Raw genomic sequence first — 56,284 nt, 5'->3', positions numbered from 1 at the left:
GGCGCGTCACGTCATGGTTGGACAACACCCAGGTGGCCGGGGCCCCGACCTCGGCCAGCGAGCTGACGCTGCGGTCGATGACCTCGCGGATCGACTTGAACTCCCACGGCGACTTCAGGAACGCGAAGTTGAAGGCCGTGTGCAGCTCGTCGGAGCCCAGGTAGCGGGCCGCCTGGTCGTCCCGCGAGTTGGCCTCGGCGCAGAACACCCGGTCACCGGCGTAGGACTCGGCGATCTTCCGCCAGGACTGGTAGATCTCGTGCAGCCCCTCCTGGTTCCAGTGCGGGTGTCCGTCCTTCCAGGGACCCTCCTCGAAGACGGCGTCCTCGGGGATGCCGATGTCGGGCAGCGCCGGATCCTTGACGAGGCCGGAGGCGACGTCGATCCGGAAGCCGTCCACGCCCCGGTCGAACCAGAAGCGCAGGATCGACTCGAACTCGGAACGGACGTCCCGGTGGGCCCAGTTGAGATCGGGCTGCTCCGGCGAGAACAGGTGCAGGTACCACTGTCCCGGCGTGCCGTCCGGCTCGGTGACCCTGGTCCAGGCCGAACCGCCGAACCGGCTGCGCCAGTCGTTGGGCGGCTGCGCGCCGTCCGGGCCCCGGCCGTCGCGGAAGTGGTAGCGCTCGCGCTCGGGCGAACCCGGTGCGGCGCCTAACGCCTCGACGAACCAGGGGTGTTGGTCGGAGGTGTGATTGGGCACGAGGTCGAGGACGACGCGGACGCCGAGCGCATGGGCCTCGGCGATCATCTCCTCACCCTCGGCGAGGGTGCCGAACACCGGATCGATCGCCCGGAAGTCGGTCACGTCATAGCCGCCGTCGGCCATCGGTGACGGATACCAGGGAGTGATCCACACGGCGTCGACGCCCAACTCCTTGAGGTACGGCAGACGGGCGCGCAGACCGGCGATGTCGCCGACGCCGTCCCCGTTGCCGTCCGCGAAGCTGCGGATGTAGACCTGATAGATCACGGCGGTGCGCCACCAGGGCACGGCCGAGTTCTCATGAATGCGGGTGCGGGGCACGAATCTTCCATTCCTCTTGCGAGTTGACCCTGGAAAATGCGCGGTTGGAGCGGCTCACCGCGCACTGGTGCGGCTGTGCTGGTCCGGTTCGGGTCCCGGCCGGGGTGAGAGGGGATTTCGAGGACGCGCGACACGAGCCGCGCCGGTGGTGCCCCGGACGACGAGCCGGGTCGGCACCACGACCTGAGTCGGTTCCTCGCTCTCCCCCGACAACGCGTCGAGGATCTGCTGAGCGAGCAACTCGCCCTGGTGGGCAACGGGTTGAGCAATGGTGGTGAGGTTGAGCAGCTCGGCCGTCTCATGGTTGTCGAACCCGATGACCGAGACGTCTTCCGGGGCGCGCAGCCCCATCCGGCCCAGCGTGCGCAGCGCGCCGAACGCCATCTGGTCCGACTCCGCGAAGACGGCGGTGGGCGGATCAGGCAGGCTCAGCAACTGCGCCATGGCCGAGGCGCCTTCGTCGATCGTGAGGTTGCCCGGCGCCTCGAGCTCCGGGTCGTAGGGGATGCCCGCCTGCGCCAGCACCGTGCGGTAGGCGTGCTGGCGCACGATCGGGGTGGTGAACCCCCGCGAGTCGCCGAGGGCACCGGAGATCATGCCGATCCGCCGGTGGCCCAGGTTGATCAGATGCCTGACCGCCGTGCTCGCGCCCTCGGCGTTGTCGATGGAGACGTGCCAACAGCCGGGGATGCGGGTGCCGAGCACGGCTATGGGCACTTCCATCGAGACCAGCGACTCGCGCTCGGCCGCCGACAGCGGCAGGTTGAGCACGATCACCGCGTCGACGCGGCGGCGCAGCGGCATGTGGGCGAAGAACCGTTCATGCACGCGCTCGTCACCGAGGTTGTACAGCAGGATGTCCAGGTCGTTGGCCCGCAGCACCGAGTCGATGCCGGCCACCACCTGACCGTAGAACCAGCGGTTGACGAACGGCAGGATCACGCCCACCGTGCCGGTCCGCCCGGAGGCGAGGGAGGAGGCGTGGGGGGAGACCGCGTAGGACAACTCCTCCGCGGCGCGCAGCACTCGCTCACGGGTCGCCTCCGAGACGTTCGGCAACCCACGCAGGGCACGGGACACGGTGGCGGTGGACACCTCCGCGCGCCGCGCGACGTCGATGATGCTGGCGGCCATAACCCTCCGATCACGGCAGTGAGCCGAACGTACTGCCGATGGAAGGGGTAGTGCAATCGTTTACATGAAAGGATCTTGGGTTTTCGCCGAATTGGGGCCGCTGGCAGTCAAGTTGACAGAAGAGTCGCAGGTGAAAGCCATGAAGGGGCTGATGTAAACGTGTGCATGCAACAAGACAACGGCCTCCCGTTTGGCGCCTTCGGCAAGGCGCCGACCACCAGCTTGGCAAGTCGGGCGCCGACAGTCGCCCGGAACGCCGAAACCCGCGCGTAACACGGCGCCGGCCACACCTATCCTGACGGGGCACGACGGGGAGAGTCTTCCGAGGCCGGGGGGGATACGGGGCATGGGGCGGACACCGGGGGAGAACCCGGCCGCGGCGCGGTTCGCGGAGCGGCTGAGCGAGTTGAAGGAGCGCTCGGGACACAGCTTCGCGGTCCTGGCCAAACGGCTCCACACCAGCACCTCCACGCTGCACCGCTACTGCGCGGGCACCGTGGTGCCGACCGAGTACGCCCCGGTGGAACGCCTCGCGCGCGCCTGCGGGGCGACGAAGGACGAACTGCTGGAACTGCACCGCCTGTGGCTGCGCGCCGACGCGATGCGCCTGCCGGCGCGGCCGGCCACGCCCCGCCTGCCGGGGCCGCCTCGGCAGGCGGGCGCCGGCCGGGTCGACCGAGCCGGAGGCTCGGGGCGAGTCGGCCCCGGCGGGCCTGGGCCCTCGCCGGCCGAGTCAGACGGTTCCTCGACGGCCGCTCGTGGCCGGACCACGCCCCCGCGGCCGGCCGGCCGGTCGACGGAAGTGGGGCGGTCCGGCCCGGGCGGCCCCGGAGCGACCGATCGTTCCGGTGGGCCCGAGGCGGTCGGTTTTCGTCGGGCCGGGAGCCCGCGGGGAGTTGGCCCTGGCGGGTCAGCCGGTGCGCCAGCTGCCGGCGACGACGGTTCGGCCGGAGGCCCGGGGCCGGCCGGCTCTGACGGGCCGTCCGGTCGAGGGGCGGACGCGAGGGGCCTCGGCCCCGGTCAACCCGAACCAGCCGGTTCTCGTCGGGCCGCCGGTGCCGGGGGAGTCGGCCCAGCCGGTTCGCCGGCCGCCGGCGGCGGCGGTGCGGCCGGGGGCCGGCGGCGGGTCAGTTCCCGTGGGCCGTCTGGCCTCGGTCGTCCCGAGACGGCCGGGGCCGGGGAGGGAGTTGGCCCTGGCCGGGCAGCCGGTGCGGCAGCCGCCGGAGGCGACGGCGTGGCCACGGGCCCGTGGCCCGCCGGCCGGCGTGGCCCGCGCCGGCCAGGCGTGCGTGGCGCCGCGCTGGCGCTCGGTGCGGTCGCCGCTCTCGCGGCGCTCGCGCTCGCCGCGCTCACGCTCAGCGCGCTGCGCGACGGCGGCGAGCCGCCCGCGGCGGACGACGCGCCGCCGGAGGTCGTCGCCGAACTCGCGCCGTTGACGTGGGCTACCCGCTCCCACGTGTGGGCCGGCGGCTGCGGGCACCGCTACCTGGTCGACCGTGACCCGGCCGAGGTACCGGCCCCGCCGGTCGCGCAGGACGCGGACCGGTGGGCCGGCGAACTCGACGCCGTGCACGGCGGATCCACCATCGTGGAGACCACCCTTCGAACCGGCGGCCGGGAGGCCGTCGTCGTCGAGGCCGTGCACATCCGCGTCGTCGAGCGGCGCGCGCCGCTCGCGTGGCCGGCGTTCGACATGTCGCTCGGCTGCGGCGGCGCCCTCACCCCGGCCGCGTTCACCGTCGACCTGGACGCCGACCGCCCTGTGGTCCGGCCGCGGGACGGCTACGACGGCGAGGCGGAGGCCGAACTGCCGGCCCCGGAGCCGCCGTTCCTGGTCACCGAGGACGAGCCGCTGGTGCTGCGGGTGGAGGCGACCGCCGTCGACTGCGACTGCGACTGGTATGTCGAGGTGGACTGGGCCAGTGGCGCCGACAGCGGCATGGCGCGGATCGACGACGCCGGTCGCCCGTTCCGCACCAGCGGGGTGACCGGCGCCCCCGGGGACGTCTACGGCTACGAGTACACCGCGAGCCGCTGGGAGCGCGGCTACGGCGGGTGACCTCAGGCCGTGGCGCGGTGCCGGACGCCGTGCACGGCGGCGATGACCGCGGTCGTCGCCGCCGCTATGGAGGCGATCACGAAGCAGGTCACGTAGGCGTCGACGCTCGGCACCTCGGTGCCCGGGATCACGTCGCCGACCAGGATGGCCGCGGTCGCCGCGCTGGCCAGGCTGCCGCCGGCGGTCCGCACCAGCGAGTTGACGCCGCTGGCGATGCCGCTCGACTCCATCGGCACGTGCTGCACGGCGAGGGTGCCGAGCGCCGCGTAGGCGATGCCGAAGCCGACGCCCTGGATCCCGCTGAAGACGAGGAAGTCGCCGACCGAGCCGTGCCGGAGCGCGAGCCACAGGTAGGCGAGGGCGGCGAAGGCCGAGCCGATCGCCAGCGTCCTGGCGGCGCCGAGCTTGGCCTCGAAGCGGCCGGCGAGGGCGGAGAAGAACAGCATGGTGAAGGTGGACGGCAGCATGTAGAGGCCGACGTCGAGCACCGATCCTGACAGGCCGTAGCCGACGGCCTCCTCGGGCGTCTGGATGAAGTTGGACACCAGCTGGAAGGCCGCGAACATCGCGAAGCCGAGCAGCAGCGAGGCCAGGTTGGCCGACAGCGACTTCGGGCCGACCAGCAACCGCAGCCGCACCAGCGGTTCGGCGACCCGTAGCTGCGTCAGGACCCAGACCACGCACAGCACGACCGCCGCCGCGAACAGGCCGAGGATGCGGCCGTCGGTCCAACCCCAGGCGTTGCCCTGGCTGATGCCCAGCAGCAGGCTCACCAGGAAGCCGGCGAGCAGCAGCGCGCCGGGGAGGTCGGGGCGGCCGCCGGTGCGCGAGGCGGACTCGGCGGTGCAGACCACAACGAAGCCGAGGCCGACGGCGCCCATCGCGGCCGAGATCCAGAACACCGGGTGGTGGGTGTCGGTGTTGTCGGCGATCACGCCGGTGACCAGCATGCCGGCGGCGCCGCCCACGCCCATCGTGGCGCTGACCACGCCGATGGCGGTGGTGACCCGCTCGCGCGGGAAGGTGTCCCTGATCATGCCGATGGCCAGCGGGATCACGGCGGCGGCCGCGCCCTGGAGCGCGCGTCCCGCGATCATCACGGCGAGCGAGTCGGAGAGCGCGCAGACCACCGAGCCGGCCACCAGCAGCGCCATGGTCAGCGTGATCATCCGCTTCTTGCCGTACATGTCGCCGAAGCGGGAGAGGAGCGGGGTGGCGACCGCGCCCGCCAGCAGCGTGGCGGTGAAGACCCAGGCCACCGACGTCACGGTGGCGTCGAAGGTCTGCGCCAGCCGGGGCAGCAGCGGCAGCACCAGGGTCTGCTGCAGTGAGACGACGAGGCCGCAGACGGCGAGCGCCAGCATCGTCAGGCCGGGTCGGGTCGTCGTCGCGCGGTCGACGCGATCCGGCGAGGCCGCCGTGATGGTGGTGTCTGTCACAGGGGAGCTCCTGTTTCCTGTTCTTCCACGCTTTACTTAACTCAGGAAAATAGTAGCTTACTTGACTTAGGCAATGAGCTGGTAAAATGAGCCCATGGCCACACCGCAGCAGCCGGACGCCCCCGTCCCGGCCGAAGTGATCGAGATCGAGCGCGAGTTGCATCGCATCGCCTATCTGAGCAGCCGAGCCAGACAGCACGATCGGATGATGGCCCTGGCCGGCGTGCCGCTCGACCGGGCCGCCGTGTCGCTGCTGCGCGCCCTCGCCGACGTCGAGCAGCTGCGGGTGGGGGAGTTGGCCTCCCGGCTCAACGTGGAGGCGCCGCACGTGACCCGTCAGGCCCAGCGCCTGGAGCGGGCCGGCCACGTGGAGCGGGTACCCGATCCGGACGACGGCCGCGCCCAGTTGATCCGCCTCACCCCCGCCGGCCGGGACGCCGTCGACCGGATCCGCGAGACCTCCCGGCGTGGCATGTGGGCCGCCCTGTCCCACTGGGACACGGAGGACCTGCGACGGCTCGCCGACCTCTTCCAGCGCATGGTCGACGACTTTCTCGACTACGCCGCCGCCAACGAGCCCCAGGAGCCCTCACGAGCCGCTGCCGGACATGACGCATGAGCAACGCCGGACGGGCGCCCTCACGCGGGTCGGCGGCACGCCGCCGCCGACCCGCGGAGCCGGCCAGCACGTGCTGGTCGTCGCCCCCGACCCCGGCACCCACGACCTCCTCGCGACCACCATGGAACTCGCCGGCTACCGCGTCGGAACCGCCGGCACCCGCGCCGAGGCCCTGGCCCGGGTCGCCGAGCACCGCTTCGACCTGGTGGTCGTCGACGTCGTCCTGCCGGACGGCACGGACTTCGCCGCCTTCCGCCACCGCGCCCAGGGCCGTCCCCGGGTGCTGCTGCTGACCGCCCACGAGTCGCTCTCCAGCGTCGTCCCCCGGCTCGGCGACGGCGTGGACGACTACGTCACCAAGCCGTTCCGGGTGGCCGAAGTGCTGGCCAGGGCCCACGTGTTACTGCGGCGGGGCGGCCCGACGCGGGCCGAACCGCCACCCGGCTACGCCGACCTGACGCTCGACGACGTCACCTGCCGGGCCCGCCGCGGCGGCCGGGCCCTCGACCTCACCCCCGCCGAGTACCGGTTGCTGCGCTACCTGTTGGCCAACGCCGAACAGGTGATCACCAAGGAACAGATCCGCTACCACGTCTGGGGCGAGTTCCGCGGCGACAACGCCATCGAGAAGCTGGTCTCCCGCCTCCGCCGCAAGGTCAACCAGCACGAACCCGCCCTCATCCACACCCGTCGCGGCTTCGGCTACTGGCTCGGCAGGGCGTGATCCCCGTCACGTCAGCTCGCCGTCAGGCAGTCGGCCGGAAGCCGTCAGCACCGACCGCTTACCTGGGCACCCGGACCACAGGACGAGGCGCCACCAGCCGGCCGGCGCCGACGACGAGCGGGAGGCACCACCGTGAGCGAGTACCCGGGACTGAGGAACGCCGCCGCCGTCGTCACCGGCGGCGGCTCCGGCATCGGCCGGGCCACCGCCCTGCTGCTGGCCGCGTCCGGCGCCCACGTCGTCGTCGCCGACCTCGAAGGACCGGCGGCCGAGCGGGTCCGCGCGGCGATCGAGTCCGCCGGCGGCACCGCCGTCACGGTCGTCGGCGACCTCGGCGACCAGGCCGTCGTCGACGCGGTGATCGCCACCGCCGTCGCGGAGTTCGGCACGCTGGACGTGCTGGTCAACAACGCCGGCGTGATGGACGACCTCGCCGCGACCGCCGACGTCACCGACGAGGCATGGGAGCGGCTGCTCGCCGTCAACCTCACCGCGCCGTTCCGCCTCACCCGCGCCGCCCTGCCCGTCATGCTCGCCCAGGGGCGCGGCGCGATCGTGAACACCGCCTCCGAGGCCGCGCTGCGCGGCAGCGCGGCCGGCACCGCCTACACCGTCTCCAAGTGGGGCATCGCCGGGCTGACCCTGTCCACGGCCGTCATGTACCGCGGCACCGGGATCCGGGTCAACGGCGTGGCCCCCGGCGGCACCCGCACCAACATCAGCGTGACCCCGGGCCCCGGACGCGGCCCCGAGGTGTTCGCCGCGCACGCCGCCGCCGTCGGCCGGGTCGCCGAGCCCGAGGAGGTGGCCGCCGCCATCGTCTTCCTCGCCTCCGACGCGGCCAGCAACGTCAACGGCGTCGTGCTGCCGGTCGACAACGGCTGGTCCGCGGTCTGACCCGCGCCCCCGCACCACACTCACCGACCCCCACGGAGAGGACCGGAATGCCGGTATCCGACACCCGCCTTCCCGACCCCGACGCGCTCGGCTTCGACCCCGAGGCCCTGCGCGCCCGCTACCGCGCCGAGCGCGAGCGCCGCACGGGACCCGACAGCGGCCGCCGGTACCGGCCCGCCGCCGGCGACTTCGGCTACTACGTCGACGACCCCTACACCGCCCCCGCCGCCCCCAGGGAGCCGCTGCTCGACCGGGTGGACGCCGTGGTCGTCGGCGGCGGCTTCGGCGGGCTGCTCGCCGCCGCCCGACTGCGCGAGGCCGGACTCGTCCGCGTCCGGGTGGTCGAGAGGGGCGGCGACTTCGGCGGCACCTGGTACTGGAACCGCTACCCGGGCGTCCACTGCGACATCGAGTCCTATGTGTACATGCCGCTCCTGGAGGAGGTCGGCCACATCCCGAAGTGGCGGTACGCGCCGGGGGAGGAGATCAGGCAGCACGCGCGCGCCATCGGCCGCCACTACGACCTCTACGCGGAAGCCTGCTTCCAGACCGAGGTCACCGGCCTCCGCTGGGACGACACGGAGCGCGAGTGGACCGTGGAGACCGACCGCGGCGACCGGGTCAGGGCCCGCCACGTGGTGCTCTCCGGCGGCCCGTTCGGTCGCCCCAAGCTCCCCGGCATCCCCGGCATCGAGACGTTCACCGGCCACACCTTCCACACCAGTCGCTGGGACTACGCCTACACCGGGGGCGGCCCGGACGGCGGCCTGCACCGGCTGGCCGACAAGCGGGTCGGCGTCATCGGCACCGGCGCCACCGCCGTCCAGTGCGTGCCGCACCTGGCCGAGGCCGCCCACCGGCTCTACGTCTTCCAGCGCACCCCGTCCTCCGTCGACGTCCGCGACAACCGCCCCACCGACCCCGACTGGGCGGCCGCCCTCACCCCGGGCTGGCACCACCGCCGCCGCGAGAACTTCCTCGCCGTGCTCGGCGGCGCCGCCGAGGAGGACCTCGTCGGCGACGGCTGGACCGCGAGCGCCCGGCTGCTCGGCACCCTGATGGGCGGCGTCGACCCCGTGCCCGAACAGGGGCAACTGTCCGCGGAGGAACGCGAACTCGCCGCCGAACTCGCCGACTTCCGCAAGATGAACGAGATCCGCGCCCGGGTCGACCGGCTCGTGCGCGACCCGGCGACGGCCGAGGCGCTCAAGCCCTGGTACCGGTACGCCTGCAAGCGCCCGACCTTCAGCGACAGCTACCTGGAGGCCTTCAACCGGCCGGGCACCACGCTCGTCGACGCCGGGAACCACGGCGTCGAGCGCCTCACCGAGACCGCCGCGGTCGTCGACGGCGTCCCCTACGAGGTCGACTGCGTGATCTTCGCCACCGGCTTCGACCTCACGCTGCCCACCGGCGCCCGCACCGGCTTCCCCGTGCGGGGACGGGACGGCCGCACCCTCGCCGAGCACTGGGGCCGAGGGCCGCGCACCCTGCACGGCTTCTACAGCCACGGCTTCCCCAACCTGTTCCACCTCGGCGCGCTGCAGAACGCCACCTCGGTGAACTTCACCCACCTCCTCGACGAACAGGCCGTCCACATCGCCGAGGTCGTCGCCGCGGCCGCCAAGCGCCCGGGCGCCGTCGTGGAGCCCACCGCCGAGGCGGAGGAGGAATGGGCCGCCACGCTCCGCCAACACGCCCGCGACAACTCGGCGTTCCACGAGCAGTGCACCCCCGGCTACTACAACAACGAGGGCCGGGTCAGGCGCGGCCCGAGCGTGCACGGCTACGGCGCGGGACCCGCCGCCTTCCACCGGTTGATCAGGCGCTGGCGCGCGGAGGGAGGCATCGACGGTGTCCTCGTCGACTGACACCAGGAGCAGCCGCTTCGACCCCACCGGCGCCTGGCGCCCGCGCACCGGCGGGGGTTGGCAGGCCGCGCGCCTCAACCACCCCAACCCGCTGTGGGGTTCCAACGGCGTCGCGTTCGGCCCCGACGGCCGCCTGTACGTCGCCCAGTTCCTCGCGGGCCGGATCAGCGCCCTCGACCCCGCCACCGGCGACGTGGAGAGCGTCGTCGGCCCGGGCAGCCCCGTCCAGGCCCCCGACGACCTGGCGTTCGGCGCGGACGGCGCCATGTACATCGCCGACCTCACCCCGGGCCGCGTCTGGCGGCGCGACCCGGCCGGCACCTACACGCTGGTCACCGACACCGTCGCCCAGCCCAACGGCATCACCTGCGTCGGCGACCGGCTCTTCGTCAACGAGATGCGCGTCCAGGGCCGTCTGGTCGAACTCCTCCCCGACGGCCGCGACCCGGTGGTGCTCGCCGACGACCTCGCCTTCGGCAACGCCATGCAGCGCGGCCCCGACGGCCGGCTCTACTACCCGCACATGCTCACCGGCCAGGTGTGGCGGGTGCATCCCGACGGCGGCCCGCCCGAACTGTTCGCCGACCGGGTGGACGAACCGGTCGCGGTCCGGTTCGACCGGGGAGGCACGCTGGTGGTCCTCTCGCGCGGTCCGGCCGGCGTGCTCACCAGGATCGACCCCGACGGCGGGCGGCGCACCACGCTGGCCACCGGCGTCACCGGGCTCGACAACGCCGCCTTCGACGCCGAGAACCGGATGTTCGTCTCCAGCTACGCCAGCGGCGGCCTCACCGAGGTGCGCCCCGACGGCCGCATCAGGGAGGTCGTGCCACGCGGCCTCAACGGCCCGTTCGGGATCACCGTGGACCTCGGCGGCCGGGTGCACGCCGCCGACCACTTCAGCCTCACCAGCGCTCCGCTGCCCGACCCGGGAGCGCCGGCCGAACCCCAACCCGTCTGGTCGGACGAGGCGTTGACCCGTCGCCTGATCATCTTCGCACACGGCGTGACCGCCGAAGGCGGCCTGCTGCACGTCACCACCAGGCTCGGCGAGGTGCACACCCACGACCCGGCCGCCGACACCACCCGGGTGCGGGCCACCGGACTGCGGGAGCCGGTCGGCATCGTCGCCGCGCCCGACGGCACGCTGCTGGTCGCCGAGGCGGGCGCCGGCCGGGTGGTCAGGATCCACGAGGGCGGCGGGGTCACCGTGCTCGCCGAAGGGCTCGAACACCCCGTGGACGTGGCCCTGGACGCGGCCGGGCGCTGCCTGGTCAGCGACGACAGGACCGGCGCCGTGCTGCGGCTCGACGGGGACGGCGCGGCCACCACCGTGGCGGACGGCCTCGGCGCCCCGCAGGGCCTGGTCGTCGACGGCGACGCGCTGTACACCGTGGAGACCGCGCACCGCAGGCTGACGGCGATCTCGCTGACCACGGGGGAGCGGCGGGTCGTCGCCGAGCGGCTGCCGGTCGGCGAGCCGCCCGGCGCCCGCCGCGCCGAGCCGGCGGGCCCGCCGGGCGTGGTGGCGCCGCCGCCCCTCTTCGCCGGGCTCGCGCTCGCGCCCGACGGCTCGCTGCTGCTGTCGGCCAACGGCGAGGGCACCGTGCTCCGGCTCCACCGGTCGGATGACTGCGCCGACTGAGTGACTGCGCCGATCGGGTTAGCTGCGCCGATCGGGTTAGCTGCGTCGATCGGGTTAAAAGTGGTGGCGTGCCCGCCGTTCGCTCACCAGTCTTGACCGGTGACCAACGACTCGCACGCCCCGTTCGCCGACCCGCACTACGCCGCCTGCTACGACGCCTTCTTCCCCTGGAAGGAGCGGGAGGACTTCCACTTCTACCTGCCGCGCGTCATGGCGGCCGGCTCCGTGCTCGACCTCGGCTGCGGCACCGGGATGCTGCTGCACCACGCCCGCGAGGCCGGCCACACCGGCCGACTGGTGGGCCTCGACCCGGCCGAGGGCATGTTGGCGCGCGCCAGGCGGCGCGCCGACGTGGAGTGGATCAGGGGCGACCTGCGCTCCGTCTCCCTCGACGGCCGCTTCGACCTCGTGGTGATGGCCGGCCACGCCTTCCAGGAGCTGGTGACCGACGAGGAGCTGCGGGACACCCTGGCCGCGGTGCGCGCCGTCCTCGCCGAGGACGGCGCGTTCGGTTTCGAGACCCGCAACCCGGCGGTGCGCGGCTGGGAGAACTGGGGCCTGGAGTACGGCCTGGCGATCCAGGACCCGGCCGGCTCGGGCGGCGTGGTGCGGATGACCATCGAGGGCCGCCCCGAGGCCCGCGGGGACGTCGTCCACACCACCACCCGCATGACCGGCCCCGCCTGGCCCGACGGCCTGGTCACCCGGGGCACGCTGCGCTTCCTGGACGCCGACGGGCTCGACGCCGCGCTGGCCGAGGCGGGCCTGGAAGTGGCCGAGCGGTACGGCGACTTCGACGGTTCGCCGCTCACCCCGGCGAGCCACGAGATCGTCACGATCGCGCGGCCGGCGTGACGCGCACGGGTTTCCGAGGGAACGGATGTCTTGTCGTGTTCGTCAACCCCGTTGCGGGGAAAGGTGAAACGAGGGACCGGGATACCCATGCGCACTTGTGGGGCGTTAGGGTTACCCTGCCCGGACCGGGTGCCGTTGTACGGGTGGGAGAGTCATGGAGCGGATAACAGTGCGGAGCAGGCCGCCTCGAGTGCCTGCCATCAACTGCGGGAGCGGCGCCAGCAGCGCCCGCCTCGATCGCCACTTGAGCGTGCTCTCCGGCCCTGCCGTGTCCTCGCGGGAGGCCGAGGAAGCCACCACGCTGATGCGGGAGTTGACCAAGCGCGACGAGCGCGCCGCGCACACCAGCAAGGGGGCGCGCGTCTCGCTGTTCGCCCCACTGCGGCGGCTGCGGCGCACGCTCTTCGGCGGCCGCGGCTGATCCCCTGAAGCCCCCGACCACCCGGCCGGGGGCCTTCAGCCGTCGGCCGGGGGGAGTTCGGGGGGCGCGTCGCCCGGTACCGCGTCCAACGTCCCGGAGTCCAGCGTCCCGGAGTCCACGGTCACGGCGTCCTTCGGCACGGCGTCCACCGTCACGGCGAACGAGAACCGGTCCCCCCGGTAGTGGATCCGCGCCACGTCGACGACGCGCCCGCACTCGTCGAACACCACCCCCGTGATGTGCAGGATCGGGCTCAGCAGCGGCACCGCGAGCAGTCGGGCGGTCTCCGGATCGGCGAGCCTCGCCTGCACGGTGTTGGTGATCCGGCCGACCGCCACCCCGGCCACGTCCCGCAGCACCCGCGTCATCGGCCACCGCGCCAGCGCGGCCGGGGCGACGCGGGCCGCCACCTCGGGCCGCAGCAGGTTCTCCACCCAGTTCACCGGCTCGCCGCTCGCCCGCTCCCGGCGCAGCCGGCGGAACCGCACCACCTCGGCGAGGTCGGGGAAGTGCCCGACCAGCTCCGCGGGCACCGGCACCGGGCCGTGGTCGAGCAGCGTCGTCGTCTCGCCCGACTGCTGCGCCACGATCGCGTCGAGCGTGCCCAGCAGCCGCACCGGCGCGGCAGGCCCGGCCGCCGGCTCGATGAAGGTGCCGCGCCGCCGGTGCCGGCTGATCAGCCCCTCCCGCTCCAGCTCCTTGAGCGCCTGGCGCATCGTCAGCACGCTCACCCCGTAGTGCCCGGCCAGCTGCTCCTCGGTGGGCAGCCGCAGCGGTGCCTCCGGGGCCCGGCCGAGTATCGAGGCGCGGAGCGACTGCGTCACCTGGTACCACAGCGGGAGCTTGCGGTTGAGCTCGAGCGGGTCGGGGGCGAAGACGGTCACGGCGGTCGCTCCGGGCATCCGGTCCACGGGAAGGGCTTGACGGCGGCTAGGTCCTGTCCTGTCGATCTTGTCGGATCAGCCCGCGGCGTCAGATGCGGTGCATCGCAAGGCGCCGGATCGCAGCTCATACTTGGCCGTATTCGCGCGATTCGGTAACGCAGCGAGGTGCCGTAGCTGGCGTCGCGGGCCCGGCAAGATCGGCAGGACAGGGCCTAGTGGGGGAAGTGCCGTTCAAGACCCTGCCACACGTCGTCGTAGTCGCGCTGGAGATGCTCACAGTCGGCCGCCTGGCCGGTGAGGGTCACCGGCCAGCGGGTCTCGAACATGAAGGCAAGACCGTCGTCGACCTTCTGCGGCACCAACTCGGCTCCGCTGGCCCGCTCGAAGGTCTCCCGGTCGGGTCCGTGGGCGGAGAGCATGTTGTGCAGCGAGCCGCCGCCGGGCACGAAGCCGCGCGCCTTGGCGTCGTAGGCGCCCTCGATCAGGCCCATGTACTCGCTCATCACGTTGCGGTGGAAGTACGGCGGCCTGAAGGTGTCCTCGCCGACCAGCCAGCGCGGCGCGAAGACCACGAAGTCAACGTTGGCCAGGCCCGGTTGGGTCGAGGGCGAGGTCAGCACGGTGAAGATCGACGGGTCCGGGTGGTCGTAGCTGATGGAGCCCAGCACGTTGAACCGCCGCAGGTCGTAGCGGTAGGGCAGGTGGTTGCCGTGCCAGGCCACCACGTCGAGCGGTGAGTGGTCATAGCGGGCCGCCCACAGGTTGCCGCAGAACTTGACGACCACCTCGACCGGCCGGTCGCCGTCGTCGAAGGCGGCGGTGGGGGCCTCGAAGTCCCGTGCCGCCGCAAGGCCGTTGGCGCCGATCGGGCCCAACTCGGGCAGCACGAACGGCCGGCCGTAGTTCTCGCACACGTAGCCGGCCGCCGAGCCGTCCGGCAGCTCGACCCGGAACCGCACCCCGCGCGGGATCAGCGCCACCTGCCCGGGGCCGACCCGCAGCGGACCGAACTCGGTGACCAGCAGCAGGGCCCCGCGCTGCGGCACGATCAGCAGCTCGCCGTCCGCGTTCCCGAACACCCGGTCGACCATGGGGGTGTCGGCGGCGTAGAGGTGGATCGCCATGCCCTCGCGGCGGCGCGCGTCGCCGTTGCCGCCGAGCGTCCACAGGCCGGCGACGAAGTCGGTGCCGGCCGGCGGGCCCGGCAGCGGGTCCCAGCGCAGCCGGTTGGGGTCGGGCGCGGTCTCCTCGAACGGCGCCGCGCGCAGCCCGCCGTTCGCCGTCCTGCGGAACGGCGGGTGGGCCGCCGAGGGCCGGATCCGGTAGAGCCAGGAGCGCCGGTTGTCGGCGCGCGGCTCGGTGAACGCGCTGCCGCTCAGCTGCTCGGCATAGAGCCCGAGCGGCGCGCGCTGCGGCGAGTTGCGCCCCTCGGGGAGCGCGCCGGGCACGGCCTCGCTCCGATGCTGGTTGCCGAAGCCCGTGAGATACCGCTCTCCGCTGCCGCCTGCCACGTTGCCGACCGTGCTCATCCCGCACTCCCGCCGCCGAGCGAACCCACCATTCCTGTGTCCGACCGTAGGAATGGGGGCGCCGCGAAGTCAACGGGCCTGCACGGTCCTGGCCAGCAGTTCCGCCGCTCGGCCGCGGTTACGGTACGGGCGCAGGGCCTGCCGCATCTGCCGCAGGGCGCGCTCCGCGTCCGCCGAGCGCAATCGTTCCTGTGCGTGGACGAAGGACTCCCAGGCCGCGCACGCCTCGTCCAGGTGGCCGGTGCGCAGCAGCAGTTGGCCGAACCTGGCCTGGGTGAGCGCCCGGCCCCTGACGTCGCTCGCCGACCGCTCGCCCGCCGCCCGGCGCAGCGCGGCCAGCGCGCCCGGCAGGTCGCCGAGGGCCTCGAGCACCGCCGAGGTCTGGAAGTGCAGCGCGGCCACCGGATAGGCGTCGAACGGCGCCGCCGCGGCGGTGGCCCGGTCGGCGGCCCGCTCGGCCAGGCGCAGCGCGGCGAGCGCGCCCCTGCGGTCCCCGCCGAGCCCCAGCACCACAGCCAACTGTGCCTGCACGTACGCCTGCTGGGCGGGCGGCGCGTCCCTGACCCCCTCCCTGGCGGCCTCCGCGAGCTGGATCGCGGGCGCCAGGTGGCCGAGCCGCTGGGCCTGCCCGCTCATCGCCCTGAGCACCACGCTCCACGCGGTGCGGTCACCCACCTCGCCGGCCAACTGGTGGGCGAAGGCGTAGTACCGCTGCGCCGCGCCGTGCAGCAGCCCGTCCTCGTACATCCGGGCCATCAGGAAAGCCAGCCGGGAGGCCAGCACGAACAGCTCGCGGCGGGCCCGGCCCGAGCGTCGCTCGGCCAGCAGCGGCGTCACGTCGTCGGCGAGGTAGGCGGCGAGTGCGCTGCGGGCGTGCCGGCCGCCGTGGGTGTCGATGGAGGCGGCGAAGAAGCTCACCGCGTCGTGCAGCGCGGCGGTGCCCTCGCCGCGGGGCGCGGGCGCCGCCGGCCGCTCGGCCGGCGGCGGCCCCGGCACCACCGCCTCGGCCACCCGGTAGGGCCGCTGGTGCAGCGGCCGGCGCCGGCCCGCGTCGCTGTCCGCGCGGCACAGGGTGGTGAAGCCGGTGACCGGGTCGAGGGACGGCGCCTCGCGGACGCCGGCCGAGAACCCGGCGGCCTCGGGGGTGACCGCCCGGCCAAGACGGCGGGACAGCGCCTCGGCGGCCAGGTGCGGGGCGGGATGCCGGGGCTGGGTGCCGGCGAGCCAGTGCGCGACGGAGGTGCGGTCGTAGCGGAGCACGGTGCCGATCTCGCCGCCCAGCGTGTTCACGGCCCTGGCCAGGGCCTCCTGGGTCCAGCCGGCCTCGGTGAGCATGGCCCGCAGCCGGTGGTTGGGGCCGCGCCGGTTCGTCATGGTCCTGTGGTCTCACGTCGCGCGGCGGCCCGACAGGGCGCACGGGGGCATCCGCGTCGACCGAACTGACCCACGATCGCCCGATCGGGTTGCTTTGGGGGGCGTTTGGTCGGCCGTGCGCGAAAGCCGTGTGGCGCGCGTTGACGTTGGTGTCATGAACGACCCCAGCCTGTACGCCGCCGTCCTCGCCCCGGGCGCCTCGGCGCACTCCCGCCCGCCCCAACGGCCACCCCGCACGCCCCCCGCCGCGCCGCCGCCGGCCGGCGGCGGCGCTCAGCCGAGATAGCGGGTCACGGTCTCCGCGACGCAGACCGGCTTCTCGCCGCCCTCCCGCCTGATCGTGGCGGCCAGCGTCGACTGCACGCCGCCCGGCACCCGCTCGACCGCGGCGATCCTGGCGGTGGCCCGCACCCGGGAGCCGGCGGGCAGCGGCGCCGGGAAACGCACCCGGTTCACGCCGTAGTTGAGGGCCAACCGCACCCCCTCGACCCGCAACAGGCCAGGCACCAGCACCGGCAGCAGGGCCAGAGTCAGATAGCCGTGCGCGATGGTCGACCCGAAGGGCCCGGCGGCCGCCCGCTCCCGGTCGGTGTGGATCCACTGGTGGTCGCCGGTCGCCTCGGCGAACAGGTCGATCGCCCGCTGCTCGACGGCCAACCAGCGGCCAGGCCCCAACTCCTCGCCGACGGCGGCCAGTAGGGCATCGGGCGAGGCAAAGATCCGCGGCTCCTCCACCATGCCGGCAGGATACCGAGCCGCCCCGCCGCCTTGTTGACGGTCCATCGTCAAAATGGTGGGATCGGTGGCGCGTCACTCGACGACGCGTGGGGGCTGGCACCGCACCACCGTCCCTCGAACCCGGGAGGTACCATGCACGCCCGCACCCTCCGCCGCGCCGTCCGGGCCCTGGCCTCGGCCGGCCTGGTCACCGCGTTACTCGGCGCCGCCCCCGGCGGACCCGCGCCGCTGTCGGCGCCGGCCGGCATCAGCCAGCTCTCCGCCGGCTGGTCCGTGCCCTGGGGCATGGACTGGCTGCCCGACGGCTCCGCGCTCTACGCCGAGCGTGACACCCACCGCGTAGTCCGCCTCGCTCCGAACGGCACCCGCACCGTGGTCGGCACCGTCCCCAACGTGGTCAGCGGCGGCGAGGGCGGCCTGCTCGGCCTCGCCGTCTCGCCGAACTTCGCCACCGACCGGACCTTCTACGTCTTCCACACCGCCGCGAACGACAACCGCGTCGCCCGCCTCACCTTCGACGGCACCGCGATCGGCGGCTACCAGCCGATCCTCACCGGCATCGCCAGGGCCACCTACCACAACGGCGGCCGCCTCGCCTTCGGCCCCGACGGCTACCTCTACGCCACCACAGGCGACGCCCAGCAGACCGCCCTCGCGCAGAACACCCAGTCGCTCAACGGCAAGATCCTCAGGATCACCACCACCGGCGCCCCGGCCCCCGGCAACCCGTTCGGCAACCACGTCTACTCCCTGGGCCACCGCAACCCCCAGGGCCTCGCCTGGGACGCCGCGGGCCGGCTCTGGGCCGCCGAACTCGGCCAGAACACCTGGGACGAGCTCAACCTCATCCAGCAGGGCGCCAACTACGGCTGGCCCACCTGCGAGGGCACCTGCGGCCGCCCCGGCATGACCGACCCCAGGCGCACCTGGAGCACCGCCGAGGCGTCACCCAGCGGCCTCACCTACGCGGACGGCGCCCTCTACCTGGCCGCCCTGCGCGGCCAACGTCTGTGGCGCATCCCGCTGAACGGCACCGAGGCCGGCACCCCGCAGGCGTACTACCAGAACCAGCTCGGCCGCCTCCGCACCGTCGCCACCGAACCGGGCGGCACCGCGCTGTGGCTGTCCACCAGCAACTCCGACAGCCCGGGCGCCCCCGCCGGGCGGGACGCCGTCCACCGCGTCACCCTCCGCTGAGCGTCAGCGCCACCGCCGCCGCCGTGGCCAGCACGGCCCCGGCGGCGGCCAGCACCGTCCCGCCACCCGCCGCGCCGGGCCGCCGGTCGGTCAGCTCCCCGAGCCGCCGGTGCGCCAGCACCAGGAACCCCACCCACAGCAGCGCGGCCACCGCCACCGCCACCACCGCGACCGGGCGGCCGTCCTCCGCGACCACGAGCGACCGGCCGGCGAGCGCCACCACCAGCGCGAAAGCCAAGGTGGTCCGCCGCCACGCGAGTCGGGTGCGCTCCGGCTGCGCGCCCGGATCCCGCTCCCCGGCCATCAACCGACCGCCACGGCCACGATCACCACCACCGCCGTGACCACGGTCCCCACCGCCAGCAGCGCCGGGAACCGACTCATCGGCAGGTCCTCACCACGCCGCATCGCCCGCTCGGAACGCACCCAGTGGTTCACCGCCCGCACCGCGCACGTCGCCCCGCCGGCCAGCAACAGCACGGCCACCGCCACCCGCGGCCCCCAACCGATGTCCGTCAGGAACTGATCGACGGCGATGCCGCCCGCGAGCAGCGCGAGCGCGGTCCGCAGCCAGGCCAGGAACGTGCGCTCGTTGGCAAGTGAGAACCGGTAGTCCGGCGTCGTCCCCTCCTCCCTGACCCGCCACGGCGCGAACCACAACCGCACCGCCCGCACCATTCGCCCGATCATGCGAAAAGTCTGCCGCATGGTCGTGGCCCCGGGCCGTCCGAGCCCGCCGTGCCTACCGTGGCCACATGGACGTCCGACACCGCCACGCGATCGTCACCGGCGGGTCGAGCGGCATCGGACTCGCCACCGCCGAACTGCTCGCCGCCCACGGCGCCCGCGTCTCCCTGCTCGCCAGGGACCCCGACCGGCTGGCCCGCGCCACCGCCCGGCTGCGCGCCGCCGGCGCGACCGTGGCCGCCCGGCCGGCCGACGTGACCGACGCCCACGGCCTGGCGGCCGCCCTCGACGACCTGGAGTCCGCCCAGGGCCCCTGCGACATCCTGCTGCACTCCGCCGGTGCCGTCGTCCCCGGTCACTTCCTGGACCTGGACGACGCGACCTTCCGGACGATGATGGAGGTCAACTACTTCGGCACCCTCAACGCGATGCGGCGGCTGGTCCCCGGCATGGTGAAACGCGGCCACGGCAGCGTCGTCGCCGTCTCCTCGGCCGCCGCGCTGGTGGGCGTCTTCGGCTACACCGCCTACGGCCCCGCCAAGTGCGCGGTGCGCGGCCTCATGGAGGCGGCCAGGGCCGAACTGGCCCGGCACGGCGTCCACACCGGGCTCGTCCTCCCCCCGGACGTCGACACCCCCCAACTGGCCGAGGAGAACCGCCACAAACCGGCTGAGACCCGAGCCATCGCCGGCACGGTCAAACCCCTCCCACCGGCCCGGGTCGCCCGCGCCATCCTCACCGGCATCCACCGCCGCCGCTTCCTCATCTGCCCCGACCCCACGACCTGGACCCTGGCCCACCTCGGCGGCGCCGTCACCCCGGTCCTGAACCGGCTCTTCGACCACCGAACGGGATCCGCCTGGCGGCGGCAGCGCCCCGAAGGGGAGGCCCGAGGGCTGGCGGGCCCCGCGCCGTAGCCGCGGCTCCGGCGGGCCGGGGGCCGGCACCGGACACCCGTGGCGCCCCCGGCCGGTACCGGTGGTGCCGGCGGGTTCCGCCGGCCCTCCGGCGATGCGACTGCCGGCACGGACGGGTCCGCCCGGCCCTCGCCCCGGGCTCCGTGGGCGGGACCCGAAGGGCGCGTGCCGGTACGCCCCGGCGCCGGGGTCCGGGGCAGAGCCCCGGGAGGTGTGGCGGCCGGCATGGCCGGTGGGCGGCACGGGGCCGCCAGGCCCCGGTGCCCCTTCGGGGCGCTCCCGCCGCCAGGCGGCTTCGCCGCCAGGCTCACCCCGTAGATTGAGCCGCATGGGTTATGACGCGGATGTCATCGTGATCGGGGCCGGTCTCGCCGGGCTTGTGGCCGTGGCCGAGTTGGTGGAGGCGGGGCGGCGGGTCGTCCTGGTCGACCAGGAGCCCGAGGCGTCCCTCGGGGGGCAGGCGCACTGGTCGTTCGGTGGGCTCTTCCTCGTCGACAGCCCGGAGCAGCGTCGGCTGGGCGTCCGCGACAGTCATGAGCTCGCGTGGGCGGACTGGCTCGCCACCGCCGGGTTCGACCGGGACGAGGACCGCTGGCCGCGCCGCTGGGCCGAGGCCTACGTGGACTTCGCCGCCGGCGAGAAGCGGTCCTGGCTGCGGGCGCACGGCATCAGGATCTTCCCCGTCGTCGGCTGGGCCGAGCGCGGCGCCGCCGACGGGGCCGGGCCCGGCAACTCGGTGCCCCGCTTCCACATCACCTGGGGCACGGGACCCGGCGTCCTCGCGCCCTTCGTCCGCCGCCTGCGGGAAGGCGTCGCGCGCGGCCTGGTCGAGACCCGGTTCCGGCACCGCGTCACCGGGCTCGGGAGGACCGCCGGCGTCGTGGACACCGTCACCGGTGAGGTGCTGGTGCCGAGTTCGGCGCCGCGCGGCACCGCCAGTTCGCGGGAGGCCGCCGGCACCTTCGAGCTGCGCGCCCAGGCCGTGATCATCACCTCGGGCGGCATCGGCGGCAACGCCGAACTCGTCCGTGCCAACTGGCCGGAACGGCTCGGCGCCCCGCCCGAGCGGCTGCTCACCGGCGTGCCCGCGCACGTCGACGGCCTGATGCTGGGCGTCGCCGAGCGCGCCGGTGCCCGGCTGATCAACCGGGACCGGATGTGGCACTACACCGAGGGCATCACCAACTGGGACCCGGTCTGGCCCGGGCACGGCATCCGCGTCCTGCCGGGGCCCTCCTCGCTCTGGCTCGACCCCACGGGACGCCGGCTGCCGGCCGGCCACGTGCCGGGCGCCGACACGCTCGGCGCCCTGAAGCACATCACCCGCGCCGGCCACGCCCACACCTGGTTCGTGTTGAACCGCCGGGTGATCGAGAAGGAGTTCGCGCTGTCGGGCTCCGAGCAGAACCCCGACCTCACCGGCAAGCACGTGCTGGAGGTGCTGGGCCGGATACGCGCCGGCGTGCCGGGCCCGGTGCGGGCGTTCCTCGACCGGGGCGCCGACTTCGTCGTCGCGCGGGACGTCGAGGAACTGGCCGCCGGCATGAACCGGGTGGCGGGCGACGAGGCGATCGACGCGGCCGAGCTGCGCCGGACCATCGAGGCGAGGGACCGCGAGATCACCGACCCGGCGGGGGGCGACCCGCAGGCGCTCACCATCCGCCACGCGCGCGGCTTCCGCGGTGAGCGCCTGGCCCGGGTGGTGCCGCCGCACGCGCTGCTCGACCCGAAGGCGGGGCCGCTGATCGCCGCCCGGCTCTCCGTCCTCACCCGCAAGACCCTGGGCGGTCTGGAGACCGACCTGTCGTCCCGGGTGCTGACGGCCGGCGGCGAGCCGCTGCCCGGCGTCTACGCGGCCGGCGAGGCGGCCGGCTTCGGCGGCGGCGGGGTGCACGGCTACCGGTCGCTGGAGGGCACCTTCCTCGGCGGCTGTCTCTTCTCCGGGCGCTCGGCCGGCCGGGCCGCGGCCGGGGCCGTGTAGCCTCGGACCGACATCCGGCTCGACGGCATCCGGACGGCAACAGGACGCATCCAGGGGGAGAGATTGGGCGGCGCCTCGGACCCCGGTGACTCCCTGGACGAGGTGGTCACCGGCATCGGCGAGCGGGTCCGTTCGCTGCGCATCAAGAAGGGCATGACCCTCCTGGAGCTGGCCACCGAGACCGGCCTGAGCGCCTCCATGCTGAGCACCGTGGAGCGCGGCAGGACCAGCCCTTCGCTCGGCACCCTGCACCGGATCGCGGAGGCCCTCGGGGTGCGGATGGCCTCGCTGTTCGTGCGGGACGGCTCGGGCGACTCGCCCGTCTCCCGCCGCGCCGACCAGGTGACCGACCGGACCGCGGGCGGGGCCGTCCGCCGGCTCGCGCTGTTCCGCCGCGACCAGGACGTCGAGGTCTACGTCGACGAGTACCCGGCGGGCGCCAGCCACGCGGTGCGGCCCTCGCACCACCCGGGGCACGAGTTCGGCGTGGTCGTGGCGGGCAGCCTGGAGGTCGAGGTCAACGGCGGCGTCTACGACCTCGCCGAAGGGGACGCCATCCAGTACGCGGCCCAGCAGCCGCACCTCATCCGGAATCCCTCCGACGCGCCCGCGCACGCCGTCTGGGTCAATCTCCGCCGCCTGTAAGGGCGTTGCCCGCCACCCCGGCTTCCACCCAGAACCGGCGGTTCTCCGATGACGCCCGCGCAACCTCCGCGCAACATCGGAGCAACAACCCCATCGTAAAAATATCGCCGCTGGTGAAATTCCCGGTCTGCGAAGGCGCTGCCCATCCCTGTCCCACCAGCGCGTGAACGGAACGGCGGTCAACGGTGGTCAGCGACAACGCGAGCGACAACGCACCCACGCACGGCGTCCTCAGGGTCGGGTTCGAGGACCGGCTGCCCCCGGGCAGGACGACCCTCTTCGGCATACAGCACCTGCTCGCCCTCACCGGAATCTGGATCTTCCCCGCCGCCCTCGGCTCGGCCCTGTCCCTCTCCCAGGGGGACGTGGGCAGGATCGTCCAGGCGTGCTTCCTGCTCACCGGTATCGTCACCGTGCTCCAGTCGGGCCGGATGCTGCGGCTGCCCATCGTCCAGGGGCCCACCGCGGCCTTCCTCGTCGCGCTCATCGCGGCCGGCGGCTCGGAGGGGCTCGGCACCGCGTTCGGCTCCATGATGGTCGCCGGCGTGATCTTCATGGCGCTGACCATCCCCGCCAGGCGGCTCGGCCTGTTCGGCCACATAGCCAGGATCGCCACCTCCCCGCTGGTCTTCGGCACCCTCTTCGTCGTCATCGGTGCCCAACTCGCCGGCATCGGCGTCAGCGGCTGGTTCGGGGCCCCCGGCACCGAGGGGTTCGGCGGCCCCAACTTCGCCGTCGCCTGCGTCACCGTCCTCACCGTGCTGGCCTGCCTGGTCTTCGGCGGGCGCGGCCTGGTCAAGCACGGCGCGATCGTGTGGGGCATCGTCGTCGGCAGCCTCACCGCCGCCGCCACCGGCCTGTGGAGCGTGCCCGACCTGTCGGGCTCCGGGGCCGTCGCGGCGCCCGAGTACCTGCCGTTCGGCTTCGGCGTCTCCTGGCCCGTCGTGCTGCTGATGGTGATGGCCTTCCTCCAGGCCGGCACCGAGGCCATGGGCATGTACAGCCTGGTGGGCGGCTGGGGCGGGCAGCGCATGACCCTGGACCGCACCAACCGCGGCCTGTTCGCCGAGTTCCTCGGCTCCACGGTCGGCGCCGCCTTCGGCGGCATCGGCACCACCTCCTACCCGGAGAACGCGGCCATCGTCCGCGTCACCGGAATCGGCAGCCGGTTCGTCACGATGACGGCCGGCGGGTTCGCCATCGTGCTCGCCTTCGTGCCGCCGGTCGGGCTGTTCATCGCCGGTCTGCCGGGACCGGTGCTCTCGGCCGCCTCCACCGTCCTCTTCGGCATCATCGCGATGAGCGGCGTCCAGCTGCTCTCCACCGTCCGCTGGGACGACCTCAACCTGGCCGTCGCCGCACCGGCGTTCATCATCGCCCTCGGCGTGCAGTTCCTGCCCCCCGAGATCACCGAGTCGCTGCCCGACTCGGCCGCCAGCATCCTCACCAGCCCGATGATGGTCGCCGTCATCCTGCTGCTGGTGCTCCACCTGCTGGTCAACATCCTGCTCCGCCCCGCCCTTGAGCGGCGCGCCGCCACCGCGACCGACGAGGCCACCACCCCGGCCCCGGCCGCCCACTGACCCACCCATCCCGCACACCGAAACCCCGAAGGCAGCCGCATGCCCGCGCACCACCACGTCTACGGCACCCGCCGCCCCCTGCCCGCCACCGGCGAGCTCGCCGACTTCCTCGACCCGACGCACGCCGCCGTCGTCTCCATCGACATGCACGAGGGGCACCTCTCCACGGACCCGGCCTGCCCCTGCCCGGCCCCGCGCGGCCGGGAGATCGTCGAGCCGGTCGACGCCTTCCACCGGGCCGCCAGGGAACGCGGGGTCCCCGTGATCCACGTGCGCTCCGAGGTCCGCGCCTCGGGGGTCGACGACGTCCGCGGCATACCCAGCGCCTGGCGCACCACCTTCCCGCTGCACGTGGGCCCCATCCCGGGCGCCGGCGACCACGCGCTCGCCGGCAGCCGGTGGACCCGCTTCGTGACGGAGGTGGCGCCGGACGACGAGGTGGTGACCGGCAAGAAGCGGCTCTCCGCCTTCTACCCCACCGACCTGGACTTCCTGCTGCGGCAGCTGGGCGTCACGCACCTCGTGCTGGACGGCATCATGGCCGACTGCTGCGTCCTCAACACCGCCTTCGACGCCGCCAACCTGAGCTACCGGGTGACGGTCGCCCGCGACCTGGTGCGCGGCACCGACGCCGCGTTGGAGCAGGCCGCGCTCGACATCGTCTCGCTGCACGTGGGCGTGGTCGCCGACGCCGCCGACGTGCTCGCCGCCTGGGACGGGGCGACGGCGCGCGCCGCCGCGCGATGAGGCCACGCCCCCTGGGCCCCGGGCCGGCCGCACTGGCGGTGACGGGCGCGCTGCTCGCCATCATGGCCCTGTCCACCGCCCCCACCCCCCTCTACCCGGGCTACGCCGCCCGCGACGGCCTCGGCCCGTTCGGCGTCACCGTCGTGTTCAGCGTCTTCGTCGCCGGCGTGCTCGCCGCGCTGCCGACCCTCGGCCGGGCCGGCGACCGGTACGGCCGCCGCCCGGCGCTGCTCGGCGCCGTCGGCTGCGCGCTGGCGGCCGACGCCGTGCTGGCGCTGCCCTGGGGACCGCCCGGCCTGCTTGTCGGCCGGGCGCTGAGCGGCGTCGCGGTCGGCGCGGCGGCCCCGGTGGCCACCGTCTGGATCACCGAGCTGGTCGCCCGCGCCTGGGGCGAGGACGGCCGACGCCGCTGGGCCACGCTGACCCCGGCGCTCAGCCTGGCCGGGCTCAGCCTCGGCCCGCTGCTCGCCGGCTGGCTCGCCGCGACGACCTCCCGGCCGCTCACCACGCCCTACGTCGTGCTCGGCGCGGCACTGGCCGTGCTGCTGGTGCCGCTGGCCCTGGCCCCCGAGACCGGCGCCCCCGCTCACCGGACCGGGCCCGGCGCCTCCCTGCCGCCGCCGGGCGTGCTGCTCGCCGCCTTCGGCGGGTTCTCCGTCACCGGTCTCTTCGGCGCGCTCGCCCCCGAGATGCTGGCCACCATCGACCCGCAGCCGTCCCCGGCAGCCGTGGGCACCGCGGTCTTCGCGGTCTTCGCGGCGGGCGCGGCGGCCCCCGCCGCGCTGCGCCGCGTCCCGCCGGGCCGGCAGATCCGGGCGGGCGCGGTGGCCGTGGCGCTCGGCCTCGCCGGGGTGTGGCTGGCCGTCGCCCTGGGCGCGGTCCCCTGCTTCGTGGCCGGCGGCGTGCTGGCCGGCGCGGGCGGCGGCCTGCTCTTCCGCGGCGCGCTGGCCACGGCGCTCGCCACCGCGCACGCCGCCGGCGCGGTGTTCACCGCCGCCTACAGCGGCCTGGCGGTCCCCGTGCTCGGCATGGGCCTGCTGCTGACGGCCGTCCCCATGACCGCCGCGCTCACCGTCTTCACCGGCTGGACCGTGCTGCTGTTGCCGCTGACCGCGCGGCGCGCGGCGTAGCGCCCGGATCCGGACGCGCCGCGGCCCGGGCCGCGGCGGCGCGCACGCGCGCCGGCCACGGCCCGGGCCGCGAGAGGCTCCGGCCGGCCGGGTCAGTCGGCCAGGACGACCACGTCGCCCGCCTTGCCGTTCCCGTTGCCGTTCCCGTTGGACTGCCCGGGCCCTTCGCCGTTGCCGTTGCCCGGACCGATCCGCAGCTCGAAGTCGCCGTCGTACTTCTGGTGTCCGGCGATCACGGCCATCTCCACGGCCTCGACGCCCTTCTCCTCACGAAGGATCAGCGAGTCCTGCCGCAGGTCGCGCATCAGTGCCACGCAGAGCCCGATCATGACCAGCGTGAACGGCACGGCCGCCAGGATCGTCAGGTTCTGCAGGCCGTCCAACGCCGTCGAACCGCCGCCGCCGATCATCAGCATCACGGCCGCCACGGCGCCGGTCAGCGCGCCCCAGAACACCACCACGAGACGGCCGGGCTCCAGCGTGCCGCGCTGCGACAGGGTGCCCATCACGATGGACGCCGCGTCGGCACCGGACACGAAGAAGATCCCGACCAGGATCATCACCAGCAGCGCGGTGACGCTGGCCAGCGGGTACTCCTGGAGCACCGCGAACAGCTGGCCCTCGGTGGTGGCCTGGCCGGTCAGGCCGGCGCCCTGCTCCTCAAGACGCATCGCCGTGCCACCGAAGATCGCGAACCAGATGAGGCTGACCACGCTCGGCACCAGGATCACGCCGCCGACGAACTGCCGGATGGTCCGGCCCCGGCTGATCCGCGCGATGAACATGCCGACGAACGGCGTCCACGAGATCCACCAGGCCCAGTAGAAGACCGTCCAGCCCGACAGCCACTCGGCGACGCCCTCGCCGCCGCTGGCCTCGGTGCGGGCCGCCATGTCCGGCAGGTCACCGATGAAGGAGCCGACCGACGACGGGATCAGGTCGAGCATCAGCACCGTCGGGCCCACCAGGAACAGGAAGACCACCAGCACCAGGGCGAGCACCATGTTGATGTTGGACAGCCACTGGATGCCCTTGGCCACGCCGGACACCGCCGACAGCACGAAGGCGACGGTCAGGCCGGCGATCACCAGCACCAGCAGCCCGGTGCCGACATCGCTCATCCAGCCCAGCTCCTCGACGCCGCTGCCGATCTGCAGCGCGCCCAGGCCGAGCGAGGCGGCCGAGCCGAACAGCGTGGCGATGATCGCGAGGATGTCGATGACCCGACCCCACGAGCCGTTGGCCCGCTTCTCGCCGATCAGCGGGGTGAACACCGCGCTGATCGTCTGCCGCCGGCCGCGCCGGTAGACGCTGTAGGCGATGGCCATGCCGACCACCGCGTAGATCGCCCACGGGTGCAGCGTCCAGTGGAAGAGGGTGGTGGACATCGCCGTGGTCATCCGCTCACCGTCGTCGGCCGGCGAGGTGCCGGGCGGCGGGGTGCCGAAGTGCGCCAGGGGCTCGCTCACGCCCCAGAACATCAGGCCGATGCCCATGCCGGCGCTGAACATCATGGCGACCCAGGAGATCGTCCTGAACTCGGGCTTCTCGCCCTCCTTGCCCAGGGTGATCCGCCCGTACCGACTCATCGCCAGCCAGAGCGCGAACACCACGAACCCGGAGGCCGCGAGCACGAAGCCCCAGCCCGCGTTGTGGATGATCTTGCCGAGCGCGTCGGAGGACGCCTCGGCGAGGGAGTCCGAGGACACCGCGCCCCAGACGACGAAGGCCAGCGTCAGCACGGCGGAGACGCCGAACACCACCGGATCCGTCCGTGGTTTCGTCAGCGACAGCCGAGGAGGCCTGTCCTTAGCCGTCACCGAACCGTGTTTATCGCTTGGCACGCCGTACCTTTCCTTCCCACCCGGTCTCGTAGCTGGGATCAGCCGCTGTACCTGTACCGGGCAACAATCTGCATGCGCGAGCGGCTACCCGAATTCGCTCCAACCATGCCACGCGATGAAAACGCGTTGACCTGCGGAAATCGCTCTTCGTTAACCTCTTGTCACTCTCTGGTGGGGTGAGCGGCGGCGAAAAATCTCACAACCTTTATGCGGTTCTTACGCTGGATCGCCCGCTCGTCGACGCAACGTGACCATCCGCCGTAGTCATCCGGTCACGGAAACAGTCGAGTTCCAGCCATTGAACGAAACCCGTGGATTCCCTACGATCACGCACCTGTCGATCTTGAGCACGACCGAGCGGAGCCCCGGTGTCGTCCCCTCTCCCCACGGCCGCTCGGCTGGCCGATCTGCCCGCCGAACCGCTGATCACGCACGAGTACGAGCGGAACCGCCCGGCCGTCCTCGCCGCGCAGCGCGAGCGCCACGGCGCCGTCGCCCCCGTCGACCTGCTGGGTCAGCCGGTCTGGCTGGTTCTGGACCACACGGAGGCCATGCGCGTCCTGACCGACGAGGCGCACTGGAAGAAGGCCCCCGCCCACTGGCGTGCCTACCGGGAGGGCGCCGTCCCCCGGGACTGGCCGCTGCGGTTCGTCGTGGACAGCGAGATGGTGACCTTCTTCGACGACGAACGTCACGCGGCCGCCCGGGCCGCCATCGACGCCGCCATCGCCCCCTACCAGGGGGAGGGAGCCGAGGCCGGACGGTTGCGCGAGCTGATCACGGCCCACGCCGACCAGCTCATCAGCTTCCTCAGCGCGGGCGGCGGCGGACGGGGCATGGCCGACCTCTGCGGCCAGTACGCGCGCCCGCTGCCGCTCATGGTCGCCAACCACCTGCTCGGTCTCCCGGACGCCGAGGGAGACGACGTGCTGATGGACGTCTGGCGGGTCCTGGACGCCGGCCCCGAGGCGCCGATGGCCGTGCACCGCCTCCTGGCCGACCTGCGCGAGCTGGTCGAGGAGAAGCGACGCCACCCCGGCGACGACATCCCGTCCCGGCTGCTCGCCCACGCCCCCGACGCGAGCACCGACGAACACGCCCTCCACCTCAACATGATCCTGGTGACCACGGCCGAGTCCACCGGCGCGCTGCTCGCCGGCAGCCTGGTCCACGCGCTCGCCACGGACACCCTCGACGAGGTCGACCCGCGCGAGCTGATCGAGCGCACCGCCGTCGCCAACCCGCCCATGCAGAACCTGTCGCTGCGCTTCGCGGCGGCGGACACCCCCCTCGGCGGCGTCACCGTCGCCGCCGGCGACCCCGTGATGGTCTCCCCGGCCGCCGCCCACGCCTGCCCGCACTTCACCGGGACCGACGACGCCCCCCACCTCGCCTTCGGCGCGGGACCCCACGCCTGCCCGGCCCGCCCACTGGCCGAGACGATCGTCACCATCGGCATCGAACGGGTCCGCGAACGCTTCGGAGAGCTCAGGCTGGCCCTGCCGCCCGACCAACTCCCATGGCGCTTCACCCCGTTGGTGACCGGCCTGCGGTCCCTCCCGGTCCGCTACGACGTGGCTGCGCCGGCTGCGCAGCCGGCGCCGGCGGCGGCCGAGCCGCAGCCGGCTCCGCCGGAACGCCGCTCCGCGTTCTGGCGGCTGCTGGCCACGCTGCGAGGCGGTCGTTAGTGCCTTCCTCTGACGAGACGATCGGCTGCGGCGTCATGGGTTTGCTCGTTACCCCACAGCGCGGCCGATGAGTTTGTGGCTCCCAGCCGGTCAAAGCTCGTGACCCCTTGGGAAAGGACACCGCCATGTCGGAGCTTCTCGTCGACTTCATCACCTCCCTCGACGGCTACGCGTCGGGAGAGGGGTGGCCCGGGTTCTGGGGCCTCGAGGGCCCGGAGTACCTCGCATGGCTCGGCGAGCAGCCCGAGGCCACCCACCTGATGGGAGCGAACACCTACCGCCTGATGTCGGGCTTCGCCGCCGGCGAGGTCCCGAACGGCCAGGGCGAGTTCAGGACCGAGGAAGAGGCGTCCGTCGACGAGCTCACGCAAGCGTCCAAGGTGGTGTTCTCCTCCTCACTCGAGGAGCCACTGACGTGGGCCAACTCCACGCTCGTCCGCGACGACGCCGTCGAGGCGGTCCGCGCCATGAAGTCGAGTGGCTCGGGGCTCCTCAGCACGATCGGCAGCCTGAGCCTGTGCCGGTCCCTGCTGCGAGCCGGACTCGTCGACCGCTTCCGGGTCGTGATGTTCCCGGTGATCACCGGGGCCACGGGCGCGGAACGCATCTACGACGGCTATCCGGACGTCGCCCTCGAGATGACCGACCACCGCACCTTCGACGGCCGCATCCAGCTGGTCGAGTACAAGCCCCGCGTGCTCGAACACCCGCCGCTCGGCGCCCCCGCGTGACGTCGCCCCGCCCGCCGGTCCGGACCGCCGCCGGGCCGGCGGGCGCCGACGCCTCGATTGGCCTGAGTACCCTCGGCGGGTGGACGCTCGCGAGCAGTACGTGAGATACCGACAGGACCGAACTGTGCTGGCGACGGTCGGCACTCATCTCGATCCCCAGATCAGCCGCATCAGCGTGCGGTTGCCCCGGTCCGTGGCTGAGTCGGCGGTCGCCGCCTGGGAACGTGACGAACTGGATGAGGTCGGCGAGGAGAGCCGCGAAGAGTACGAACTGCGTGAGGACGCTGCCGAACTGGCTCTGATCGGCCTGGCGATCTCCTCACGTGGCGTGTGGGACGGGGAGGAGGTCGTCGTCGATGTGGATGTCGTCCAGATCGCGGCGGCCTTGCGGGCCGCGGGGTAGGGCAGGCCGCAGGAACGAGAGGTCGACGCCGCACCGCGCTCACGACGCGTCGGCGTGCGCCCGGAGCGCGGCGATCAACCATTCGAAGGCCGGTACCTGCGCCGGCGCCGGCGGCCAGCCGTTGAGCCTGCCCAGCAACTGCCAGTACCGCTCCACCCTGCGGTCGGTGAAGGTGGCCAACTGGTCGGCCAGCCGGAGGCGTTCCGCCGGGGCGAGATCCTGATCGACGACCCGGGCCAGGATCTCCCGGCCCGCCGCCGACTCCGGCGCCACGCCCTCGCGCACCGCGCCGCCGGCGTGCTCCAGGACGCGCGCCGGGTCGGCGCCCCGCGGCTCCGACAGCGACCGCGCGCCGGCCACCGCCATCTCCCGCACCCGTCGCGCGAAGCCCTCGTCGCCGACCAACTCGGCCAGCTCCACCCAGGCCTCCACCTGCTCGGAGGTGGGGTCGGCGGGCAGCTCCGCCGGCAGGGAGCGCATCGCCTGCGCGAGGTGGGCGCCGGGCGCATCCGGGTCGACGCCGTCGAAAGCGCGATGGACGAAGTCGTCGATGATCCGCTGCCGTTCCTCGGCGGACATCCGGGCCAGTCGGTGCATGAGTCTCAACTCCTCGGTGGTGCCGGCACTTCGAGCAACCCACCGCAGCACGGCGCGCCGCACCTGCAACACGCGGATCTCGGCGTCCAGCGCGTCCAGCTGTGCCGCCGCCACGTCGCGCACCGTGCTCCGCCGGGCCAGCACCTGACGGACCGTGTCCAGGCCAAGGCCCAGCTCCCGGAGGGTGCGGACCAGATCGAGGCGGGCGACGGCCGCCGCGTCGTAGAGCCGGTACCCGCCCCGCGACCGGCCGGTCGGCGTGACGACGCCGCCGTCCGACCAGAAGCGGATCGTCCGCACCGACAGACCGGTGCGACGGGCGAGCTCGCCGATAGTGAACAGTTCGCTGTGGTCGCTCACGGCACCAAGCGTCGACCCTCCAGTGGGTGGAGACTCAACCTCTTGTTCCGACGCGACGGTGAACCTAACGCGTCACGTGACGGACCACGCTCCGCCATGCCGGCGCCGACACGGCGAGCGTCGCGCCTCCGGCGCGGTTCTTGGAGTCCCGGACGTGCACGGTGACGGGGTCGGTGGCCACCTCGACGCACTCACCGCCTTGGTTGCCGCTGTGCGAGGAGGTGTGCCACTGTGTGGCAACCTCCAGGCAGTCGCCCGGTTCGCTGCCGCTGTGGCTGGACTTGTGCCAGTCCAGGGCGACTTCGAGACAGTCCCCGCCTTGGCTGCCGCTGTAGCTGGACTTGAACCACACGAGAGAAGAGCTGCTCATAGTTCGCGGATCATCTCCTCGATCAGCTTGCGGGATTCCTCTGGATTGAGGGCCTGCGAGCGGATCATGCCATATCGCGTTTGAAAGGCGCTGACATGCGTCCGGTCATCGACGACATGACCGATGTGTTGACCCTCGACATAGGCAACCCAATCCCGATCGGGCGTTTCGAGCAGCGTGAAGGGGCCATCGAACCCCGCATGGGATGTATAGGACATCGGCATCACCTGCACCGAGGCGTTACGCATGGCCGAGACCTCAAGCAGCCGCTCCAACTGCTCCCGCATCACTAGTGGACCGCCGATTGGCTGACGCAGGACGATTTCTAGGATGACCTGCGAGAAGTTCACGGCCGGTTTCCGGGCCAGCAGTTCTTGGCGGTCCATTCGGGCTTGTACGTGGCGCTCGACCTCATCGTCATCAAGCATGGGTGAGTAGGCGCTCAGCACCGCGCGGGCATAGCTCCGTGTCTGTACAAGCCCCTTGATGGTCAGTGCGTCATAGCACCAGAGGCTGACGGCCTCGCCCTCCCTGTCCGCGTACTCGCCGAACCAGTCCGGGTGTCGCTGCTCGCGCAGTCGCGTCGCCGTGGGGGCCAGGACCCCCGTCAGGCCCAGCAACTTCTCCAACTCGTCGATGAACTCCGGGCTCGCGTTCCGTTCACCGCGTTCGATTTTCTCCAACATGGACTCCGAGTAGCCGACGATCAGCGCCGCCTGCCCGGGCGTCACGTCGTTGAACTCGCGTAGCGCCCGCAGGAGCGCTCCGAACACCTGGCGCCCGTCGAGGCTTTGGTTCTTCTTCCCGGCCATCTCGCCCTCCCGAGGTTTCACACAGCCGCACACATCGGCCAGGTGGCGAGGCACACGCTGTGATGTCGACCCGTCACCACTGGTCACGGTAGGCGCCGGTCGGAAGGATGGCCGCATGATCGGCGAAAATGAACTCGAACCGGTGGTATCTCCCTATCGTCCCGACTGGGTCCCCCTGACCGGCACCACGCTCCGCATGGTCGGCGTCGTCTTCGACGCCGTCCGTGTCGTCGGCGAGCGTGGGCCCGAGGTGGCGGACGCGTTGGGGCACGCGGCCGGGCCCATCGTGCATCAGGCCATCGGGGAGTCGCGGATGTACTTCCTCGTCCCGCCCGGAAGCGTCCGTGGCTACCGCTGGCCGTATCCGGCCGAGGCGTTCAGCCGGAGCGCCGCGCGGTACTCCTACGTCGGCGTCCCGGCGCTGCGCGCCGGTAGCGCGACGTGGCCGTTGGTGTGGCGCTCGGTGCCCACCGAGGCGGCGCCGTTCGTGGACGTGAAACTCCTGAACGCGACGGTGCGTTCGCTATGGCGTGCCGACACCTGATGATCCCGTGCTGGAATACGCCCGCGCCGACCTCGCCTGGTACGCGCGTGTCCGTGACCGTGCCCGCAGGCGGCGCCTGGTCATCGAGTTGAGCGCGCTGGTCGTCGGCGCCGCCACCGTCGTGGCCGCCGGGCTGCAGGCGGCGCCGGCCGTGACGGCCTCGCTGGCCGGGGTGTCGGTCTTCATCGGTGGGTTCCGGCAGCTCTTCAACGACACGGAGCGCCATGTGCTGGCCGCCGAAGCCTGGTCGAGGCTGCGGATGGCGATCCAGCGCTACCAGCTCGTGCCGGAGGCGGACCGCGACGAGGCCAGCCGCCAACTCCTGCTGGAGCAGGTCGAGTCGACCGCGTCGGTCGAGCTCCAGGGCTGGGCCGCCGACCGTCGCGGCACCGGAGCGCTGCCGCCGGCGTAGCCGCGTCAGGACAGCCGGTGGTGCACCCAGACGCACGGCTCGCAGTACACGGCGTGATCACGCACGGCGTCGCAGTGGACGGGGACCAGCGCGCCCGGGACATTCACGTCGCCGGTGGTGTCGAAGGGGAGTCCGGTCCACTGGCGCCACTCCGCGAGGGAGCCCGCGATGGTCATCGCCCGGACCGAGACCCCGACGATGCGACCGCCGGCCCGGACGTGGACCCGCAACCAGGGGTCCACCGGCAGTCCGTCGTCCCGGCGCGCGTCAGCGTAGTCGACGATCGACAGCTCCGGATGGCGGTGCTTGGCGTTTGGCCTGACGGGCGCGACGAGGCTGGCGTAGCCTCGATCAGCGGCGTTGCGGCGCATCGCGTCGAGCATGACCGACGACAGGCCGGTGCCCCTGAGGTCCGGCCGGACCGAGATCTCCAGGGCGGACACCAGCGTGCCCCGGCGGCCGGCGAGACGGTCTCGCGTCGCGGTGAGGATGACCTCGTCCCAGCCGCCGGCCGGCAGCGATTCGTCGGGGTCGCCGTCCCAGGTGAACGGCACGCTGTAGCCCTTGGCGACCAGTCGGTCCGGATGATCCCGGTCGACGGCGATCAGCACGAACTCGGGGAACGCCGTTTCGACGTCGTTGAAGTACAGCGGCGCGACCGGATCCCGGTCCATGAAGGTGGGCCAGTCGTGGAAGTCGCCCAACAGGGGTAGCAGGTCGGGTCGTTGCTCGGCGGTGGTCACCAGCAGATCCATGTCTCCTCCGTCCTGCTTCCGGGCACCAGCCCGGCGCGCCGTGCCCAGCCGCCCGAACCGCCGAGAAAAGCAGCGCGTTCCGAGCGGAGCCAGGTGCGCTCGGCCGCCATCTCGGCCGCGTCGCCACGGGCCAGGAACGTGGCCCACGGCTCCTGGCCTCGCCGGCCGAGCCGTTCGACGCGGGCGGCCTCGCGGGACTGGAGGTCGTCCAGCGCGTCGAGGACCGCCGCGACGGGCGCCCCGTATGCGGCGCAGAGGGCGTCGAGGCGGTCGCGCGGGGTGTGTGCCCCGGTGATGCCCGCCCTTCGCTGCTGCTCGACGGGGCGCAGCGGCACCGCGTACCAGGCGAGTTGCGCCAGGTCGTCGATGGCGTGGCCGGGGGCCGCGAAGTCCCAGTCGATGAAGCCGGCCAGGCGGTCGCCGTCCCAGATGGAGTTCCAGGGGCCGAGGTCGCCGTGCCGGATGACCAGGCCGGGCCGCCACTCGTCCTCCTGGCCCTGCCAGCGGGCGTCGGCCGGCGGCCGGAAGTCCCGGACGGCGTCGTGGTAGTCGCGCAGCCAGGAGCCAAGCTCGCCGATGCCGGCGGTCGACCGCAGGGCCGGCGGCCAGGGGGAGAGGGCCGGTTCGCCGTGCAGCAGCGACAGGACCTCCTCGGTGCCGTCCGTGCCGAGTACCCGTGGGGCGCGGGTGAAGCCGGCCGCTTCCAGGTGGGTCAGCAGGGCGTGCACCGCGGGTGTCCACTCGCCGACCGGCCGGCGGATCGTCTCGCCGACCCGCCGGACGGTGGTCACGCTGCCCCTGTCGGTGGCGCCGTCCTCGATCACCGGGTCAGGGTAGCCGGCGGTCAGCCGTACTGCCGGCACTCGCCGGTGAAGACGCCGTCCAGGCACTCCCGGACGAGCTGTTCGGCGGCCGTCCGCGGTGTGCGGTCCCCGACCTCGGCCGGCTGGCTCAGCCTCCGGCGGTGTCGTGGACGCGACGCAGGAAGTCCCGCACCAGCGCGGTGATCTCCGGGCCATGGGTCTCCAGCGCGAAGTGCCCGGCGTCCAGCAGGTGGAGCTCGGCGTCGGGCAGGTCGCGCAGGAACGCCTCGGCGCCGGCCGGGCCGAAGATCTCGTCGTTCCGGCCCCAGGTCAGCAGCGTCGGCGGCCGGTGGGTGCGGAAGTACCGCTGGAAGTCCGGGTACGCCTCCAGGTTGAACTGGTAGTCCCAGAAGAGCTGGAGCTGGATCGCGTCGTTGCCCGGCCGGTCGAGCCCCGCCTGGTCGAGCAGCCAGGTCTCAGGGGCGACGCGGTCCAGCCGGTCGGCGGGCACACCGTGCGTGTACTGCCAGCGGGTGGCTTCGAGCGTCAGCTGCTCCCGCGCCCTCGCCTCGTTGGCGGCCCGGTCCTCGGCGTGGGCGAAGAGCACGTCCCAGAAGGGGGTGAAGCCCTCCTGGTAGGCGTTGCCGTTCTGGCTGATCAGCGCGGTGACCCGCTCCGGATGGCGGCTGGCGATCCGCAGGCCGATGGGGGCGCCGTAGTCCTGGACGAAGAGGGCGAAGCGGTCGAGGCCGAGCTGGTCGAGCAGGGCGAGGGTGACGGCGGTCAGGCTCTCGAAGCCGTAGTCGAACGCGTCGACCGTGGGCATCGCCGAGTTCCCGAAGCCGATGTGGTCGGGCGCGACCAGGTGGAACTCGTCGGCGAGCGCGCCGATCAGGCCGCGGTACATGTGCGAGCTGGTGGGGAACCCGTGCAGCAGCACCAGGGTGGGCCGGGCCGGGTCGCCGGCCTCCCGGTAGAAGACGTCGAGGCCGTCGACCGTCGCCGTGTGGTAGCGGACGTCGAAGCCTGTCGGCTGTGCCATGGTCATGCCTTTCGGAGATGTGCCGTGGTCGTCGGGCCGGCGCTCAGTCGGTAGGCGGGTGGGCGCAGCGTCATGACATGCCCCTCTCGGTAGAGAACGGTCGTTCTCTTGCTGCTCGGGTAGCCTATGAGAACGCTGGTTCTCGGGCAAGCGTGGAGGAGGAACGTGAGCGGGAGCACCCATGGCGGCGCCGACGTCGAGAGCGACCGGGACCGGATCCTGGCGGCGGCGCGGCGGCTGTTCAACGAGTCCGGCGTCCAGACGGTGGGCATGGACGCCATACGCACCGCTTCTGGCGTGCCGCTCAAGCGGCTCTACCGGGCCTTCCCGGCCAAGGAGGACCTGCTCCAGGCCGTGCTCGAGGAGCGCGACCTGGAGGTCCGCGAGGCCCTGGTGGCCTATGTCGAGGAGCACGCGGACACCCCGCGCGAGCGGATCCTGGCGGTCTTCGACTACCTCGACGAGTGGTTCGGTCAGCCGGACTTCCGCGGCTGCCTGTTCATCAACACCGTGGGGGAGCTGGGTGCCGTCTCCCCACGGGTCACCGAGGTGGCGCGGGTGCACAAGCGGGCCTTCCGTGACCAGCTCCGTGCGCTGGTGGCCGCGGCCGGCCTGCCCGCCGAGCGAGCCGACCAGCTCGCCGTGCTGGCCAACGGGGCCATGGCCACCGCTGGGATCAACGCCAGTAGGGAGCCGGCCCGGCAGGCCCGGGAGGTCGCCCGGATCCTGCTCGACGCCGACTGACCCGCGAAACGCCGGCATGGCATGAACCGTGGCGGTGCGGCGCCTCGGCACCATGTGGTGACGGAGCGTCATCGCGAAAGGCGGGCAGCATGGGCAAGCTCGACGGCAAGGTGGCCGTCATCACCGGCGCCGCGCGGGGCATGGGGGAGGCCCACGCGCGGCGGTTCGTGGCCGAGGGGGCCAGGGTGGTCGTCACCGACGTCAACGAGGACGGGGGCCAGCGGGTCGCCGACGAGCTGGGCGGCAACGCCCGCTTCCTCCGGCACGACGTCGCCTCCCTCGCCGACTGGCGCCGCGTCGTCCAGGAGGCCGAGCGGACCTTCGGCCCGGTGACCGTCCTGGTCAACAACGCCGGGATCCTGGGGCCTGTCGTCGACACCGTCGACCTCGACGAGGACGCCTACCTCAGGGTCTGCGCCGTCAACCAGCACTCGCAGTACTACGGGATGAAGACGGTCGTGCCCGGCATGCGGTGGGCCGGCGGCGGCTCCATCGTCAACGTCTCCTCCGCCGCCGGCCTGGTGTCGATCGTGGGCTCGCCCAGTCTGGCCTACGTGGCCAGCAAGTTCGCCTCGCGCGGCATGACCAAGCACGCCGCCGTCGAGTACGGACCGGACAACATCCGGGTCAACTCCGTGCACCCCGGCTACATCAGGACGCCGATGATGGTGGAGGCCACCGACGAGGAGGGCGGCGGCATCGGGGACACCGTGCCGCTGCGCCGGCTGGCCGAGCCGGAGGAGGTCACGGGGCTCGTGCTGTTCCTCGCGAGCGACGAGTCCTCCTACGTCACGGGCACGGAGCACGTCATCGACGGCGGCCTGACCGCCCAGTAGCGGGCGGGCGGCGGAAAACCGCTGGCGGGGGTGTCGGAGCCGCCGCCTACACTCCGCCCATGACCGACATCGATGAGCACGGGCGGCCCGAGCCGCCCGTGGCGGGGGACGAGTTGGCGACCCTGCTGGGTTTCCTGGAGTTCCACCGGGCCACCCTGGCGTGGAAGTGCGAGGGCCTCGACGCGGCCGGGCTCGCGGCCACGGTCGGGGCCTCGACCATGACGCTCGGCGGGATGCTCAAGCACCTGGCCTACGTCGAGGACCACTGGTTCTCGTACTGTCTGCACGGGCGGGACCGGCAGCCACCGTGGGACACCGTGGACTGGGGCGCCGACCGGGACTGGGACTGGCACTCGGCCGCCGAGGACCGCCCCGAGGCGCCGCGGGCACTGTGGGAGGAGACCGTCGAGCGGTCCCGCCGGGCGGTCGAGGAGGCGCTGGCCGGGGGCGGCGGGCTCGACCAACTGGCCCGGCGGGCCTGGCGGGACGGGCGGTCGCCCAACCTGCGCTGGATCCTGGTGCACATGATCGAGGAGTACGCGCGGCACAACGGCCACGCCGATCTGCTGCGCGAGGCGGTGGACGGGAAAACGGGGGAGTAGCCGGCGCCGTCCAGGTGTACGGTGAGCGGCCAGGAGGTCAGGGACATGGGCGGATGTGGGGCACCCGGGAGTCCGGGCACGCGGTGACGCGCGTGCCGCCCGAGCGAGATCGCGTGGCACGGCGAGCGCACGTCCTCCCGTCCGTAGTCGCCGAAGGGTCCTTCCTCCGTGTCCGCCTCACTCCTCGTTCTCTCCTGTCTCGCCTATGTCAGCATGGCGCTGCCCGACAGCGTGCTGGGCGTCGCCTGGCCGGCGATGAGCGTCAGCCTCGACCAACCCGTGGGCGCGCTCGGCCTGTTGCTGCCGTTCGGGGTCGGTGGTGCCGTGCTGTCCAGCGCCCTGACCGGCCGGCTGCTCGGCCGGATGGCGCTCGGCCGGCTGCTCTCCATCAGCACCTGGCTCTCCGTCCTCGCCGTGGTCGGCTACGCGGTCGCGCCCTCGCTCTGGGCCGTGCTCCTGGCCACCACCCTCCTCGGCCTCGCCTCGGGCGCCATCGACGGCGCGCTCAACGCCTACGCCGCGAGCCGGTTCGGCGCCCGGCAGATCACCTGGATGCACGCCAGCTACGGGCTCGGCTCGGTGCTCGGTCCCGCCGTGGTCACCGTGGTGATCAGCGCGGAGCTGAGCTGGCGCCTCGCCTACGTGCTGGTGGCCGGCGCCCAGGCGGCGCTCGGCTGCGCGTTCCTGCTGAACACCCGCCGCTGGGCGGCCGCGAAGCCGCGCGTCCCCGAGCGCCCGCAGGGCCCGGCGCCGCGCCCGGGCCGGGGCCTCGTCCTGGGCTCCACGGTCTTCATGCTGCAGATGGGCGTCGAGGGCGGCATCGGCCTGTGGGGATACCTCTACCTCACCTCGGCGCACGACCTCCCGGCCGACGTGGCGGGCCTGGTCGTCTCCGGCTACTGGGCCGTCATGTTCCTCGGTCGGCTCGGCCTCGGCCAGCTCGCCGAGCAGGTCGGGGTGGGCCCGGTGCTCGCGGCCTCCATGGCCGGGATCGTGGCCGGCACCGGGGCCATGGCGGCGCCCGGGCCCGTCGCGCTGGCCGTCGGCGGGATGCTGCTGGTGGCGCTCGCCTCGGCCCCGGTGTTCCCGCTGCTGATCCTGACCACGTCCGACCGGGTCGGCCCGGCCCGGGCCGACCGGGCCGTCGGCGTCCAGATGGCCGCGGCCCAGGGCAGCAACGTGCTGCTGCCCGGCGCCATCGGCCTGCTGATCGAGCGCTTCGACGCCGGCGTCATCGGGCCCTCGCTGCTCGCGGTGGCCGTCGCCATGGCGGCGGCCTACGCCCTGCTGGCGCGTCCCGGCACCGGCCGGGTGCCCGCCGGCGAGCCGGGCTGAGGCGGCGCCGGGTGGGTCGGCCGACCGGCGCCCACCGGCGCTCCTCGGTACGATCCCGAGAGATGTCCGAGAGAGGTCCCAGACCGATCGAGCGGCCCGGAGGCGCCCGGACGGCGCCGGTGACACTGCTGACGTTCGGGCACGGCACGGTCGGGCGCGAGCCGCTGGCCGCGCTGCTGCACGGCGCCGGCGTCCGGGCCGTGGTCGACGTGCGGACCGCGCCCGGCAGCCGGCGCAACCCCGACGTGAGCCGGGAGGCGCTCCGGCGGTGGCTCCCGGAGGAGGGCATCGACTACCGGTGGGAGCCGCGTCTCGGGGGCTTTCGGCGGGCGGCCCCTGACTCCCCCGACGTCTTCTGGGAGAACGCCTCCTTCCGGGGGTACGCGGGGCACGCCCGCCACCCCGACTTCCTGGCGGCCACCGACGAACTGCTGCGGCAGGCCGCCGACGTCCGCACCGCCGTGATGTGCGGCGAGTCCCTGTGGTGGCGCTGCCACCGGCGGATCATCGCCGACCACGCCGTCCTGGCGCGCCACGTCCGGGTGGAGCACCTGGCGCACGACGGCCGGCTCACCGAGCACCGCCCTTCGGCCGGCGCCCGGCTGCGCGCGGACGGGCTGCTGGTCTACGACCGGCTGTGACCGTCAGTACTGGTGACTCGGGTAGTCGATGAAGCCGGCGTCGCCGCCCCCGTACCAGGTGGCGTGGTCCGGGGTGGGCCGCAACGGGGCGCCGGTGCGGAAGCGTTCGACCAGGTCGGGGTTGGCGAGGAACGCCCGGCCGTAGCCGATCAGGTCGGCGCCGCGCGCCAGCCACTTCTCGCCGTCGGCCCGGTCGGTCTCGTGCGGGCCGATCTGCCCGCCCGGGTTGACGACGAGCGTCCCGGGCCACGCCCGGCGCAGGCCGTCCATCAGCTCGTCGTCGTCGGGCGGGGCCAGCAGGTGGACGTAGGCCAGGCCGAGCGGGGCGAGCGCGCCGAACAGCGCCGCGTAGAGCTCCGGCACGTCCTCCTCGACGACGTCCCACACCCGGCCGCCGGGGGAGAGGCGGATGCCGACGCGCTCCGCGCCGATCGCGTCGGCCGTCGCCGTGACCGCCTCCACGGCGAAGGCGATGCGACCGGCGATCGAGCCGCCGTAGCGGTCGGTGCGCAGGTTGGCGTTGCTGGAGAGGAACTGCTGGATCAGATAGCCGTTGGCGCCGTGCAGTTCGACGCCGTCGAAGCCGGCCTCGACCGCGCGGCGGGCGGCGTCCGCGTACACCTGGGCCTCGGCCGCCACCTCGGCCGTCGTCAGGGCGCGGGGCACCGGTCCTGGCAGTGTCTTCTCGCCGAACTTGACGAACACCTCGCCGCGCAGCGCGACCGCGGAGGGACCGACCGGCTGGTGGCCCGAGACCGCCGGGTGGCCGACCCGACCGCCGTGCATGAGCTGGGCGAAGACGCGGCCCCCGTTGGCGTGCACGGCCTGCGTCACCGGGCGCCAGGCGGCGACCTCGGCGGCGTTCCGCAGCCCCGGCATGTTCGGGTTGGACTGGCCGGGGTGGCTGGGCGCCACGCCCTCGCTGACGATCAGTCCCGCGGTGGCGCGCTGGGCGTAGTAGGTGGCCATCGAGGGGGTGGCGAGGCCGTCGGCGGTGGCGCGGGCCCGGGTCATCGGGGCCATCACGAGGCGGTTGGGAAGGCGCAGGTCGCCGATGCGGTAGCCGTCGAAGAGGCTGGTCACGGGTGTTTCCTCCGCGTGGGTGGAAGGGATGGACCGAACTGCGCGCGCGACGGCTACGCTAAAAGCTCACGTTAACGTCAGAGGCAAGTCGGGGTGACCGGGATCACCGGGGAGGCGCGATGCGGATCGGCGAGCTCGCCGCACGGACGGGTGTCAGCGTGCGGGCGCTGCGCTACTACGAGGAGCAGCGGCTGCTGGTGCCCGAGCGCAGCCCCGCGGGACAGCGGCACTACCCGGAGCGCGCCGTGGACCGGGTGCTGATGATCCAGGAGCTGTACGCCGCCGGGCTCACGAGCCGGGCGATCCTCGCCCTGTTGCCGTGCATCTCCACCGGCGAGTCGACGCCCGAGGTGCTGGCGGCGCTGGCCGCCGAGCGGGACCGGATCACCGCCAGGATCGGCGAGTTGACGCGGGCCCGCGACCGTCTTGACTCCACCATCGACCGGGCCACCACCGCCCTGGTCACCGGCACGCCCTGCGCGCCCGCCTAGCCCTCACCCGAACGGTCGCATTTCGCCCGGCCCCGCATGCGCGTGTCGCGGCCCCGCCACAGGCTGGGGACAACGCCGAAACCCTAGGAAGCACAGAAAACAGGGGCATGCGATGACGACATCCCAGCAGCGGCTGCCGGAGGGGGCGCGCTACTGCGCCGACACGTTCAACGGGGCCATCGCCTCGGCCGCGCTGAGCGCCGCGTGGGAGATCGGGCTGCTCGACGAGCTGGACCAGAAGCGACGTGTCGACATAGTCGACTTCGCCGAGCGGCGGGACGCGCACCCGCACACGGTGCGGGCCATCCTGGTCGCCCTCTCCAGCCGCCGCATCGTCACGCTCGACGCGGAGCGGAGGGTGGCCGAGACCGACATCGGCTTCGACGACGCGTTCCGGGCCCGCGCCTTCTTCTACTGGCTGACCCGGGGCTGCGGCGAGCTGCTCACCACGCTGCCGGTCAAGGTGGTCAACAGCCTGCGGCAGGGCGGCTTCGTGCGGCGGGACGCCCGGGCCCTCAGCGTGGCCTGCCGCAACATCACCCAGACCTACTTCGACCCGCCGCTCCGCGACATGCTCGAGAAGCTGGAGTTCGGCACCGTCGCCGACCTGGGCTGCGGTGGCGGGGAGCGGCTGCGGATGCTCGCGGCGCTCAGGACCGAGCTGCGGCTGATCGGCGTCGACAGGTCGGCGAGCGCGATCAGCCTCGCCAGGGAGGCGGTGCGCGAGGCTGGTTTCGCCGACCGGGTCACGCTGCTCCAGGACGACCTCGTCACCATGGGCCCGCGGCCCGAGTACGGGCAGGTCGACACGGTGACCTGCTTCCTGATGGGACACGACCTGTGGCCCAGGCAGAACTGCGTGCGCACGCTGCGTCGGTTGCGGACCGTCTTCCCTTCGGCCAGGAACCTGATCCTTGGCGACACCTGCCGCTCCACCGGCCTCGACGGTCCCGAACACCCCATGTTCACGCTGGGGTTCGAGACCGTGCACAGCGTGATGGGGCAGCTCGTGCCGACCATCGACGAGTGGTCGACCGCCATCGAGGAGAGCGGTTGGCGGATCGTCGACCGCCGCCTCCTCGACGTCCCCGCGTTCAGCTTCATCGACGTCCTCACCCCGGCCTGAGGGCGCCCGGGGCGCCGGGGTCAGTAGGCCGGGCCCCCGTACCACCAGGGCCAGCCGCCGCCGGGGAGGCGCGGGTCCTGTGCCGGGGCCGGGTCGGGTTCGGCCTCCCGCGCCGAGACGGAGCCGGACGCCGTGACCGGGCACAGGATCTCGTCACGCGGCACGTAGCTGGTGGTGTAGCTCTCCCGGCCGACCTCCTCGCCGTCGTCGACGAAGACCCGCTGGACCTCGACGTCGAAGCCCTCGAGCGGGGGCTGCGGCACACAGTCCTCGCCCTCGCCCCTGCGGGTCTCGGGTTCCCGGACGTTCTCGCGCGGTCCTGTGTCGGCGCGGACCTGGTCGTACTTCCTGGTGCCGAGGAAGGTGACGGTGACCGAGGTGTCGGTGGCGTCGGCCAGGATGTAGACGGCGTTGCCCGAGTCGTTGAGGAAGCTCAGGTCGAGGCTGCCCCAGGCGACGGTGGCCTCGCGGCCCTCCGGATAGCGCTCGATGTAGAAGGAGTGCGCGCCGTGTTCGAGCGGCTTGACGCCGGCGAAGAAGATCGCGTTGTAGACGGTGGTGGCCACGGCCGAGACGCCGCCGCCCTGGGCGCGCTGGTACCGGTCGTCGAGGATGATGACGCCCTCGACGAAGCCGTTCTCCTCGGTGCGCTCGCCGACCCGGTCGTTGAAGCTCCAGGTGTCGTCCGGCAGCACCAGCGAGCCGTCGATCAGTTCGGCGGCGCGGCCGATGTTGGTGGTGCGGTAGTCGGCGGGCTCGAACTCGACGGTGAACGAGGACATCTCCTCGACCAGGCCCAGCTCCCGGTAGGTGTCGCGGCTGAGCGTGGGCTCGACCGGCTCGGTGTCCACGGGGCCGGTGCGGGCCGCGTCGCCGACCCTGGTCAGCAGCGGTAACACGGCCTCGCCGACGGCCTCAGGGGCCACCTGGCTGCCGGGCTCGCCCGGTTCGTCGAAGACCACCCGGTCGCCGTCGAGCCGCAGGGTGCCCTCGACGGGCTCGACGGCGGCCGCGGCGAACGCCTCGGCGAGGCGCTCGTCCCCGGCCAGCCCCTCGCCATCCAACTCCGGGCGCAGCGTGCCGAGCTGGTCGGCGGTGAGCGCCAGGTGGTCGCCGATCACGGCCGGCGGTATCGGGATGCCGCGGTCGCCGGCGGTGAGGGTGACGGGGCCCGACATCGCCGGCTCGGCGAACTCGGCGACGGCCCGGTCCACCTCGCGCCGGTCGGTGCGCGGCTCGGCCTGCCAGACCGGCAGCCGCACGGGCCCCGCGTCGGTGTCGAAGGGATAGGCGTCCCGCAGCGGAGCGAGAGAGCCGGTCACGTCGAGCACGATGCCCGCCTCCGGCTCGGTGACCTCGACCTCGCCGTCCACGAAGGCCACCGCGCCCTCCTGGACGGCGCTCTGCCAGGAGTTGGCGAGCGCGGTGAGCCCGGTCCTGGCGGCGGCCGTGTCCTGGGTGACCACGGGCTCCAACTCGCCGCCGCCGGCGCCGAAGAGGCGACGCAGCAGGCCGGGGCGGTCGGCCTGGGCGACGGTCGCCCCGACGTCGACGCGGAGGCCGGCGGTGGCCGGCTCGACGGCGTGCCGTTCGGTCTGCTCGCCGCCCAGCAACACCGGGAGGGGGGCGGCCCACGAGTCGGCGAGCTCGACCGACAGCCGGTCCTCCGCCTCCTCGGCTGAGAGACCGCCGATGTCCACGCCCTGGACGCTGGTGCCCTGCGCTATCTCCCCGCCGAGCGGGCCGAAGAGCAGGATCCAACCGAGGGACAGACCGCCGAGACCGAGCGCCAGCACGCCGCCGATGAGGACCGGGCGGGGTGGACGCGGAAGAGGGGGGATGCGCGACACGCGCGCACCATAGCGCGCCGTGACCGTGCGTGTGCACTCCGGAAACCACACTCGTAAAAGGTTGTGGCGCGCGTGGCGGAAGTTATCCAATTTTGATCTCGGCGACCGGCGGGTCCCGAACCGCCGCCCCTCAGGGGCGTATCTCGGCCCACACGGTGCAACCCGACACGTGTCCCGGCGGGATGACGCCCCAGCGCACCGCCAGCGAGTCGAGCAGCACGAGGCCCCGGCCGCCCTCCGCCTCCGAGCTCGCCTGGCGCGGCACCCGGGGGGCCATGCCGTGGCCCTGGTCGGTGACCTCGATCCGCACCCCGGAGCTCTGTGCCACCAGCCAGCACACCACCCGGTCACTGCGCGTGTGCAGGATGGCGTTGGTCACCAGCTCGGAGACGACCAGTTGCGCGGTGTCGGTGACCGACTCCGGCAGCCCCCAGTGATGGAGGCGGGCCCGCACGCGGCTGCGCGCCGCGGCGACGGAGGTGGCGACCGCCGGCAGGTCGATCCGCTCGCCCGGCGGGCTCGGCGGGCGGCGATCCGCGCGACGGGGCTGGGGAATGCGCGTCGTGCCGTGAAGTGGGGACACGTGCGGGGTCGCCTTCCATGGGGCCTGAGCCATCGTGAGCCGGGTCACTTGATAACTATGGGCAACGACGCTACGCAAGCGCAAGGGGAGTTCTGCAATTTGCAGAAAGTCAGAGGATCTCTGTCGATGCCGCTACGGGGTGTGGCAAACTTCTGCCAGGGTCGGGGGACTTGGCGAGGCCGGAGGAGGGCGACGTGGCAGAGGCGCGTTCTGGGCCGACCGTTGGGCAGATCGTCCTCGGCATGCGGCTGCGCGACCTGCGGGAGCGGGCCGGTCGCAGCTTCGCCGACGCCGCCCGCGCGCTCAGCGTCAACGCCACCACCGTGCGGCGCATGGAGAAGGCCGAGGTCGGCCTCAAGCCGCTGTACGTCAAGGCCCTGTTGGAGCTCTACGGCGTCGAGGGCGCCGAGGTGGTCTCCTTCATGGAGCTGGTCGAGGAGGCCAACCGCCCCGGCTGGTGGCAGCGGTTCCGCGACGTCACCCCCGACTGGTTCTCCCTCTATGTGAGCCTGGAGGGCGAGGCCAGCCTGATCAGGGCCTATGAACCGCACTGCGTCCCGGGGCTTCTGCAAACCCCGGACTATGCCAGAGTCCTGTTCAGAACAGGTTTTCCGGGCGCCCCGGCCGAGGAGATCGAGCGCAGGGTGGACCTGCGCATGGCGCGTCAGGAGTTGCTTCGCCGGCCGCACGCCCCGCTGCTGTGGGCCGTGGTCGAGGAGCACGTGCTGCGGCGCAGGGTCGGGTCACCGGCCGTGATGCGCGCGCAGGTCGACCGGCTGATCGAGGCGACGTCGCTGCCGAACGTCACGCTGCAGATCATGCCGCTCAGCGCCGGGCCGCACCCCGGCATGTTCGGGCCGTTCCAGCTCTTCAGATTCGAGATCCCGGAACTGCCGGACATCATCTACGCCGAGGGGCTGACCGGCGCGGCCTACCTGGACGAACGGCCCGACACCGTGGCCTACCTCGAGGTGCTCGACCGCATGGGCGCGCAGGCCGCACCCGTTCAGGACACCGCGGCGATCCTCGGTGACATTCGCAAGGAGCTCTGACACCGCATGGGTGACGAGACGCGCCCCCGGGCGCGCACCACGGAACGCATATACAACGGGATGCCGGCCAGGGAGTTGGGGACCGAGGGCTGGCGCAAGCCCTGGAGCGGGACGAACGGCGGCAACTGCGTCGAGGCCATGAAACTGGCCGACGGCCGGGTGGCCCTGCGCCAGTCCACCGACCCCGACGGGCCGGCACTGATCTACACCCAGCACGAGATCGAGACCTTCATCCGCGGCGCCAAGCAGGGGGAGGCGGACTTCCTGCTGGCCTGACGGCCGGGCCCGCACGCGTCGCGCGGCGGGCCCGTGCCGCTACTGCCGGGTCCTGAGCGCGGTCTCCTTGACGAAGAGCGTGAGCAACAGCGCCACCACCGCCGCCGGCGCGGCGAACAGGAAGATGTCGGCGACGCCGTGCCCGTAGGCGCTCTCGACCACCGTGCGCAGCGGCGCCGGCAGCGTGTCCAGGTCGGGGATGCCGCCGCCGCTGGCGCTCTCCGCGGGGATGCCGAGGTCGGCGAGCCCTTCGCGGGTGTAGTCGGTGACGCGGTTGGCGAGCAGCGCGCCGAGCGCCGAGACGCCGATCGCGCCGCCGAACGAGCGGAAGAAGGCGACGACGGAGCTGGCCACGCCCAGGTCCTTCGGCTCCACCTGGTTCTGGGTGGCGAGCACCAGGTTCTGCATCAGCATCCCGAGGCCGAGGCCCATCAGGGCCATGAAGGCGGCGATCCGCCAGTAGGGGGTGTCGTAGCGCATGGTGCCCAGCAGCCCGGTGCCCGCGCTCACCAGCACGCCGCCCGCCACCAGCCAGCGCTTCCAGCGCCCGGTCCTGGTGATGAACTGCCCCGAGACCGTGGAGGACAGGAACATGCCGGCGATCATCGGGATGGTCATCAGCCCGGAGACGGTGGCGCTCTGCCCCCTCGCCAGCTGGAAGAACTGGCTGAAGAAGACCGTGCCGGCGAACATGGCGACGCCCACGAAGAGCGAGGCGACCGAGGTGAGCGTGATCGTCGTGTCGCGGAAGAGGCGCAGCGGGATGATCGGGTCGTCGGCCCGCAGCTCGACGAGGACGAAGAGCGCGCCGAGCAGCAGCGAGCCGCCGACCATGGCCGCGGTCTGCCAGGACGCCCACGGGTAGCTGTCGCCGGCCAGCGTCACCCAGATCAGCAGCAGCGAGACGGCGGCGCTCACCAGCAGCGCGCCGGCCCAGTCGATCCGCACCCGGCGCCTGACCACCGGCAGGTGCAGCGTGCGCTGGAGCACCAGCAGCGAGGCCAGCGCGAACGGGACGCCGATGTAGAAGCACCAGCGCCAGCCGAGGCCCGGGGTGTCGGTGATCACGCCGCCGATCAGCGGGCCGCTGACGGTGGCCACGGCGAAGGTCGCGCCCAGGTAGCCGCTGTAGCGGCCACGCTCCCGCGGCGGGATCATCGCGGCCAGGACGATCTGCGAGAGGCCCACCAGGCCGCCGACGCCGAGGCCCTGCACCACGCGGACGGTGATCAGCATCGCCGCGTTCTGCGAGAGGCCGGCTATGAGCGAGCCGACCACGTAGACGAGCAGCGCGATCTGGATGAGCAGCTTCTTGCTGAACAGGTCGGCGAGCTTGCCCCACAGCGGCATCGAGGCCGTCATCGACAGCAGGGTCGCCGTCACCACCCAGGTGTAGGCGGACTGCCCGGCGCCCAGGTCGGTGATGATGTGCGGAAGCGCGTTGGTGACGATCGTCGAGGACAGGATCGCCGCGAACATGCCGAGCAGCAGCCCGGACAGCGCCCGCATGATCTGTGGATGGGTCATCGCCGGCGCGGGTGGCTCCGCCGCCGCCGCGGTCGGGTCCGCCCGGTCGGCGGCGGTCAGGTCTTCCTTACTCTGTGTCGTCACGGTCTTCCCATCGGTTGCTGTCCCGCTGGCGACCCTACGACAAGATGCTTACTACATATAAACGAATTGGCGAAATCTTTAGCTGGCTATGAGTCGACCGTGGAGGTCCGTTTCCGGCCAAGTGGCGCCTGCACCAGGGTCTCGTCGGGGAAGCACCAGCGCCAGTCCTCGCCCGGCTCGGCCGACTGGATGATCGGATGCCCCGACTCGCGCGCGTGCTCGCTGGCGTGCCGCCGCGGGGAGTCGTCGCAGCAGCCCACCTCGCCACAGGTGACGCACAGCCGCAGCTCCACCCAGCTGCTGCCCTCCGCCAAGCACCGCGGACACACCTCGGTGTCGGTCTCGGTCACCCGGATCCGGTCCAGGTGGGTGCAGGAGGTGCTGATCGTCTCCTCCCGCACGTACCGCCAGCCGGGACGCAGCAGCCAGTCCGGCATCAGCCGGGCCGCGCGGCGCGAGTGCGTGGCCAGCAGCGGGCTGAACACCGCGAGCGCCAGCACGTAGACGGCGACGAACGGGCCGATCCGGCCGTCGAGCCCCGCCGCGAGCGCCAGGCTCGCCAGGATCAGTGAGAACTCGCCGCGTCCCAGCATCGTCAGGCCGACATTCACCGCCCCCCGCTGGTTGAACCCGAAGAGCCGGGCCGCGACCACGCCGGCGGCCAGGTTGCACACCAGCGTCACCGCGACCGCGACCACCACCGGCAGGGCCACCGCCCCCAGGTGGGCGACGTCGATGGTCAGCCCGAAGGTGACGAAGAAGATGGCGGCGAACACGTCCCGCAGCGGCAGCACCAGGCGCACCACCCGCTCCCTGATGTCCGTCCTGGACAACACGAGACCGGTCATCAGCGCGCCGATCGCGTCCGAGACGCCGAGCCGGTCCGAGACCCCGGCCACCAGCACGACGAGGCCGATCGTCAGCACGGCGAACAGCTCGTCCTCCCTGCTGTCGACCAGCGTCGCCGCCGCCCGCGCGCCGAACCTCGCCACCAGGAAGAGCAGCAGCAGGAACCCGAAGCTCGCCGCCACGTCGGCCGCCAGGCCGGCCGCCGAGCCGGCCTGGGAGAGCACGGGGGAGAGGAGCGCCAGGTAGAGGGCGAGGAACAGGTCCTCGATCACGACGATCCCGAGGATCACCGGGGTCTCGGCGTTGGTGAGCCGGTGCAGCTCGATCAGCAGCTTGGTGACGATCGCGGAGGACGAGATGCCGAGCGCGCCCGCGATCACCAGCGCCTCGGAGCCGCCCCAGCCGAGGACGAGGCCGAACAGCAGGCCGGCCAGGACGTTGATGCCGATGCAGACCGCCGCGGCGAGGAACAGCCGGCGACCGCCGCCGACGACCTGGTCGACCGGGAACTCGACCCCCAGGTGGAACAGCAGCAGCACCAGGCCGAACGCCGCGACCACCGTCAGGTCCCCCGGGTGGCGCACCAGCTCGGGCCCCGGGGTGCCGGGCCCGAAGGCGATGCCGACCAGCATGTAACAGGGGATGGACGGCAGCCCGAACCGCCGGGCGAACCGCGCCAGCACCCCGGCGACCAGCACCGTGGCGCCGATGCCCAGGAGGTCGGCGTGCGGCATGCCGGACGCGCTCCCTCAGGCCTCGAAGAACGTCGCCGAGAGCACGGCGCTCACCTTGCGGGCCTGCTCCTCCGTCAGCTCGATCACGGCCGTCGGCTCCGCCGAGGCCGTCGCGAAGACATAGAGGTCCCGCACGCCGCCCGACCTCATGATGACCGAGATCCGCTGGTCGGGCCGGCCCAGGTCGATGTCGTACCGCTTCCCCACGCCCGGCAGATCCTGCACGTGCACGCCCTTGCCCATGACCGCTCCTCCTCCGCGCCGATATCGGGCATTCAAACATTCAAAGGGTCGTCAAAACCGGACGGCTCGCCTCCCGTTGTGATGGCCGGAATGATGTTCCACCGGCAGGTGCCACTCGTACTATCGCGCCGTCATATCCAGTGTCTGAACGACTACCGAAGGTGCGTACGGGGTGTCCCTGTCACCGTGCTGGCCAGCGAGAACGGGGCGACGTCGCGCCGGGGTGCGCGTGAGCGACCCTTTCTGGCGACGTGCAGAAAAAGGGTCGAGGGGATGGCGAAGTCGTTTCGCCGGAATTTCCGGAGACCTCGGAGAGGCGCGGAGAGAGCTTTTGCGGGCACCGTTCCCGGCGGTGCTGTGACAGGAATTCGAGAAGGTGGAATTATTCCTGTCGGACCGCTGGCCCACGGGATTCTGTCACGGCGTGACGTGGCCCGCAAGGGGGTTCCGGTGTGAGTTTTGCGGCTCCCACCTGCGGCTTCCCTTGATGATCTACACTCTGCGGGTTGTGTCGAATCGCAACTGCGACGTTCCCGGGTGGAGCTGCTGCGGGTTTTGTGAGGGGCTTGGTGTGGTGCTGAATTAGTACGCCTGTGTCGTTTCCTCGTCCGGGTGGCCGGATAATCTTTGGCCTGGATGTCGGCTCTGCTGCTCTTGAGGGGTTCTGAGACTGTATGGTGCGTGAAACTAACGGACCGGCGTCACCGTTGAGCGGATCGCACGAGCCCGTGGCCGTGGTGGCCATGGGCTGCCGCCTCCCCGGCGGGGTCGACGGTCCCGACGCGCTGTGGCGACTGCTGGCCGATGGGCGGGACGCCATCGGCCCGTTCCCCGAGGACCGCGGCTGGGACGTCGCCGGCGCGGCGGCCGCCGACCCGGCCGCACCCGGCCACAACTACCAGCACCAGGCTGGCTTCATCCACGACGCGAATCGATTCGACGCGGCGTTCTTCGGGATCTCGCCACGTGAGGCGCTGGCCATGGACCCCCAGCAGCGGCTCCTGCTGGAGACCGCCTGGGAGACGCTGGAACGCGCCGGGATCGACCCGACCAGCCTGCGCGGTAGCGACACCGGCGTCTTCGTCGGCGCCATGGCGGGGGACTACGGACCCCGCATGGACGAGGGCTCGCCGCTCGAGGGCCACATCCTGACCGGCACCACCGGCGGCGCGGCCTCGGGCCGTGTCGCCTACACGCTCGGCCTCGAGGGCCCGGCCCTCACCGTCGACACCGCCTCCTCCGCCTCCCTGGTAGCGCTCCACCTGGCGGTCCGCTCGCTGCGCTCCGGCGAGTGCGAGCTCGCCCTGGCCGGCGGCGCCACCGTGATGAGCAGCCTTGGCATGTTCATCGAGTACAGCCGCCAGCGCGGCCTCGCGCCCGGCGGCCGCGCCCGGCCGTTCGCGGCCGGCGCCGAGGGCACCGTCTGGGGCGAGGGCGTCGGACTGCTGCTGCTGGAACGGCTCTCCGACGCGCGGCGCAACGGACACCGGGTGCTCGCCGTGATCCGGGGCAGCGCCGTCAACCAGGACGGCGCCTCCGACCGCTTCACCGCGCCCAGCGGCCCCGCACAGGAGCGCCTCATCAGGGCGGCCCTGGCCGACGCCGGGCTCACCACCGCCGACATCGACGTGGTGGAGGCGCACGGGACCGGGACGACGCTGGGCGATCCGATCGAGGCGGGCGCCCTGCTGGCCACGTACGGTCAGGACCGTCCCAGCGAACGGCCGCTGTTGCTCGGCTCGTTGAAGTCGAATATCGGTCATGCTCAGGCCGCCGCCGGCGTGGCCGGTGTGATCAAGATGGTGTTGGCGTTGCGGCACGGTGTGGTTCCCGCGACGTTGCACGTGGACGAGCCGACGCCGCACGTCGACTGGTCCTCGGGCGCCGTCGAGCTGGTGACCGCCGCCACCGACTGGCCGGAGAGCGGACGCCCCCGCCGCGCCGGCGTGTCCTCGTTCGGCATCAGCGGGACCAACGCCCACCTCATCCTCGAACAGGCGCCGGCCGACGCGCCGCCGCCCGAGACACCCGCGGCATCCCCCCTCCTCCCCGTGCCGTGGTCGCTGTCGGCCAGGACCGAGGGCGCGCTGCGCGCCCAGGCCGCCCGCCTGCTCGAACACCTCGACGGCGTGGACCGGCCGGACACCGCGGCGATCGCGCACGCCCTGGCCTCGGGACGGGCCACCTTCGACCACCGGGCCGTCGCCGTCGGCCACGGTCCGGCCGAACTCCGGCACGCCCTCCGGGCGTTGAGCGCCGGGGAGGCACATCCCGACCTCCGCACCGGCATCGCGACCACTCAGGGCGGCGGCACCGCCTTCCTCTTCTCCGGGCAGGGCAGCCAACGCCTCGGCATGGGGCGGGAGCTGTACGCCGCCATCCCCGCCTTCGCCGAGGCCCTGGACGAGGTCTGCGACCACCTCGACCCCCACCTCGGGTGCGCACTACGCGCGGTCATGTTCCAGGCGCCGGACGACCCGGACGCGGTACCGCTCGACCAGACCCGCTTCGCCCAACCCGCGCTGTTCGCCGTCGAGGTCGCGCTGTACCGGCTGGTGAGCCGGCTCGGCATCGTCCCCGACCGGCTGATCGGGCACTCGGTCGGCGAGCTCACCGCCGCTCATGTGGCGGGTGTGCTGTCGCTCACCGACGCCGCCAAGCTGGTGGCGGCGCGCGGTCGGCTGATGCAGGACGCCACCCCGGGCGGCGTCATGCTCGTGGTGCACGCTCCGGAGCACGAGGTGGCCGCCGAACTCACCGACGCGGCCGACCGGCTGGTCGTCGCCGCGGTCAACTCGCCCACCTCGACCGTTGTCGCCGGAGACGCCGGCGCCGCGGCGGCCCTCGCCGCCCGCTTCGCCGAGCGCGGCTGGCGCACCCGCCGACTTCGGGTCTCGCACGCGTTCCACTCGCCGCACATGGACGGCGTGCTCGCCGAGTTCCGCGCCGTCGCCGGCAGCGTCAGCTACCACCCGCCGACGATCCCCGTCGTCTCCAACGTCACCGGCCAGCTGGCCACCACGGAGCAGCTGACCAGCCCCGACTACTGGACCGAGCACATCAGGCGGCCCGTCCGGTTCCGGGACGGCGTCGACACCCTGCGCGCCCTCGGCACCACCACCTACCTCGAACTGGGTCCGGACGCCGCCCTCACCGCGCTGGTCGAGGAGACCCTGGCCGCCGCGCACTCCACCGGCCACCTCACCACCGCGCTCTTCAGCCGTCGCCAACCCGAGCCCACCGCCCTGATCCGTGGCCTGGCCGGCCTCCACGTCCACGGCGTCTCCCCCGACTGGACGGCGCTCCTCGGGGAGCGGCCACGCCCCACCGAGGACCTGCCCACCTACCCCTTCCAACGCGAGACCTACTGGGCGCCCAGCCGCTCCCACCGGTCGGGGCAAGCCGGCCCCGACACCCACGACCACTCCCCGCACGACGGAGAGTCCACCCTCGGCCTCGAGTGGCTGCCGCTCGACGTGGCGCCCGACGACCCCGCGCCCGACGACTGGGCGGTGCTCGGCGACGACGACCTGGGCACCGGCCTGCCCCGCCACGTCCGGCTCGCCGCGATCGGGCAGGGCCCCACCGTCCCCGCCGTGGTCATCACCATGGCCACCTCCCACCCCAGCACGGACGACGAGGAGCCCCCCGTCTCCGCTCGGCGCGCGATCCAACGGGCCGCCGCCCTGCTGCGCACGTGGCTCGCCGACGAGCGCTTCGCCGACTCCCGGCTGGTCGTCGTCACCCGCGGCGCGGTCGCGGCCACCCCGGGCAGCCCCGTCCCGGGCCTCGCCGACGCCGCCGTCTGGGGGCTCGTCCGCTCGGCGCAACGTGCCAACCCGGGGCGCGTCACCGTCGTCGACCTGGACGAGAACAGCCGCCCGGCTGCCGTGCTGGGCGCCGCCGTCGCCACCGGCGAACCCCAACTCGCCGCCGCCGCCGACAGGCTGTACGTGCCCCGAGTACGGCGGGCGACCGCCACGGCGACCCGGGCCACCGCGCCGGACCCCACGGGCACCACCCTCATCACCGGACTCCCCAGCCCACAGGCCGCCGCACTGGCCAGGCAGCACGCGGCCGGCCACCCCGAAGGCCGCCTGCTCCTGGTCGGCAGGCGCGGCGAAGACGCCCCCGGCACCGCCCAGCTGCGCGCCGAACTCACCGCCTCGGGCACCGAGGTGGCCGTCGTGCCCTGCGACGTCGCGGACCCGGAGGCAGTGGCCGCGCTGCTCGACGACATCCCCGCCGACCGCCCCCTGACCGCCGTCATCCACGGCGCCGGCGCCCAGGACGACGGCCTCCAGCGCACCATCGCCGGGGCCTGGCACCTGCACCGGCTCACGCGCGACCTCCCGCTGTCCGGATTCACCCTGCTCGCCGCCCCGGCCGGACTGCTCGGCGCCCTCGACGGTCGCAACGGCGCCGCGGCCGACACCTTCCTCGCCGCCCTGGCCGAACACCGGGCCGCCACCGGCCTTCCCGCCACCGCCCTGCACTGCGCCAGAAGCGAGACCGAGGAGACGGACGCCACCCAGTGGGGCATCCGACCGCTGCCCGCCGGCCAGGCCACGACCCACCTCGACCCGGCCGGCCGCGCCCGCGCGCACTGGCTGTTCCCGGCCACCGTCGACGACGCCACCCTGCGCCGGCATGCCGAGGACGGCACGCTTCCCGCCGTGCTCGACGGCCTGGCGCCCGCCGGACTCCGCCGCGTCGCGGAGCCGCCGCCCGGCACCCCCGCCCCGCGCGCGGTGGCAGCCGACGACCTCGCCCAGCTCACCCGGCTCGTGCGCACCCACGTCGCCTCGGTGCTCGGCCACGGCGACGCCGACACGCTCGACCTCGAAGAGACCTTCAAGAACCTCGGGTTCGACTCGCTGACCGGTGTCGAACTGCACAGGCACCTCGCCACCGCGACCGGGGAACGCCTCCCGGCCACCCTGATCTACGACCACCCGACCCCCGCCGCCCTCATCGACCACCTCGCCGAGCGGCTCGGCATCCGCCGGGCACCGACCGGCCAGGCGCGCCGCCCCGTCCGGCCGGTCCTCGCCGACGACCCCATCGCCGTCGTCTCGATCGGCTGCCGCTATCCGGGAGACGTGCGGTCACCCGAGGACCTGTGGCGGCTGCTCACCGAAGGCGTCGACGCCGTCGGCGACTTCCCCACCACCCGCGGCTGGGACCTGGACGCCCTCTACGACCCGGAACCGGGCAAGCCGGGCAAGACCTACACCCGCCACGGCGCGTTCCTGCGGGACGCCGACGCGTTCGACGCCGCGTTCTTCGGAATCTCGCCGCGCGAGGCGCTGGCGATGGACCCGCAGCAGCGGTTGCTGCTCGAGACGTCGTGGGAAGCGCTGGAACGGGCCGGAATCGACCCGACCAGTCTGCGCGGCAGCGACACCGGCGTCTTCGTCGGCGTCATGCCGCAGGACTACGGGCCGCGCGCCACCCAGGCGCCCGAGCAGCTCAGTGGCTCGCTGCTGACCGGCAAGACCACGAGCGTGGCCTCCGGCCGCATCGCCTACGCGCTCGGCCTCGAAGGCCAGGCCGTCACCGTGGACACCGCGTGCTCCTCGTCGCTGGTCGCGCTGCACCTCGCCGCGCGGGCGCTGCGCGCGGGCGAGTGCCGGCTGGCGCTGGCCGGCGGGGCGACGGTCATGGCGACGCCCGAGATCTTCACCGAGTTCGGCCGCCAACGCGGACTCGCCGCCGACGGGCGGATCAAGCCGTTCGCGGCGGCCGCCGACGGCACGGCATG

At 73.1% G+C, this 56,284-nt stretch carries 52 protein-coding genes and 1 pseudogene (2 of these 53 only partly in view); 31 read left to right on the top strand and 22 right to left on the bottom strand.

Annotation, left to right across the window (positions count from 1 at the left end; all coding sequences use genetic code 11):
* Positions 1 to 1,027: the 5' portion of a glycoside hydrolase family 13 protein gene (locus ACFWI8_RS10290; RefSeq protein WP_387088120.1), read on the bottom strand. Its footprint begins 653 nt before the window's first position; only the first 1,027 of its 1,680 coding nucleotides appear in the window; the start codon lies at positions 1,025 to 1,027; the stop codon falls past the left edge of the window.
* A 54-nt stretch (positions 1,028 to 1,081) separates the two neighbouring features.
* Positions 1,082 to 2,161 carry a LacI family DNA-binding transcriptional regulator gene (locus ACFWI8_RS10285; RefSeq protein WP_387088117.1) on the bottom strand — a complete coding sequence of 360 codons (1,080 nt, stop codon included), beginning with the start codon at positions 2,159 to 2,161 and terminating at the stop codon, positions 1,082 to 1,084.
* A gap of 346 nt (positions 2,162 to 2,507) precedes the next feature.
* Between ACFWI8_RS10285 and ACFWI8_RS10280 the strand changes: the two are divergent.
* Positions 2,508 to 2,723: pseudogene (locus ACFWI8_RS10280) on the top strand (helix-turn-helix domain-containing protein); the annotation flags it as partial.
* 672 nt (positions 2,724 to 3,395) lie between these two features.
* A complete protein-coding gene (locus ACFWI8_RS10275) occupies positions 3,396 to 4,220 on the top strand; it encodes a hypothetical protein (protein ID WP_387088189.1) in 825 nt (274 codons plus the stop codon).
* A 2-nt stretch (positions 4,221 to 4,222) separates the two neighbouring features.
* On the opposite strand, the gene ACFWI8_RS10270 is transcribed toward ACFWI8_RS10275, so the two are convergent.
* On the bottom strand, positions 4,223 to 5,659 hold the full coding sequence (locus ACFWI8_RS10270) for an MFS transporter (protein ID WP_387088115.1): 1,437 nt from the start codon (positions 5,657 to 5,659) through the stop codon (positions 4,223 to 4,225).
* A 94-nt stretch (positions 5,660 to 5,753) separates the two neighbouring features.
* Between ACFWI8_RS10270 and ACFWI8_RS10265 the strand changes: the two genes are divergently transcribed.
* From ACFWI8_RS10265 to ACFWI8_RS10235, 7 genes are all read left to right on the top strand, one after another.
* A complete protein-coding gene (locus ACFWI8_RS10265; RefSeq protein ID WP_387088112.1) occupies positions 5,754 to 6,278 on the top strand; it encodes a MarR family winged helix-turn-helix transcriptional regulator in 525 nt (174 codons plus the stop codon).
* Positions 6,268 to 7,002, top strand: coding sequence for a response regulator transcription factor (locus tag ACFWI8_RS10260; protein WP_387088109.1), 735 nt, complete (start codon positions 6,268 to 6,270; stop codon positions 7,000 to 7,002). Before ACFWI8_RS10265 ends, ACFWI8_RS10260 begins: the two co-directional genes overlap by 11 nt.
* 132 nt (positions 7,003 to 7,134) lie before the next feature.
* Positions 7,135 to 7,899 (top strand): SDR family NAD(P)-dependent oxidoreductase, encoded by a 765-nt coding sequence (locus tag ACFWI8_RS10255; protein WP_387088106.1) that lies wholly within the window; start codon positions 7,135 to 7,137, stop codon positions 7,897 to 7,899.
* 47 nt (positions 7,900 to 7,946) lie between these two features.
* Positions 7,947 to 9,770 carry a flavin-containing monooxygenase gene (locus ACFWI8_RS10250; RefSeq protein WP_387088103.1) on the top strand — a complete coding sequence of 608 codons (1,824 nt, stop codon included), beginning with the start codon at positions 7,947 to 7,949 and terminating at the stop codon, positions 9,768 to 9,770.
* The gene (locus ACFWI8_RS10245) at positions 9,754 to 11,415 is read left to right on the top strand and encodes an SMP-30/gluconolactonase/LRE family protein (protein WP_387088100.1); all 1,662 of its coding nucleotides are present in this window, start codon (positions 9,754 to 9,756) and stop codon (positions 11,413 to 11,415) included. Before ACFWI8_RS10250 ends, ACFWI8_RS10245 begins: the two co-directional genes overlap by 17 nt.
* 99 nt (positions 11,416 to 11,514) lie before the next feature.
* Positions 11,515 to 12,270, top strand: a complete 756-nt coding sequence (locus tag ACFWI8_RS10240) for a class I SAM-dependent methyltransferase (protein ID WP_387088097.1) — start codon at positions 11,515 to 11,517, stop codon at positions 12,268 to 12,270.
* A gap of 154 nt (positions 12,271 to 12,424) precedes the next feature.
* Entirely contained in the window at positions 12,425 to 12,691 is a 267-nt protein-coding gene (locus ACFWI8_RS10235; RefSeq protein WP_311597934.1) for a hypothetical protein, read from the top strand.
* Between the two features lie 35 nt (positions 12,692 to 12,726).
* Here the strand turns inward: ACFWI8_RS10235 and ACFWI8_RS10230 are convergent, their stop codons facing one another.
* The 4 genes from ACFWI8_RS10230 to ACFWI8_RS10215 form a co-directional block, all read right to left on the bottom strand.
* A complete protein-coding gene (locus tag ACFWI8_RS10230; protein ID WP_387088094.1) occupies positions 12,727 to 13,593 on the bottom strand; it encodes a GntR family transcriptional regulator in 867 nt (288 codons plus the stop codon).
* 194 nt (positions 13,594 to 13,787) lie between these two features.
* Positions 13,788 to 15,104 carry a homogentisate 1,2-dioxygenase gene (gene hmgA, locus ACFWI8_RS10225; protein ID WP_387088092.1) on the bottom strand — a complete coding sequence of 439 codons (1,317 nt, stop codon included), beginning with the start codon at positions 15,102 to 15,104 and terminating at the stop codon, positions 13,788 to 13,790.
* A 69-nt stretch (positions 15,105 to 15,173) separates the two neighbouring features.
* Complete coding sequence (locus ACFWI8_RS10220) at positions 15,174 to 16,478, bottom strand: hypothetical protein (RefSeq protein WP_387088089.1); 1,305 nt, start codon at positions 16,476 to 16,478, stop codon at positions 15,174 to 15,176.
* A gap of 273 nt (positions 16,479 to 16,751) precedes the next feature.
* Positions 16,752 to 17,213, bottom strand: a complete 462-nt coding sequence (locus tag ACFWI8_RS10215; protein WP_387088186.1) for a MaoC family dehydratase — start codon at positions 17,211 to 17,213, stop codon at positions 16,752 to 16,754.
* A gap of 135 nt (positions 17,214 to 17,348) precedes the next feature.
* Between ACFWI8_RS10215 and ACFWI8_RS10210 the strand changes: the two genes are divergently transcribed.
* On the top strand, positions 17,349 to 18,413 hold the full coding sequence (locus ACFWI8_RS10210; protein ID WP_387088086.1) for a PQQ-dependent sugar dehydrogenase: 1,065 nt from the start codon (positions 17,349 to 17,351) through the stop codon (positions 18,411 to 18,413).
* Here ACFWI8_RS10210 and ACFWI8_RS10205 read toward each other — a convergent pair.
* Positions 18,400 to 18,717 (bottom strand): DUF202 domain-containing protein, encoded by a 318-nt coding sequence (locus ACFWI8_RS10205; protein WP_387088084.1) that lies wholly within the window; start codon positions 18,715 to 18,717, stop codon positions 18,400 to 18,402. The two genes, ACFWI8_RS10210 and ACFWI8_RS10205, sit on opposite strands and share 14 nt — an antisense overlap.
* Complete coding sequence (locus ACFWI8_RS10200) at positions 18,717 to 19,103, bottom strand: YidH family protein (RefSeq protein WP_387088081.1); 387 nt, start codon at positions 19,101 to 19,103, stop codon at positions 18,717 to 18,719. The genes ACFWI8_RS10205 and ACFWI8_RS10200 overlap by 1 nt, the downstream gene beginning before the upstream one ends.
* Before the next feature lie 65 nt (positions 19,104 to 19,168).
* Here ACFWI8_RS10200 and ACFWI8_RS10195 point away from each other — a divergent pair, with 65 nt between their 5' ends.
* From ACFWI8_RS10195 to ACFWI8_RS10170, 6 genes are all read left to right on the top strand, one after another.
* Entirely contained in the window at positions 19,169 to 20,017 is an 849-nt protein-coding gene (locus ACFWI8_RS10195; RefSeq protein WP_387088078.1) for an SDR family NAD(P)-dependent oxidoreductase, read from the top strand.
* A 328-nt stretch (positions 20,018 to 20,345) separates the two neighbouring features.
* A complete protein-coding gene (locus tag ACFWI8_RS10190) occupies positions 20,346 to 21,998 on the top strand; it encodes an FAD-binding dehydrogenase (RefSeq protein WP_387088076.1) in 1,653 nt (550 codons plus the stop codon).
* A 63-nt stretch (positions 21,999 to 22,061) separates the two neighbouring features.
* Positions 22,062 to 22,643 (top strand): XRE family transcriptional regulator, encoded by a 582-nt coding sequence (locus ACFWI8_RS10185; RefSeq protein ID WP_311597919.1) that lies wholly within the window; start codon positions 22,062 to 22,064, stop codon positions 22,641 to 22,643.
* A gap of 185 nt (positions 22,644 to 22,828) precedes the next feature.
* Positions 22,829 to 24,226, top strand: coding sequence for a uracil-xanthine permease family protein (locus tag ACFWI8_RS10180; protein ID WP_387088072.1), 1,398 nt, complete (start codon positions 22,829 to 22,831; stop codon positions 24,224 to 24,226).
* A gap of 39 nt (positions 24,227 to 24,265) precedes the next feature.
* Positions 24,266 to 24,973: a cysteine hydrolase family protein gene (locus ACFWI8_RS10175; RefSeq protein ID WP_387088070.1), complete on the top strand. Its 708-nt coding sequence runs from the start codon at positions 24,266 to 24,268 to the stop codon at positions 24,971 to 24,973.
* The gene (locus ACFWI8_RS10170) at positions 24,970 to 26,103 is read left to right on the top strand and encodes an MFS transporter (RefSeq protein WP_387088067.1); all 1,134 of its coding nucleotides are present in this window, start codon (positions 24,970 to 24,972) and stop codon (positions 26,101 to 26,103) included. Before ACFWI8_RS10175 ends, ACFWI8_RS10170 begins: the two co-directional genes overlap by 4 nt.
* A gap of 92 nt (positions 26,104 to 26,195) precedes the next feature.
* Here the strand turns inward: ACFWI8_RS10170 and ACFWI8_RS10165 are convergent, their stop codons facing one another.
* The gene (locus ACFWI8_RS10165) at positions 26,196 to 27,923 is read right to left on the bottom strand and encodes a BCCT family transporter (RefSeq protein WP_387088064.1); all 1,728 of its coding nucleotides are present in this window, start codon (positions 27,921 to 27,923) and stop codon (positions 26,196 to 26,198) included.
* Positions 27,924 to 28,315: 392 nt separating this feature from the next.
* Here ACFWI8_RS10165 and ACFWI8_RS10160 point away from each other — a divergent pair, with 392 nt between their 5' ends.
* The 3 genes from ACFWI8_RS10160 to ACFWI8_RS10150 all read left to right on the top strand — a co-directional run bounded on the left by ACFWI8_RS10160 (position 28,316) and on the right by ACFWI8_RS10150 (position 30,769).
* Positions 28,316 to 29,635, top strand: coding sequence for a cytochrome (locus tag ACFWI8_RS10160; protein WP_387088061.1), 1,320 nt, complete (start codon positions 28,316 to 28,318; stop codon positions 29,633 to 29,635).
* 125 nt (positions 29,636 to 29,760) lie between these two features.
* Complete coding sequence (locus ACFWI8_RS10155) at positions 29,761 to 30,366, top strand: dihydrofolate reductase family protein (protein ID WP_387088059.1); 606 nt, start codon at positions 29,761 to 29,763, stop codon at positions 30,364 to 30,366.
* 124 nt (positions 30,367 to 30,490) lie between these two features.
* Positions 30,491 to 30,769: a hypothetical protein gene (locus ACFWI8_RS10150; RefSeq protein ID WP_387088056.1), complete on the top strand. Its 279-nt coding sequence runs from the start codon at positions 30,491 to 30,493 to the stop codon at positions 30,767 to 30,769.
* Between the two features lie 39 nt (positions 30,770 to 30,808).
* Here the strand turns inward: ACFWI8_RS10150 and ACFWI8_RS10145 are convergent, their stop codons facing one another.
* The 3 genes from ACFWI8_RS10145 to ACFWI8_RS10135 all read right to left on the bottom strand — a co-directional run bounded on the left by ACFWI8_RS10145 (position 30,809) and on the right by ACFWI8_RS10135 (position 32,908).
* Positions 30,809 to 31,726, bottom strand: coding sequence for a MerR family transcriptional regulator (locus ACFWI8_RS10145; RefSeq protein WP_387088053.1), 918 nt, complete (start codon positions 31,724 to 31,726; stop codon positions 30,809 to 30,811).
* 64 nt (positions 31,727 to 31,790) lie between these two features.
* Positions 31,791 to 32,096, bottom strand: a complete 306-nt coding sequence (locus tag ACFWI8_RS10140) for a DUF397 domain-containing protein (RefSeq protein WP_387088050.1) — start codon at positions 32,094 to 32,096, stop codon at positions 31,791 to 31,793.
* Positions 32,093 to 32,908 (bottom strand): helix-turn-helix domain-containing protein, encoded by an 816-nt coding sequence (locus ACFWI8_RS10135; RefSeq protein ID WP_387088047.1) that lies wholly within the window; start codon positions 32,906 to 32,908, stop codon positions 32,093 to 32,095. Before ACFWI8_RS10135 ends, ACFWI8_RS10140 begins: the two co-directional genes overlap by 4 nt.
* A 115-nt stretch (positions 32,909 to 33,023) precedes the next feature.
* Between ACFWI8_RS10135 and ACFWI8_RS10130 the strand changes: the two genes are divergently transcribed.
* Both ACFWI8_RS10130 and ACFWI8_RS10125 read left to right on the top strand, forming a co-directional pair.
* A complete protein-coding gene (locus ACFWI8_RS10130; protein ID WP_387088044.1) occupies positions 33,024 to 33,452 on the top strand; it encodes a hypothetical protein in 429 nt (142 codons plus the stop codon).
* A 7-nt stretch (positions 33,453 to 33,459) separates the two neighbouring features.
* Complete coding sequence (locus tag ACFWI8_RS10125; RefSeq protein ID WP_387088041.1) at positions 33,460 to 33,864, top strand: SLATT domain-containing protein; 405 nt, start codon at positions 33,460 to 33,462, stop codon at positions 33,862 to 33,864.
* 5 nt (positions 33,865 to 33,869) lie between these two features.
* Here the strand turns inward: ACFWI8_RS10125 and ACFWI8_RS10120 are convergent, their stop codons facing one another.
* The 3 genes from ACFWI8_RS10120 to ACFWI8_RS10110 form a co-directional block, all read right to left on the bottom strand.
* The gene (locus tag ACFWI8_RS10120; protein WP_387088039.1) at positions 33,870 to 34,619 is read right to left on the bottom strand and encodes an N-acetyltransferase; all 750 of its coding nucleotides are present in this window, start codon (positions 34,617 to 34,619) and stop codon (positions 33,870 to 33,872) included.
* Complete coding sequence (locus ACFWI8_RS10115) at positions 34,604 to 35,443, bottom strand: phosphotransferase (RefSeq protein WP_387088037.1); 840 nt, start codon at positions 35,441 to 35,443, stop codon at positions 34,604 to 34,606. The genes ACFWI8_RS10120 and ACFWI8_RS10115 overlap by 16 nt, the downstream gene beginning before the upstream one ends.
* A gap of 127 nt (positions 35,444 to 35,570) precedes the next feature.
* Complete coding sequence (locus ACFWI8_RS10110; protein WP_387088034.1) at positions 35,571 to 36,464, bottom strand: alpha/beta fold hydrolase; 894 nt, start codon at positions 36,462 to 36,464, stop codon at positions 35,571 to 35,573.
* 165 nt (positions 36,465 to 36,629) lie between these two features.
* On the opposite strand from ACFWI8_RS10110, the gene ACFWI8_RS10105 reads away from it, so the two are divergent.
* From ACFWI8_RS10105 to ACFWI8_RS10085, 5 genes are all read left to right on the top strand, one after another.
* On the top strand, positions 36,630 to 37,208 hold the full coding sequence (locus ACFWI8_RS10105) for a TetR/AcrR family transcriptional regulator (RefSeq protein WP_387088031.1): 579 nt from the start codon (positions 36,630 to 36,632) through the stop codon (positions 37,206 to 37,208).
* A gap of 89 nt (positions 37,209 to 37,297) precedes the next feature.
* A complete protein-coding gene (locus ACFWI8_RS10100; RefSeq protein WP_387088028.1) occupies positions 37,298 to 38,044 on the top strand; it encodes a glucose 1-dehydrogenase in 747 nt (248 codons plus the stop codon).
* 59 nt (positions 38,045 to 38,103) lie between these two features.
* Positions 38,104 to 38,646: a DinB family protein gene (locus tag ACFWI8_RS10095; RefSeq protein WP_387088026.1), complete on the top strand. Its 543-nt coding sequence runs from the start codon at positions 38,104 to 38,106 to the stop codon at positions 38,644 to 38,646.
* 168 nt (positions 38,647 to 38,814) lie between these two features.
* Positions 38,815 to 39,981, top strand: coding sequence for an MFS transporter (locus ACFWI8_RS10090; protein WP_387088023.1), 1,167 nt, complete (start codon positions 38,815 to 38,817; stop codon positions 39,979 to 39,981).
* Positions 39,982 to 40,043: 62 nt separating this feature from the next.
* Positions 40,044 to 40,622, top strand: coding sequence for a DUF488 family protein (locus ACFWI8_RS10085; RefSeq protein WP_387088020.1), 579 nt, complete (start codon positions 40,044 to 40,046; stop codon positions 40,620 to 40,622).
* Positions 40,623 to 40,625: 3 nt separating this feature from the next.
* Here ACFWI8_RS10085 and ACFWI8_RS10080 read toward each other — a convergent pair whose 3' ends face one another.
* On the bottom strand, positions 40,626 to 41,705 hold the full coding sequence (locus ACFWI8_RS10080; protein WP_387088017.1) for an alkene reductase: 1,080 nt from the start codon (positions 41,703 to 41,705) through the stop codon (positions 40,626 to 40,628).
* A 119-nt stretch (positions 41,706 to 41,824) separates the two neighbouring features.
* On the opposite strand from ACFWI8_RS10080, the gene ACFWI8_RS10075 reads away from it, so the two are divergent.
* Positions 41,825 to 42,196 (top strand): MerR family transcriptional regulator, encoded by a 372-nt coding sequence (locus ACFWI8_RS10075; RefSeq protein WP_387088014.1) that lies wholly within the window; start codon positions 41,825 to 41,827, stop codon positions 42,194 to 42,196.
* 112 nt (positions 42,197 to 42,308) lie between these two features.
* Entirely contained in the window at positions 42,309 to 43,322 is a 1,014-nt protein-coding gene (locus ACFWI8_RS10070) for a class I SAM-dependent methyltransferase (RefSeq protein WP_387088011.1), read from the top strand.
* A gap of 20 nt (positions 43,323 to 43,342) precedes the next feature.
* Here the strand turns inward: ACFWI8_RS10070 and ACFWI8_RS10065 are convergent, their stop codons facing one another.
* Complete coding sequence (locus ACFWI8_RS10065; RefSeq protein WP_387088008.1) at positions 43,343 to 45,172, bottom strand: VanW family protein; 1,830 nt, start codon at positions 45,170 to 45,172, stop codon at positions 43,343 to 43,345.
* Positions 45,173 to 45,302: 130 nt separating this feature from the next.
* On the bottom strand, positions 45,303 to 45,755 hold the full coding sequence (locus tag ACFWI8_RS10060; RefSeq protein ID WP_387088005.1) for an ATP-binding protein: 453 nt from the start codon (positions 45,753 to 45,755) through the stop codon (positions 45,303 to 45,305).
* A gap of 194 nt (positions 45,756 to 45,949) precedes the next feature.
* On the opposite strand from ACFWI8_RS10060, the gene ACFWI8_RS10055 reads away from it, so the two are divergent.
* Both ACFWI8_RS10055 and ACFWI8_RS10050 read left to right on the top strand, forming a co-directional pair.
* Positions 45,950 to 46,807, top strand: a complete 858-nt coding sequence (locus ACFWI8_RS10055; protein WP_387088002.1) for a helix-turn-helix domain-containing protein — start codon at positions 45,950 to 45,952, stop codon at positions 46,805 to 46,807.
* Between the two features lie 6 nt (positions 46,808 to 46,813).
* Complete coding sequence (locus tag ACFWI8_RS10050; protein ID WP_387088000.1) at positions 46,814 to 47,083, top strand: DUF397 domain-containing protein; 270 nt, start codon at positions 46,814 to 46,816, stop codon at positions 47,081 to 47,083.
* Positions 47,084 to 47,122: 39 nt separating this feature from the next.
* Here ACFWI8_RS10050 and ACFWI8_RS10045 read toward each other — a convergent pair whose 3' ends face one another.
* The 3 genes from ACFWI8_RS10045 to ACFWI8_RS10035 all read right to left on the bottom strand — a co-directional run bounded on the left by ACFWI8_RS10045 (position 47,123) and on the right by ACFWI8_RS10035 (position 50,520).
* Positions 47,123 to 48,670 carry a DHA2 family efflux MFS transporter permease subunit gene (locus ACFWI8_RS10045; RefSeq protein ID WP_387088183.1) on the bottom strand — a complete coding sequence of 516 codons (1,548 nt, stop codon included), beginning with the start codon at positions 48,668 to 48,670 and terminating at the stop codon, positions 47,123 to 47,125.
* A gap of 110 nt (positions 48,671 to 48,780) precedes the next feature.
* Positions 48,781 to 50,277 (bottom strand): cation:proton antiporter, encoded by a 1,497-nt coding sequence (locus ACFWI8_RS10040; RefSeq protein ID WP_387087997.1) that lies wholly within the window; start codon positions 50,275 to 50,277, stop codon positions 48,781 to 48,783.
* Positions 50,278 to 50,292: 15 nt separating this feature from the next.
* Positions 50,293 to 50,520 (bottom strand): potassium transporter TrkA, encoded by a 228-nt coding sequence (locus ACFWI8_RS10035; protein ID WP_311597876.1) that lies wholly within the window; start codon positions 50,518 to 50,520, stop codon positions 50,293 to 50,295.
* Positions 50,521 to 51,227: 707 nt separating this feature from the next.
* Between ACFWI8_RS10035 and ACFWI8_RS10030 the strand changes: the two genes are divergently transcribed.
* Positions 51,228 to 56,284 carry the start of a type I polyketide synthase gene (locus ACFWI8_RS10030; protein WP_387087994.1) on the top strand. The gene runs 15,727 nt beyond the window's last position, so the window shows 5,057 of its 20,784 coding nt (coding positions 1-5,057); its start codon is at positions 51,228 to 51,230; the stop codon falls past the right edge of the window.

It is taken from the genome of Streptomyces sp. NPDC127098 (assembly GCF_042722465.1).
Classification (GTDB): Bacteria; Actinomycetota; Actinomycetes; order Streptomycetales; family Streptomycetaceae; genus Streptomyces; species Streptomyces millisiae.
This window is presented reverse-complemented; position numbering and strand designations above follow the sequence as displayed.

Excerpts from the sequence above, each read along its gene's own strand:
- ACFWI8_RS10035 (WP_311597876.1), bottom strand. The coding sequence starts at position 50,520 with ATGGGCAAGGGCGTGCACGTGCAGGATCTGCCGGGCGTGGGGAAGCGG.
- ACFWI8_RS10050 (WP_387088000.1), top strand. The coding sequence starts at position 46,814 with ATGGGTGACGAGACGCGCCCCCGGGCGCGCACCACGGAACGCATATAC.
- ACFWI8_RS10170 (WP_387088067.1), top strand. The coding sequence starts at position 24,970 with ATGAGGCCACGCCCCCTGGGCCCCGGGCCGGCCGCACTGGCGGTGACG.
- ACFWI8_RS10155 (WP_387088059.1), top strand. The coding sequence starts at position 29,761 with ATGTCGGAGCTTCTCGTCGACTTCATCACCTCCCTCGACGGCTACGCG.
- ACFWI8_RS10130 (WP_387088044.1), top strand. The coding sequence starts at position 33,024 with ATGATCGGCGAAAATGAACTCGAACCGGTGGTATCTCCCTATCGTCCC.
- ACFWI8_RS10200 (WP_387088081.1), bottom strand. The coding sequence starts at position 19,103 with ATGATCGGGCGAATGGTGCGGGCGGTGCGGTTGTGGTTCGCGCCGTGG.
- ACFWI8_RS10070 (WP_387088011.1), top strand. The coding sequence starts at position 42,309 with ATGACGACATCCCAGCAGCGGCTGCCGGAGGGGGCGCGCTACTGCGCC.
- ACFWI8_RS10135 (WP_387088047.1), bottom strand. The coding sequence starts at position 32,908 with ATGGCCGGGAAGAAGAACCAAAGCCTCGACGGGCGCCAGGTGTTCGGA.
- ACFWI8_RS10250 (WP_387088103.1), top strand. The coding sequence starts at position 7,947 with ATGCCGGTATCCGACACCCGCCTTCCCGACCCCGACGCGCTCGGCTTC.
- ACFWI8_RS10210 (WP_387088086.1), top strand. The coding sequence starts at position 17,349 with ATGCACGCCCGCACCCTCCGCCGCGCCGTCCGGGCCCTGGCCTCGGCC.
- ACFWI8_RS10195 (WP_387088078.1), top strand. The coding sequence starts at position 19,169 with ATGGACGTCCGACACCGCCACGCGATCGTCACCGGCGGGTCGAGCGGC.
- ACFWI8_RS10110 (WP_387088034.1), bottom strand. The coding sequence starts at position 36,464 with ATGGCACAGCCGACAGGCTTCGACGTCCGCTACCACACGGCGACGGTC.
- ACFWI8_RS10235 (WP_311597934.1), top strand. The coding sequence starts at position 12,425 with ATGGAGCGGATAACAGTGCGGAGCAGGCCGCCTCGAGTGCCTGCCATC.
- ACFWI8_RS10265 (WP_387088112.1), top strand. The coding sequence starts at position 5,754 with ATGGCCACACCGCAGCAGCCGGACGCCCCCGTCCCGGCCGAAGTGATC.
- ACFWI8_RS10040 (WP_387087997.1), bottom strand. The coding sequence starts at position 50,277 with ATGCCGCACGCCGACCTCCTGGGCATCGGCGCCACGGTGCTGGTCGCC.
- ACFWI8_RS10260 (WP_387088109.1), top strand. The coding sequence starts at position 6,268 with ATGACGCATGAGCAACGCCGGACGGGCGCCCTCACGCGGGTCGGCGGC.
- ACFWI8_RS10285 (WP_387088117.1), bottom strand. The coding sequence starts at position 2,161 with ATGGCCGCCAGCATCATCGACGTCGCGCGGCGCGCGGAGGTGTCCACC.
- ACFWI8_RS10085 (WP_387088020.1), top strand. The coding sequence starts at position 40,044 with ATGTCCGAGAGAGGTCCCAGACCGATCGAGCGGCCCGGAGGCGCCCGG.
- ACFWI8_RS10075 (WP_387088014.1), top strand. The coding sequence starts at position 41,825 with ATGCGGATCGGCGAGCTCGCCGCACGGACGGGTGTCAGCGTGCGGGCG.
- ACFWI8_RS10220 (WP_387088089.1), bottom strand. The coding sequence starts at position 16,478 with ATGACGAACCGGCGCGGCCCCAACCACCGGCTGCGGGCCATGCTCACC.
- ACFWI8_RS10100 (WP_387088028.1), top strand. The coding sequence starts at position 37,298 with ATGGGCAAGCTCGACGGCAAGGTGGCCGTCATCACCGGCGCCGCGCGG.
- ACFWI8_RS10175 (WP_387088070.1), top strand. The coding sequence starts at position 24,266 with ATGCCCGCGCACCACCACGTCTACGGCACCCGCCGCCCCCTGCCCGCC.
- ACFWI8_RS10230 (WP_387088094.1), bottom strand. The coding sequence starts at position 13,593 with ATGCCCGGAGCGACCGCCGTGACCGTCTTCGCCCCCGACCCGCTCGAG.
- ACFWI8_RS10205 (WP_387088084.1), bottom strand. The coding sequence starts at position 18,717 with ATGGCCGGGGAGCGGGATCCGGGCGCGCAGCCGGAGCGCACCCGACTC.
- ACFWI8_RS10190 (WP_387088076.1), top strand. The coding sequence starts at position 20,346 with ATGGGTTATGACGCGGATGTCATCGTGATCGGGGCCGGTCTCGCCGGG.
- ACFWI8_RS10095 (WP_387088026.1), top strand. The coding sequence starts at position 38,104 with ATGACCGACATCGATGAGCACGGGCGGCCCGAGCCGCCCGTGGCGGGG.
- ACFWI8_RS10140 (WP_387088050.1), bottom strand. The coding sequence starts at position 32,096 with ATGAGCAGCTCTTCTCTCGTGTGGTTCAAGTCCAGCTACAGCGGCAGC.
- ACFWI8_RS10120 (WP_387088039.1), bottom strand. The coding sequence starts at position 34,619 with ATGGATCTGCTGGTGACCACCGCCGAGCAACGACCCGACCTGCTACCC.
- hmgA (WP_387088092.1), bottom strand. The coding sequence starts at position 15,104 with ATGAGCACGGTCGGCAACGTGGCAGGCGGCAGCGGAGAGCGGTATCTC.